Raw genomic sequence first — 55171 nt, forward strand, 5'->3', positions numbered from 1 at the left:
CGCAAGAACGTCTGTTCCAGTGGTACCACGGCGCGCTCAACGCCTTCCTCAACACCTGCCCGACCGGCAACGCGTTGCAGCATCAATTCGGTCCGCGTTTGCTGCCGATGCTGGAAAACGCCGACGACGGTGAATGGCAAGCGTTGATCGACGAAGCCCGTGGCTGTCGCGAAGCGCTGGAAAGCGAGCTGCACACCGGGCGTGACCGGCTGCTGGAGCTCAACTCCGGCGGCGACGGTGAAGGTCAGGCACTGGTGGCGGCGATCGAGGAGCAGGACGACCAATTCGCCCTGCCGATCTACATGGAAACCCTCTTCGACGCCTTCGGCATCGACAGCGAGGACCATTCGGACAACGCGCTCATCCTGCGCCCCAGCGAAAAGATGCTCGATGCCAGCTTCCCGCTGGGCGACGACGAAGGCGTGACCATCACCTACGACCGCGAGCAGGCGCTGTCGCGTGAAGACATGCAGTTCATCACCTGGGAACACCCCATGGTACAGGGCGGCATGGACCTGGTGCTGGCGGGTTCCATGGGCAACACCGCGGTGGCGCTGATCAAGAACAAGGCGCTCAAGCCTGGCACCGTGCTCCTGGAGCTGCTCTACGTGAGCGAAGTGGTAGCACCGCGCTCGTTGCAGTTGGGCCGTTACCTGCCCCCAGCCGCCCTGCGTTGCCTGCTCGACACCAATGGCAACGACCTGGCGTCGCGCGTGTCGTTCGAAACCCTCAACGACCAGCTCGAAAGCGTGCCCAAGGCCAGCGCCAACAAGTTCATCCAGGCTCAGCGCGATGTGTTGGCTCCGCGCATCACTGCCGGTGAAAGCAAGATTGCGCCCCGTCATGCCGAACGCGTGGCCCAGGCACAACATCGCCTGGCCGCCGAGACGGATGAAGAACTGGCCCGCCTGACCGCTCTGCAGGCAGTCAATCCAACCGTGCGTGACAGTGAGCTGGTCGCTCTGCGTAAACAGCGCGAGGAAGGCCTGGCCATGCTGGAGAAGGCTGCTCTGCGCCTGGAAGCGATCCGGGTTCTGGTCGCAGGCTGATCCATCACTTGCCTCGCAGGCTTGGGCCTGCGGGGCATGGCGTTACGGTTTCACCCCACCTGTTACTGAGCGTGTCGCTCGCTCACTCCCACGCCTTGCGCTTGTCTCGCCATCGGATGCAGCGCTGAACAGCCCCCGCCAATAATGACTCAGCGCCGCACCAGTGCGGTGCAGCTTTTACTGCGACGCCCTTTCCTGGATCACTACCCAGGGTGAAACCACCACCGCCCATAGCGTCGGATCGCGCTCGCAGAAATCCAGAGCCCGCGGCGCAGACAGCTTCTCGACCTGCCCATCGGCCAGCCATCGAGCTACCAACGCGTGTGCGTCTTCAGCCAACGCTTGCGCCACCGTGATCAAATCCAGCGCAGGATCGACCCACAACAGGGCACCCTTGGCGAAAAAGGGCTGCAGCGCCTGCCATTCAATAATTGCAGTCTCGCCCAGCAGCTTGGCATAGAGGGTGCTAGCGTTTTCAGTCATGGGTTTTACCGTCAGGAAAAAAATCGGCGCCATGATAGCCGTCCGAATCACCTGGAAAAACCCGGTTGCAATATACAGCTTCGAGTTTTGCCCTTGTATTCGGGGCTTTATGGCGCTGTCACCCGCCGAAATGTACTCGAATCTGTAACTTTATGTCGATTTAGCGACAACCGATCGATTTCGCTGCAAACGCCAGCTTTCCAACGGATAAAGCGGCGCTCTACACTGTACCGGTACAGTTGTCGGGTGCAGATTCGGATGTCGTGTGTCATGTCTCGCCGACGGGGTAAAGCGGTGGGGATGGCCAAGATTCGGTCCGTCGCCTGTTCGGCCAGGACTATAAAAAATACAACGCAAAAAGGGAGCACTAATGAATAAGCAGATTTCCAAACTGTTTGCCGCTCTGGTTCTGGCCGGCGTCGCCAGCCACTCGATGGCGGCCGACACCATCAAGATCGGTATCGCCGGTCCCAAGACCGGTCCGGTCGCCGAATACGGCGTGATGCAATTCAACGGCGCGAAGATGGCCATCGAGCAGATCAACGCCAAGGGCGGCGTCGACGGCAAGCAGCTCGAAGCGGTCGAATACGACGATGCCTGCGATCCGAAGCAAGCCGTTGCGGTCGCCAACAAAGTGGTCAACGACGGCGTCAAGTTCGTCGTCGGCCACCTGTGCTCCAGCTCCGCCCAGCCTGCCTCCGACGTCTACGAAGACGAAGGCATCATCATGGTCACCCCGGCGGCCACCAGTCCCGAGCTCACCGCACGTGGCTACAAGCTGGTCTTCCGTACCATCGGCCTGGACAGCGCCCAGGGCCCTGCCGCCGGCAACTACATCGCCGACGTGGTCAAGCCCAAGACCGTGGCCGTGATCCACGACAAGCAGCAGTACGGCGAAGGCATTGCCAGCGCGGTCAAGACCACCCTGGAAGGCAAAGGCGTCAAGGTCGCCGTGTTCGAAGGCATCAATGCCGGCGACAAGGACTTCTCCTCGCTGATCGCCAAGCTCAAGCAGGCCAATGTCGACTTCGTCTACTACGGCGGCTACCACCCGGAACTGGGCCAGATCCTGCGCCAGTCCAAGGAAAAAGGCCTGAACGCCAAGTTCATGGGCCCTGAAGGTGTGGGTAACGACTCGATTTCGCAGATCGCCGGCGAAGCCTCCGAAGGTTTGTTGGTCACCCTGCCCAAGTCGTTCGACAAGGACCCGACCAACGTCGCTCTGACCAAGGCCTTCCAGGACAAGAAACAGGATCCTAGCGGTCCGTTCGTCTACCCGTCCTACTCGGCTGTGCAAGTGATTGCCGACGGCATCACCGCTGCCAAGAGCGAAGACACCGACAAGGTGGCTGCGGCCATTCACGCCGGTACCTTCAAGACGCCAATGGGTGAGCTGAGCTACGACACCAAGGGCGACCTGAAGAACTTCCAGTTCGTGGTCTACGAGTGGCACTTCGGCAAGCCGAAGACCGAAGCCGCCCAGTAAGCCTGGCAACACCCCCACAAAGCCCACTGCACCGCAGTGGGCTTTGTTTTACGAGTGACGGGTACAGCCGGTGCAATCCACCAACTGGCCCCCTGAAAATCTTGAAACCGTGACCAGCGGTTCACCTGCCCTGCCCGGCAACACTGCGCCAAGGAGAGCGCTCGGACATGGCCGGAGAAATGCGAACAGGTTTTTAGGAGCGCGGTAAATGCCTGAACTATTCCACTACATGCAGCAGTTGGTGAATGGCCTGACCATCGGCAGCACCTATGCATTGATCGCCATCGGCTACACGATGGTGTACGGCATCATCGGCATGATCAACTTCGCCCATGGCGAGGTGTACATGATCGGTTCGTATGTCACCTTCATTGTCCTGGCGGGCCTGGCCATGCTGGGCATCCACAGTCTTCCGATCCTGATGATCGCCGGCTTCGCCGCCGCCATCCTGGTCACCAGCGCCTATGGCTACAGCATCGAACGAGTCGCCTATCGGCCGCTGCGCAACAGCAACCGGTTGATCCCGCTGATCTCGGCGATCGGCATGTCGATCTTCCTGCAGAACTCGGTGCAGCTGTCCCAGGGCTCGGGCAACTTCGCCATTCCCAACCTGCTTCCCGGCAGCCTGACCTTCGGCCCCGGTGGCGCCGAGGAAGTGCAGATTTCCTACATGCAGATCCTGGTGTTCATGGTGACGCTGGCCGCGATGTACGGCCTGACCCTGTTCATTTCCCGCTCGCGCATGGGCCGCGCCTGTCGCGCCTGCGCCGAGGACATGAAGATGGCCAACCTGCTGGGCATCAATACCAACGCGATCATCGCCCTGACCTTCGTCATCGGCGCGGCCCTGGCGGCCGTCGCAGCGGTGCTGCTGAGCATGCAGTACGGCGTGATCAACCCCAGCGCCGGCTTCCTGGTCGGGCTCAAGGCCTTCACCGCTGCTGTTCTGGGCGGCATCGGCAGCATTCCAGGTGCCATGCTCGGCGGCCTGGTTCTGGGCGTGGCCGAAGCCTTCGGCGCGGATATCTTCGGTGACCAGTACAAGGACGTCGTTTCGTTCGGCCTGCTGGTCCTGGTTCTATTGTTCCGGCCGACCGGCATCCTGGGCCGTCCGGAGGTTGAGAAAGTATGAGCAAGTCTCTTCGATCCGCGCTCTTCAGCGCGGCACTGGTGTGGGCCGTGGCCTACCCGGTACTGGGCCTGAAACTGGCCTTCTCCGGTGTCACCCTGGTTGTGCAGAACGCCAGCACCGGTACCCTGCTGACCATTGCCGGCTGCTCGGTGCTGATGTTCCTGCGGGTGCTGTTCGCCGAACGCATCGGCGGCCTGCGCCGCGATTCGAGCCGCCCGTTGATACCGGCCAAGGCCTCGAACTTCCTGACCCTGCCCAGCACCCAGCGCTGGGTCATCCTGGCCCTGGTGGTGCTGGCCTTCATCTGGCCGTTCTTCGGTTCACGCGGCGCGGTCGACATCGCGACCCTGATCCTGATCTACGTCATGCTCGGCCTGGGGCTGAACATCGTGGTCGGTCTGGCGGGCCTGCTCGACCTGGGCTACGTCGGCTTCTACGCGGTCGGCGCCTACGGCTATGCCCTGCTGTCGCACTATTTCGGCCTGAGCTTCTGGGAATGCCTGCCGCTGGCAGGCCTGCTGGCGGCCACCTTCGGCTTCCTGCTGGGCTTCCCGGTGCTGCGTCTGCGCGGTGACTACCTGGCTATCGTGACGCTGGGCTTCGGCGAAATCATCCGGATTTTCCTGCGCAACCTTACCGATATCACCGGTGGCCCGAACGGCATCAGCAACATCGAGAAACCGACGTTGTTCGGCCTGACGTTCGAACGCCGCGCCGCTGAAGGCAGCCAGACCTTCCACCAGTTCTTCGGTCTGGAATACAGCCCGATCAGCAAGGTCATCTTCCTCTACCTGATCGCCCTGCTGATGGCCCTGGCCGCGCTGTTCGTCATCAATCGCCTGCTGCGCATGCCCATTGGCCGTGCGTGGGAAGCCTTGCGCGAAGACGAGATCGCCTGCCGCGCGCTGGGCCTGAACCCGACCGTGATCAAGCTTTCCGCGTTCACCCTGGGCGCAGCCTTCGCAGGCTTTGCCGGCAGCTTCTTCGCCGCGCGCCAAGGCCTGGTTACCCCTGAGTCGTTCACCTTCATCGAGTCGGCGATCATTCTCGCCATCGTCGTGTTGGGTGGCATGGGTTCGCAGCTGGGGGTGATCCTCGCCGCCATCGTGATGATCCTGCTGCCCGAGTTGATGCGTGAGTTCAGCGACTACCGCATGTTGATGTTCGGCGCCCTGATGGTGCTGATGATGATCTGGCGTCCGCAAGGCTTGCTTCCGATGCAGCGTCCCCACCTGGAGCTGCGCAAATGAGCCAGAACATTCTGCAAGTCACTGACCTGAGCATGCGCTTCGGCGGCCTGCTGGCGGTCAACGGTGTGGCCCTGAGCGTGAAGGAAAAGCAGGTGGTGGCCCTGATCGGCCCCAACGGGGCTGGCAAGACCACGGTGTTCAACTGCCTGACCGGTTTCTACAAGCCCAGCGGCGGAACCATCTTGCTCGATGGCCAGCCGATCCAGGGTCTGCCAGGCCATCAGATCGCCCGCAAGGGCGTGGTGCGCACTTTCCAGAACGTACGCCTGTTCAAGGAAATGACCGCGCTGGAAAACCTGCTGATCGCCCAGCATCGGCACTTGAACACCAACTTCTTCGCCGGTCTGTTCAAGACGCCGAACTTTCGCAAGAGCGAAAGGGACGCCATGGAGTACGCCGAATACTGGCTGGAAAAGGTCAACCTCAAGGAGTTCGCCAACCGCACTGCGGGCACGCTCGCCTATGGCCAGCAACGCCGCCTGGAAATCGCCCGCTGCATGATGACGCGACCGCGCATGCTGATGCTCGACGAACCCGCTGCCGGCCTCAACCCGCGTGAAACCGATGACCTGAAGGCGCTGATCGGCGTTCTGCGTGAAGAACACAATGCCACCGTGCTGCTGATCGAGCATGACATGAAGCTGGTGATGAGCATTTCCGACCACATCGTCGTGATCAACCAGGGCACGCCCCTGGCCGATGGCACACCCGAACAGATCCGTGACAATCCTGACGTCATCAAAGCCTACCTGGGGGAAGCGTAAATGCTGCAGTTCGAAAACGTTTCCACCTTCTACGGCAAGATCCAGGCGCTGCACGGAGTCAACGTGGAGGTCCGCCAGGGCGAGATCGTCACGCTGATCGGTGCCAACGGCGCGGGCAAATCCACCCTACTGATGACCCTCTGCGGCGCGCCACGGGCGCACTCGGGGAGCATTCGCTACATGGGCGAAGAGCTGGTGGGCAAGGAATCGGCGGAAATCATGCGCAAGAGCATTGCCGTGGTGCCCGAGGGCCGTCGGGTGTTCGCGCGCCTGACCGTCGAGGAAAACCTGGCCATGGGCGGGTTCTTCACCGACAAGGGTGATTACCAGGAACAGATGGACAAGGTCCTGGCGTTGTTCCCGCGGCTCAAGGAACGCTTCAGCCAGCGCGGCGGCACGATGTCCGGCGGCGAACAGCAGATGCTGGCCATCGGTCGCGCGCTGATGAGCAAACCCAAGCTGCTGCTGCTCGACGAACCCTCGCTGGGCCTGGCTCCGATCATCATCCAGCAGATCTTCGACATCATCGAACAGTTGCGCCGCGACGGCGTGACCGTGTTTCTGGTGGAGCAGAACGCCAACCAGGCCCTGAAGATCGCCGACCGCGCCTATGTGCTGGAAAATGGTCGGGTGGTCATGCAGGGCACTGGCGAAGCCCTGCTGACCGACCCCAAGGTGCGCGAGGCCTATCTGGGCGGTTGAGTGGACCGCCAGGCGCACTGCAGCGCCCTTTCGCGGGCAGAGGGCTCAGCCCGCGAAGAGGCCGACACTGCCAACACAAAATCCCCATGAACACGCTTTTCACGCCCCCCGTGCTACCGTGCCCTTCATTGTTCAGGAGACCCACGATGCACCTCCCCCGCTCCCTTGCCATGCTTGCCCTGCTGCCGCTGCTCGCCAGTTGTCAATCCTTCTTCAACCGCGCACCTGACGCGCCCTCCACCGCCGGTCTAACGCGCATGCAAGGCGCGCTGCAAGGTGACAACGGCCGACTGTTCTTCCAGCCCTGCGGCGATCCGCGCCGCTACGCGGTCATCGACAGCAACGATACCGGCGTGCTGCAGGAAGCTTCGCAGCTGGCCGGCAATCGCCCTGTGGTCTACGCCGACCTGCGCGGGCGTTTCGATGCCAGCACCAACGGCGGCACCGATGGCCAGTTGCGCCTGCATCAACTGTATCGACTCGATCGCTCGCTGGCCGCGTGCAAGGACCCGGACTTCAAACTGTCCAGCCTGAGCGCCGGTGGCGAGTCCCCGCGCTGGCAGGTCAGGGTCACGGGCCAGGGCATGGTCGTGGACCGTGAAGGTCAGGCCCCCCTCGCGTTGCCCTACGTCGAAGAGCAGGTCGGCGGCGGTCGCTTCAACCTGTCCACAGAAGCCAACAACCAGCGCATCGAGCTGTGGGTGGCTCCCCAGCGCTGTGTGGATTCGCGCAACACCGGTGTGCAGTTCCTCTCCGCCGAACTGCGGGTGAACGGCGTGGTACAGCGTGGTTGCGCCACCTTCGGCGGAGCGCGCAACCAGTAACCCGCACCGTCCGGCGTTTTTTACCTGACGTCGGGCGGCGCATCGCGTTTATAATGCCGGGTTCTGTTATGCCCCCGGGGCGCGCCCGGATTTTTGGACCTGTCATGCTACGAATCACCGAACTCAAGTTGCCCCTGGACCACTCCGACGACGCCCTGCGCCCTGCCATCGTGCAGCGCCTGGGCATCGCCGACGCCGACCTGCTGGACTTCACCCTGTTCAAGCGCAGCTACGATGCGCGCAAGAAGAACAGCGAACTGCAGTTCATCTACACCATCGATCTGCAGGTGAATGGCGAAGCCGACGTGCTTGAGCGCTTCGTCGATGACCACAACGTCAACGTGGCTCCGGATGTCAGCTACAAGATCGTCGGGCATGCACCGCAGGACTATGCCCAGCGTCCCTTGGTGGTAGGTTTCGGACCTTGCGGGATCTTTGCCGCCCTGCTGCTCGCGCAGATGGGCTTCAAGCCCATCGTGCTCGAGCGTGGCAAGGAGGTGCGTCAGCGCACCAAGGACACCTGGGGCCTGTGGCGCAAGAACGTGCTGAACGCCGAATCCAACGTGCAGTTCGGCGAGGGTGGCGCCGGTACCTTCTCCGACGGCAAGCTCTACAGCCAGATCAAGGACCCGTACCACCACGGGCGCAAGGTCCTGCATGAATTCGTCAAGGCCGGCGCGCCCGAGGAAATCCTCTACGTCAGCAAGCCGCACATCGGGACGTTCCGCCTGACCGGCATGGTCGAGAACATGCGCCAGCAGATCATCGCTTTGGGCGGCGAGATCCGTTTCGAGCAAAAGGTCACCGATCTTTTGATCGATGGCGAGCGTCTGCAGGGTGTAGTCCTGGAAAGCGGCGAGCAGCTGCATTCCAATCACGTGATCATGGCCCTGGGGCACAGCGCCCGCGACACCTTCCGCATGCTGCACGCGCGCAACGTGTTCATGGAAGCCAAGCCTTTTTCCATCGGTTTCCGTATCGAGCATCCGCAAGGCATCATCGACCGGGCTCGACTGGGCAAATACGCCGGGCATCCGAAGCTGGGCGCGGCTGACTACAAGCTGGTGCACCACGCCAAGAATGGCCGGTCGGTCTATAGCTTCTGCATGTGCCCTGGCGGTACCGTGGTGGCGGCGACGTCCGAACCGGGTCGCGTGGTCACCAACGGCATGAGCCAGTACTCGCGCAACGAGCGTAATGCCAACTCCGGCATCGTCGTCGGCATCACACCCGAGCAGGATTATCCAGGCGGCCCGCTGGCCGGGATCGAGCTGCAGGAGCAGCTCGAATCCACTGCTTATCTGCTGGGCGGCAGCAACTACCAGGCGCCCGCACAGCTGCTGGGCGACTTCGTGGCCGGCAAGCCGTCCACCGCACTGGGCAGCGTCGAGCCTTCCTACAAGCCCGGCGTCACCTTGGGCGACCTGGCGCTGTCGTTGCCGGAATTCGCCATCGAAGCGATCCGCGAAGCGCTGCCGGCCTTCGAGCGCCAGATCAGAGGCTTCTCGATGCACGACGCCGTACTGACCGGTATCGAGACCCGTACGTCCTCGCCGCTGCGCATCACCCGCGGCGTCGACTACCAGAGCCTCAATCTCAAAGGCCTGTTCCCAGCCGGTGAAGGCGCAGGCTATGCCGGCGGGATTCTCTCCGCCGGTGTCGACGGTGTACGCATTGCCGAAGCCGTGGCCCGCGACATCCTTGGCCTGCAGCCGGCCTAGGTGGCCGATCCGCAAGCATGAAAAAACCGGCCGAGGCCGGTTTTTTCATGACAGGGTTCGCTTAGTGAGCGACGCGGCTGGTGCCGTCTACCGTCATGATGCGGACACGTTCGCCCACGCGGAAAATCTCGTTCTCCTGCACGGCCTGAACGTAGGCACGCATGCTGCCGTCATCCTCGCGCACGGTGATTTCCACGCCTTGGGTGCGGGTGAAACCTTCCTCGGTCGCCGAACCCAACAAGCCACCGGCCACGGCGCCGATCACGGCCGCGACGATGCTGCCACGGCCACCGCCTACCGCGCTGCCGGCAACACCACCGACCACCGCGCCAGCACCGCCACCGATTGGCGTCTTGGTGCCTTCGATCTTGACCGGACGCAGCGACTCGATGGTGCCCATGCGCACGGTTTGCACGCGGCGCGCTTCATCGCGCGAATAGGAGTCGCCCGACAGATTGGAGGCGCATCCGCCCAGCAACAGGGACATCGTGGTGAAGCAGGCAACTAACAGAACTGACTTGCGCATTTTGGCAGGACTCCATGGGACATGTGTTCATTAGACGCCGCAGGGCAACGGCTGTCACGACACGGTCTATAAAAATTTAAGTCATGTTGGCGTCAGACGGGGCTGATGCAGGCCAGGATGCTCGACCGGCCACTGACCGTCTGGACAACGTTCAGTGGCAAAAGGTCAGAGCAGGGTCAGGGCGCCAGGCGTTCGCGGATCCACGAACCGGCTTCGACGCGGTAGTTCAGGCGGTCGTGCAGGCGACTGGGTCGCCCCTGCCAGAACTCGATGCGATCAGGAACCAGGCGGTAGCCGCCCCAGTGCGCCGGGCACTGCGGTTCGGTACCGCTGAAACGCTGCTCTGTCGCTTCAAGCAACGCTTCCAGTTCGCCACGATCGGCAATGACTTGGCTCTGCGGCGACGCCCAGGCACCCAGGCGACTGCCCAGTGGGCGGACCTGGTAATAGGCGTCGGACTCGGCCGCACTCACCTTGCTCACCCGCCCCTCGATGCGGACCTGCCGCTCGAGGGTAGGCCAGAAGAAAGTCATGGCCGCGAACGGCCGTTGCGCCAGCTGCTGGCCCTTGGCGCTGTCGTAGTTGCTGAAGAAGGTAAAACCCTGTTCATCCAGGCCCTTGAGCAGCAACACGCGGCAGTGCGGACGACCGTCGGCATCGACCGTCGCCAGCGTCATCGCGTTGGCTTCCACCGGCGCCTGTTCGGTGTTGACCGCATCGCCAAACCACTGGCGAAACAGGCTGAACGGCTCGGACGGCGCCTGGGCCTCGTCCAGGCCATCACGGGTGTAGCTACGGCGCATATCGGCCAGGGCTTGCGTCATGGCATCGATCCTTGCATCAGTGCGCCTTGGCCTGGTCGTTGTTCACGGCTTTCTTGGCGACAGCTTTCTTGGCCTCGGTTTTCTTGGCAGCCGGTGCAGCTTTCTTGGCCACGGCGGGCTTGGCTGCGGTCTTCTTGGCGGTAGCAGCCTTGGCTGGCGCCTTGGCGGCTGGCTTGGCAGCCGGCGCTGGCACAGCCTTGACGTCCTGGGTCGCCAGCATTTCAGCGGCGGTGAAGGTCGGCTGGTTGTACTTGGCCAGCAGCGCCAGCATGGTGTTCTGCGGGGTCAGGAGAATTTCCACGCGGCGGTTCAGCGACCGGCCTTCGACGCTGTCGTTGGCGGCGCGCGGCATGACCGAGCCCATGCCACGCAACGTCAGGCGGTCACGCTGCAAGCCGCTGAGGCGGAAGATCGAGGCGATCGACTGCGCGCGTTCCTGACTCAGTTTCTGGTTCAACGGCGCCGCACCGCTGGTGTCGGCGTGGCCCAGAATCAGGACGGCGGTCTTGTGGTCGGCATCGATGGCCTTGGCCACACGGGTGATCGGGCCGAGGCTGATCGGCAGCAACATCGAAGGGCGGTCCGGGTTGAACGAAGAGTCGACCGGCGCGGTGATCACCAACAGGTCTTCGCGACGCTCGAGCTCGAACTTGCTGTCCTTGATGGCTTCGCGCAGCTTCGGCTCATAGGCGTCGAGCCAGGCCTGGGTGACCTTGGGATCAACCTTGGGCACTTCGGCGACCTTGGCCTGAGCAGGCGTGCTGCTGGCACCGAATGGCCACCACCAGCGGCTTTCGCTGTCGGACTTGGAGTCGGCCTTGGCCACCTTTTCGTTGATGGCCTGCTCGACGTCCTTGTCAGCCGTCTTGTTGGCGACTGCGTCACGGCCAAATGGCCACCAGCTATGCCCGCCCTGGGCCGAGGAATCCTGGGGAGTTTGAGCACAACCGGTAGCGGCCAGGCACAAGGCAAACGCGATGGATTTATTCGGTGACATGGTGGTTCCACAAGGTGTTGGTAAATACAAACCGGTTTAACAAACCGGCCTAAATTATTGATTGATAGAGTAGTGCAGGCATAGCCCAACGGACGACCGCTGGTCGATTTCTGATCAATTGCTTCAGAGGCAAGCGCGCAGAACGCGGACCAGGTGCTGCGCTCGCGGGTCCATCAGTACATAGGGGCCCAGTGTATTCACGGCGAAGCCCACGGCAACATCGTGCTCCGGATCGGCGAAGCCGACCGACCCCCCGGCTCCGGGATGACCGAAGGCACCGGCGCCGAGGCCGAAGGTGGCGTTGGCCACTTTCGGCTGATCGAGCATGCAGCCCAGACCGAATCGGGTTGGCGTCATCAGGGTCTTGTCCACGCCCAGGCTGTGTTCACGGGTCAGCTCTGCCAGCAACTCGGGCTCGAGCAGGCTACCATCGAGCAGGCCGGCGTAGAAACCGGCCAGACTGCGGGCATTGCCATGACCGTTCGCCGCAGGTTGCTCCATGCGGCGCCATTCCGGCTTGTTGGTACTGGTCAGCACCGACGGTGGATTGGTGAAGGCGCGGGTGGCCATGGCTTCAGGTTCGCGCATGGTGACCTGCAACAGACGCTGGGCCGCTTCGTCGCCGACGTTGCCCTTGCCACGGGCAATGTGTGCAACGCGGTGAAACTCCTCGTCGGGCAGCCCGACATGGAAGTCCAGCCCGAGAGGCCGGGCAACCCGCGCCATGATCGATTCGCCGGGGCCGCGATGATCGGCTCGGCGCAGCAGCTCGCCGACCAGCCAGCCGTAGGTGATGGCGGCATAGCCATGGCCCGTGCCCGGCGACCACCACGGCGTTTCCGCGGCCAGTGCGGCGGTCATGCGTGGCCAGTCGTAGAGCGCTTCGGGCGGCAACAGGTCACGCAGGGCCGGCAGACCGGCCTGGTGGCTGAGCAGATGACGCAGGGTGATCGATTGTTTGCCGGCTGCGGCGAATTCCGGCCAGTACTGTGCTACCGGCGCGTCCAGCGCTAGCTTACCTTCCGCGACCAGCTGCAGGGCGGTCACGGCGGTGAAGGTCTTGGTGCAGGAAAACAGGTTGAGGATGGTATCGCTATGCCAGGCCTGGGCACCGTCCTTGTCGGCGGTTCCCGCCCACAGGTCGACAACCGTTTCCCCACCGATCTGGATGCACAGTGCGGCACCACGCTCCTGGGGGTTGTCGAACAATGCCGCGAACGCCTCGCGCACGGCTTCGAACTGCAGCTCGAAGTGACCTTGTATCTGCACCCTGACTCCCATCGACCGCGTGGCAAAAAATGAAGGGCATTGTTTCAGCGATTCAGCGCTTTGGGAACCGCCCTGCCAGGGAGAATTGTTTCATCTGGCCTGCACAGGCCATCACGAAATTTCGCGGCGGAACGGTGGCAAGGCATTGAGGATCGCCTTGCCGTAGCGCTGGGTCACCAGGCGCCGATCGAGCAGCGTGATGGTGCCGCGGTCCTGCTCGGTACGCAGCAGCCGCCCGCAAGCCTGGATCAGGCGCAGGGAGGCATCGGGCACCGCGATCTCCATGAACGGGTTGCCGCCACGCGCCTCGATCCATTCCGCCAGCGCCGCCTCCACCGGGTCATCGGGCACCGCAAAGGGGATCTTGGCGATGATCACGTGCTCGCAGTAGGCGCCTGGCAGGTCGACCCCTTCGGCGAAGCTGGCAAGGCCGAACAGTACGCTGGAGTCGCCGCCATCGACTCGCGCCTTGTGCTTGTTCAGGGTTTCCTGCTTGGACAGGTTGCCCTGGATGAACACCTGCTTGCGCCAGTCGCGGTCCAGCCCGTCGAACACGTCCTGCATCTGCTTGCGTGAGGAAAACAGCACCAGCGAGCCGCGATAGCCTTCCACCAGGTCCGGCAGGTCACGGATGATGGCCGCCGTATGCGCGGCCGCATCGCGGGGGTCGGCGCGCAGATCGGGAACCCGCAGCACGCCTGCCTGCTCATGGTGAAAGGGGCTGGGCACGATGGCAGTCACCGACGCTTTCGGTATACCGGCGCGCATGCGGAACCGATCGAACTTGCCCAAGGCCGTCAGGGTGGCCGAGGTCACCAGGGCGCCGTAGGCAACGTTCCACAGGTTGCGACGCAGCATTTCCGCCGCCAGGATCGGGCTGGCATTAACCTCGATGTCATAGAGCGCACTGCTGTCGGCCAGGGTCAGCCAGCGGGCCATGGGCGGGCTGTCTTCGGGGTCTTCCGCGGTGAACGCGGTCCACAGCTCCCAGCTGCCCTGTGCGCGTGCCAGCAGGCTGCCGAACAGGGGGTACCATTCTTCGGCCTGGTGACTGGCGATGCCGACGTTCTTCTCGCCGTCCATGCCTTCCTTGAGCAGCTCGCTCAGGCGGGTGAACAGATCCGTCAGTTTGGAGAAGCCCTTCTTCAGCTCGATGCCCATTTCCCGCATGTGCTCGGGAATCACACCGCCCACGAAGCGATGGCGTGGCCGTTCGCGGCCTTCCATATCCTCGCCCGGTTTGAAGTCCGCCAGTTGCTCGCAGGCGCTGAACATGAACTGCTGCTGGGTCTTGATCTCGCGGGCCAGCTCCGGAACCTGCTCGATCAGGCGCCCGAGGTCGCCGGGCAACGGGTGCTGGGCCAATAGCTTGGTCAGGTTCTTGGCCGTGGTTTCCAGCCAGTCCGCCGTGGAGCGCAGGCGGCTGTAGTGGGCGAAATGACCAATGGCCTTGTCGGGCAGGTGATGACCTTCGTCGAACACATAGACGGTGTCACGCGGATCGGGAAGTACCGCGCCGCCGCCCAACGCCAGGTCGGCGAGCACCATGTCATGGTTGGTGACGATCACATCGACCTTGCCCATCCCTTCACGCGCCTTGTAGAAGGCGCATTGCTGGAAGTTCGGGCAATGGCGGCTGGTGCACTGGCTGTGATCGGTGGTCAGGCGTGACCATTGCTGGTCTTCCAGGGCCACCGGCCAACTGTCGCGGTCGCCGTCCCATTTATTGCCGGCCAGTTTCTCGATCATGCTGGTGAACAGTTTCTGGCTCGCCTCGTCGACCTCGATCTTGAAGCCTTCCTCTTCGAACAACTGCGCGGTCGCGCTCTGCGCATGACCTTCCTGCAGCAGCACGTCGAGCTTGGACAGGCACAGATAGCGCCCACGGCCCTTGGCCAGGGAAAAGGTGAAGTTCAGACCGCTGTTGCGCATCAGGTCGGGCAGGTCCTTAAAGACGATCTGCTCCTGCAGCGCCACCGTGGCCGTGGCGATCACCAGGCGCTTGCCGGCTGCCTTGGCGACCGGAATGGCGGCCAGGCTGTAGGCTACCGTCTTGCCCGTACCGGTACCCGCCTCGACCGCCACCACGGCCGGATCGCCGCTGCGACGACCTTCTTCGTCGCAGGCGATGTCGCCCAATACCTTGGCGATTTCGGCAATCATCAGACGCTGGCCGTAGCGCGGCTTGAGGCTCTTGGCTTCGAGAAAACGCGTGTAGGCGCCCTGGATCGTGGTTTTGAGTTCGTTACTGATCATCGACTGGTCATGGCGAAAGGCTGGATATATTTTCAGTGTTTCTCATCGGGTCGCTATCATACCCTGCTCGACTTCGATGTGCTGGCTGGAGATAACCATGAGCGCCGACGGCGTCTTCCAAACCCTGCACGGGCTCGCTGTACTGATGTGGCTGGGCGGCATGCTCGCGACCTGGATGATCCTGCGCCCCGCCGGGCTTGCGGCGGCTTCGCGAGCTCGGCGCTTGACGCGCCTGGCGGATATTTTCCCACAGGTGTTCGGCTGGATCTGGGCAGCCGTGCTGATTCTTCCGATCAGCGGCGTCGCTCTGCTGCGCCTGCACTTCACCGGCTTCGAGACGGCACCACGCGATGTGCAGATCATGATGGGCCTGTACGTGATCATGGCGGCGCTGTTGCTGCGCATGCAGGGGCTGCAACTGCCCGCGCTGCGCAAAGCCGTCGCGGCCCAGGACTGGGCGGACGGCATGGCTGCCACGAAAAAACTGCGACGCCTGGCCATCGCGGGTCTGCTGCTGGGCCTGGCCGTCGTGGTGCTGGCCGTGGCCAGGCAGCTCAACGACGTTTAGAAGCGCTGGACGCTCAAGGTGCCCGCGGCGCCCGCCTCGCCGACACGTCCCGGCAAGCCTTCGCGGCCCGACTTGCCGCCTTCGGCACGGTACACCACGCAGCCCTTGGATTTGCCGCCGGCGCCTGCACGTCCCGGCACACCGGCTGCACCGCCCTGGCCGCCATCGGTGCGAACCTTGATCGATTCGCTGGCAAACGTGGCCGGTACGCGCAGACGGACGTTGGCGCCAGACGCCCCCGGCAGGCCATCGCCACCATTGTCGCCATTGCCACCGCGTCCCGCCGAACCCCAGGTGCAGCCGGGCGCCTCGCCATTGCCGCCATCGAGACCGGCATAGCCATCGGCGCCCGCGCCGCCGCGCGCATCGATGTTCAATTCCTGAGCGTTGAGCGATTGCAGCTGTACGTCGAGATTACGCCCCGCACGCGCCGCCTTCTGGTGAGTGCCCGGTGCCCCGCGGGCCAGGATCTGGCTGCCACTGCCCAGTTCGGCGTGCTGCGCTCGCAGGCGCAGTTCCTGCTCGCCCGGAACAACAGCGATGCGTGCCTCATGTCCCAGGCGCAATTGCTCGACACTGAGGTCGGTCAGGTTGGCCGGAATCAACAGGGTGCCGTAATCCGCCACGTCCAGCCGTTGCAGCTGCAGCACGCTGGAGCTGGCCGGCAGGCGCAGCAGGGAATGGGGTTCGACACTGACCGACTCGGCCAATGCCAGCGGCGCAAACAGTACTGCCAACAGACCCAGCTTACGCATGGCTAGCCTCGGTATCGAGCGGTGCAGGAATGGATTGGATATGAAAGATCCCGGCCAGCAGGATCTGCACGCGATCGAGCCAGGGATGGCTGCGCCCGCGCAGGCGCTTGTTGAAAGCGACGACTTCGATCACATGCAGCAGCAACAGCGTGCCGCCGGCCAGGTTGATCAATGCATGAAACGGTTTGACCATCGGCAGGAACAGGTTGAGCAGCACCACCCACCAGAACAGCAGCGTCAGACATTTACCCAGAATCAGAAATCCTTTCATGTGCCCCCCACGGCATCGGCTAGGCGCACATTAACGGCTGGGGGGTGGCGGTGACCAGAGGCCGGCAGGAAAAAGCTCTGTCGGCCTCTGTTCATCAATGCGTCAGATGGATTTCCACGCGACGGTTCTTGGCCCGTCCGGCGTCGGTGTCATTGCTGTCGACCGGCTCGCTTTCGCCGCGACCTTCGCTGCTCAGCTTGTCTGCCGCAACGCCTTGCGACAGCAGAAAGGAGACCACGCTGGCAGCACGCTGCTCGGACAGCTTCTGGTTGAAGGCATCGCTGCCGACGCTGTCGGTATGGCCGATGATCCTGACCGTAGCCACCTGGGAGGCCTTGATGCGCGAGGCCAAGGAAGTCAGTTCGGTACGAGCGCTGCCAGTGAGCTCGGCGCTGCCGAATTCGAAAGGCACGTCGCCAGCATCGCTCAAGGTCACGACCTCGGGGATGTCCGCCACGGGTGGCTCAGGCGCCTTGGTGACCGCCGGATACACGGGCAACGGGCAGCCGTTGTGTTTGACCGGGGTGTTGGGAGGGGTGTCGGGGCAACGGTCGCGGCGGTCGAACACGCCGTCTTCGTCCTTGTCGCCATCCTGGGCGTAGCAGACCAGGCCAGCGGCTACGGCGCCCGCCAGACCGCCACCGGCAGCCCAGGCTCCGCTTTCGATGGCACCCAGGCCACCACCGACCAGGCCGCCCAGCACGCTGCAAACCGGCCAGGTACGTGAATTCAGTGGAGATGCGCCATCACGGGTGGTACTGCAACCGCCCAGCACACCAGCGACCAGCAGAGCGGGAAGTACGGCCCGCGATAGATCTTTCAGCATCATTCAAGGCTCCTGAGTCGCCGGCGGGTGCCGGCAACTAAGAAGTAAAGCGTGCCGCCGGTCGTTGTACAAGGCGACTGGCGGTCACTGATAAAGGTTCAACGCTGGATGAGAATCTCGGTACGGCGGTTCATGGCGCGACCGTCTGCGGTGTTGTTGTCGGCGACCGGTTGGGCTTCGCCCATGCCTTTGACCGATACCACGCTGGCACGCGGCACGCCGCTGCTCACCAGGTAGTCAGTCACCGCCTTGGCGCGCTGCTCGGACAAGCGTTGGTTGTAGGCGTCTCTGCCAACACTGTCGGTATGACCGCTGACGCTCAGGCGCGCCGTGGTGGCCTCGGTTTTCAAGCGGGTAGCGACGGTATCGAGCTGCGCCCGGTCGGCGGCGGTGAGGGTGGCCTTGTCGAATTCGAAATGCACGTTGCGGATGACGATCGTTTCCTCCTTGGGCAGCGGTGCCGGTTCGGCGGCCACGGGCATCGGCGCCGGAGCGGGCGGCGGGCAACCGTTGGCGTCGACCGGTGTGCCTTTGGGCGTGCCGGGACACTTGTCGCGGCTGTCCGGTACGCCATCACCATCCTCGTCGCCATCGCCATGCACCCAGCAATAGGCCGCACCGACACCGGCCGCCGCTGCGCCGACACCGGCGGCCAGCGATCCGCTTTCGATGGCACCCAGCGCCGCGCCGGTCACGCCGCCCACGGCTGCACACATCGGCCAGTCGGTTTTCTGCAAGCCTGCGCAACCGGTCAGCACACTGCTGACCAGGATCAAGGGTAACGCCGTCCGAACTATGCTCATCTAGGTTTCTCCTCAGGGAAATCGGCGACAGGGGCCGATGTTCAGGGAGTAAAGACTGCCCAGGCCATATGCGCCAGCAATAAGCCATGTCGGGGCGGCTCAATCAGTGCTGGGCCATCAGGCCGAGGCCCTATAATGTGACGGCCAAGACCGAGGAGTAGCAATGACCGACGCATTTTCTGCCCGCACCCCGCAACAGGCCCTGGCGGCCCTGCTCGAACGCCATGCGCCCCAGCGCCTGCTGCTGATCGGCGCCAGCGACTTCCCCGCCCTGGCGGCGTTCGAGGCGGCGCACCCTGAAACCCAGATCTCCAGAGCGGCGCCCGGCCCCCTGCCCGCGCATCTGGCCGGACAGCGCTTCGACCTGGCGCTGGCGCTGGATTGCCTGGAGCATTTGAGCAAGCCCGAAGGCACGCGCCTGCTGGCCGGCATCCGCAACCTCAATGCGAGCTGCATCGCCGTGCTGGCCGACCCGGTCGCCAGCGGGTGGAACGATACCGACTTCTACGCCCTGGCCCTGCAGGCCAGCGAGCGCTTTGCCCGCGACCAGCAGGTGCTCACGCTGTACACCTATGATGTGCGCGAATACAAACAAGTCCCGGATTGGCTCAACGCCAAGTTCTGGGCCAACCCGGAAAACTTTGGCAAGTATTGGTGGTGATATGAGCGTTTCGATCTGTCCGTGCGCAAGTGGCAATCTGCTGCCGGCCTGTTGCGGCCGCTATCACGAAGGCCAGCCGGCCCCCGACGCCCAGAGCCTGATGCGCTCGCGCTACAGCGCCTACGTGCTGGGCCTGGTCGATTATCTGGTGGCCACCACCCTGCACGCCCAGCAGGCCGGTCTCGACCGCCAGGCCATTTCCCAGTGGAGTTCGCAGAGTACTTGGCTGGGCCTGGAAGTCGTCGCGGCGGAAGTTTTCGGCGGCCAACCCGAACATGCCTTCGTGACCTTCAGCGCCCGCTGGCACGACAGCGCCGGCGAACACTGCCACCGCGAGCGCTCCGCCTTCGTGCAGCACGACGGCCGCTGGTACTTCATCGACCCGACGGTACCACTCAAGGCCAGCCGCAACGACAGCTGCCCCTGCGCGAGCGGGCAGAAGTTCAAGAAGTGCTGCCACAATTACCTACAAGCTAATTTGTAGGTAGAGAGCACGATGTCCAAGGTCTTTAGTTACGGGCGGTTCAGCAACGCAACACAGTCAGCAGGGGACAGTTACGCACGTCAGACAAAGGCTGCAAAGGCGTTCGCCGAGGGGCGTGGGTTAGACTTAGCGGACCCAGCTGAGTATCTGTTCTTCGATAAGGGGCGTTCGGCTTACAAGGGCAAGCATCTTGACGATACTGGAGAATTAGCGCGGTTTCTGAGGTATGTAGAGGATGGGTCAATCCCAGCGGGTAGCTATCTGGTGATTGAAAGCCTCGACTGTCTCAGCAGAGAGAGAGTGCGCGATGCCCTTCCGCGCTTTCTCGATTTACTAGCGAAAGGGATCAACATATTCACAAGCGCTGACAATCACCTGTACACCCAGGACTACGACGTCACCGACTTCCTGATCAGCGTCATCTGCATGGTACGCGCCCACGAGGAAAGCGCTGTTAAAGGTGTACGTGTGTCGGCGGCATCGCAGGCTAAACAGAAGCTAGCGTGGGAGACTGGCAAGCCGCTCGGTAAACTCCGGTCCCTATGGCTAGACCTGACACTAGACGGCTATGTCCTGAACCCTGAACGTGCTGCGGATGCATGACGGCCCAGCCGCTCACCCAGTCGGAGAAGTCATTCCCGCATTTGGCAGGGTGTAAGCATGATGATGAGGCTACCCAGCACCCTTGGCAGACGTTGCACGAGATCATTGATAACGAACGAGGGTAATGGCAAGAGGATAGCCACCTTGTACACTGGTGCATGCCATCGAGAACCAAGGAAGCAAAGATGTCCGACCCAAAAGCCCCTGAGCTTGATTTCTCCCAGCGCATGGGAATCATTCCTGCCACACCAAGGATGCAGCTCGATGAAATTACTTCCGAACTGAGGAATTCGCTTTGGAACGTGTTGACGATTGAGTTATTCGACCACTATCAGAGACCTTACGATAGCAGCTTTCAATATGTTAAAGGCTGCAACTTCCATGAATACGTTAATAAGCTGTATGCCGACTTCTTCAAAACTCGAGTAGATAATATCCCGCCCTACTGGTATGAATTAGTTCCAGAGATTAGCCAGAGGTTTTATGAACTTAGATGGGATAGAGTTTACGCCTTCATGGAATTCACTGTAGGCAACACCGACCCTATCTATTCTGAAGACATTGCTAGAGAGTGTAATAGGGTTTTACAGCGGGAGAATTCAGGCTATCGCTTTGTGGCTGGCAAAGTCACACCGATTACATCTAGCGAAGAAATCCACGAGATCGAAGATGCGATCAAGCGGGGTAACGGTTACGCAGGGGTCAACACTCACCTACAGACAGCATTGGTACTAATGTCAGACAGGGAGAATCCCGACTATCGCAATTCCATTAAGGAATCTATCAGCGCTGTCGAGAGCCTAGCAAAGCAGCTCACAGGCAATGCTACGACACTAGCCCCGGCCTTGAACGAACTGGAGAAGCATCACAACTTACATCCTGCACTGAAGAAAGCCTTCTCCTCATTGTATGGCTGGACATCTGACGCCGATGGTATCAGACATTGCCTTATGGATGTACAGAATCTTACTCAAGCTGATGCGCGGTTCATGCTGATTACCTGTTCTGCGTTTATCAACTTTGTCATAGATAGCACCAAGAATTGATCTAAATGGTATTACTAAGCTGGTTCCAGTACGCTACGAGGACGCTTCTGTTTACGGCAATACAAAATGTTTAAGCAAACGGCACTGGGCCTATTCTTACTTGGTTGTGCTTCACTCGCTGGCGCGAGCTTGCTAACTGAGGAGCAAACCAACATCACGAAGTATGCCGGTTATCTTTGGGCTGTCAAAGAAATTAGTCCTGAGGTGATGACCAGCTCGGTGAATATAGTTGAAACCAGAATGAAAGCTATTGCACAGAAAGACGACTTACCAATGATGACATTTGCGGCGCTTCGCAACACCGCTAACACAAACTCGCAAATTATCGTAAGTTACGTCAAGTCCCAATACAAAGCAGGAAAAGACCCTGATATCAAAGGGATGACTAGTAAAGCATTAGCGTTTTGCAAGAAGAGTGGAATCAGTGTTGGATGGAAGGATGACAAAATGTCTTTCTCCCTCGACGATATAGGGGATGTGTTGTAATCCCCCACTATTACTGGCAGGGGCTTGATCGTCATTCCTATGGAAGAGGTTCATAGCTGACTTCTGGTTGCACGCTGAACAAGACAGGAAGGATGTCGGCTGGTTGGCCGTCCAGCGTGTCCGCAAATGGCACTGCGAACGCTGGCGTTTTGATTCTGGCGAGTAGCACAGGGAAACGAATCGGCTTGTACGCTGGAATGCGTTCCTTACGAGCTGGCCTTTCATACACAGTGCCGAAACTTTCCTCAAGACTGGCGTAGTCGATCACCTTGGTGTTGCGTTGCACGAAGTCATCAATGACATGTTGCACATCGCCTACCGTCTTCCCATGAAGTAGGTCGAAGATGGCCTGTTCAAAATCCCTGTCTGCCACTTCATCCGTCGACCGAAGGCGTAGGTACTGGATGTAAGGCAGGTCTTCGAGCACTTGTGACAGCCCTGAACGATATTGAGCGTGACGCTCTAGCTCCATAACCAGTACGGCTACAAGTGAATACCTCACCGTCTTTGGTGACCATCCTTTCGCTTCCTTGCCCTTGAGTTCCGATTGCAGTGTGCTCAACGCAACAGTGGTCATGGCTACCAGGTCTTTCAAGTGACGAGCATGCACCGGGTCAGATGGGTTCAGGAACTCACGTAGCCAGCGTAGAAGCTCGTTACGGCGTGTCGGTTTGATCTTGCCCAGCTTTACAACTTCGTCAATCAAAGGCTTGCCGAGGTAGTCAATCAGGCGTTCCAGCACATCGCTATCGCGTTCGTTATCATGAACGGCATGGCGAGGGTGACAGTCTGAACGTGCAATGCGGCGTCCGCCGCTGTAGTAGCTAGTGCCATAGGCTTTGTTGGGCTTCTGGGGGCTGAGCACCAAGTTATCAGCGTAGTACATTCCGATTTGGGTTTGACCTTCGACCGGGGCGATGTGGGAAAGCTCGAACAGGCGAGCTGTTCCGTACTGGTTGCACTTGAAGGCCAGAGCTTGAAGCTGGATAACTTCGAGTAGTGATTGGGCTGTGTGCCCCTTGAGTACTTCCAGAGTTCCTGCACGTTTGCACTCCTGCACAAGACGATAGAACGGTGCTGAGTGGCGAGCCTTTTCGATGTGGTCAACTTTGGGGCGCTTGCTGTTGGCAGTCTTACGAGTGCATTGCACGGAGCAATACTTCTTACTGGCGGTGGGAGTGGTAAACACTTTGGAGCATTTGCTGCATCTACGACTGTGGCGCTTCTTTGCCTTGGTGGTTGTTGCTTTGGATGGTCCGATCACGGCTACCTTCTTCCTTGTTCCGAATTACTGGTGATAGTTGGTAATGATGGGTATGGCGGCATGATGGACTGCACAAAGATCAGAATCTCATAGAAGTGAATACATGCCCACACACTTTGCATGTGCAAACTTTCATGCTGCGAACTTCTCAAATGGAACAGCGACGTTTCCGTCGGGTTGTGCGACTACCCAGCGGCGAAGGCCGTTAATGTTGAACACTTCTCTGACGATGAACCTCTTGCGGCTGGTGCCGATGAGAGTCATGGCGGCTGACATCGCCGCCCCTTGTGATGTGAATTCGTATGGCGTAGCCATGTTGCTTTCTACTATGTGAGTAAGGTGATGTCGTATGCGAGCGCGTACATTTGTAACGCCTATATGGCTTGAAGCCCTTTTAAGGCAAGGGTTACAACGTCATAGCACCATTAAAGATAATAGCAGTGGTGTTGCCACTTCTTTCAAAGTTGCCCCGACCTGTCTGCCTTGTGCGGCGAATCACAACTGATTGACTAACATCCTGCTTTTGGCTAGCCTGCCAGCTTACTCAACAACGAGACAGGGATGTACATGTTAAACAAAATTCGTTTCCATGCTGGCTCCGCCCCTGACAGCGAGCCTTTAGAAATTCAGTTATCCCCTGTCACGATTTTCGTGGGTCCGAACAATAGTGGCAAATCTAAGTCACTAATCGAAATCGAGACCTTCATAAGGTCACATGATTATCAAGGAGGTGTTGTCGTTAAAGATATTGAATTTCAAAGCTGGGAGCCAGAGGATTTTGAGCACGAAATATCGAAGATCAAAGTTCAGGCAACAACAGGCGAAATTATTAATCCCGGATATATACTAATCGCAAAACTAAACCCACAGCATAACAACCCTTTCAGAACGCAAATCAATTTAGATACGATCAAACAGGAAGCGGGCAACCCAATATTCCATAACAGATATCATTACTTGCAGTTCCTGGGGGTGTTCACACTGCGGCTAGATGGAACAAATCGTCTATCGCTGATTAACGATCAAAGTGCGGGCGATCTCCAAAGCACACCAGCCAATCACCTTGCAAAGCTATTTATAGATGATGAGGCGAGAGAGGAAGTTCGTAGAATCGTCTACGAAGCTTTCTCACAATACTTGGTGGTGGACCCAACTAATATTGGACAACTTCGTCTTAGGCTATCACCTCGTCCTCCTCGTGATGCTCACGAAGAACGTGGCTGGGATGCAACTTCAATTGCATTCCACTCCAAGGCTCCTTTGCTTAGAGACAGCAGCGATGGCGTCAAAGCGTTTGTGGGGATGTTGACGACGCTGATAGCAGGTGAGCCAAAAATAACGTTGATAGATGAGCCCGAAGCCTTCCTGCACCCTTCGTTGTGCTCAAGGCTCGGGAAGGAGATTACCTCCGCTTTGGCGGGAACCAATCGTCGGCTGTTTGTTTCAACCCATAGCGCAAGCTTCCTCATGGGCTGCGTACAAGGCGGAGCCCCGATTAATATAGTGCGCACCACCTATGATTACTCTAGAGCGACGGCAAGGCTACTACCTAAGGAGAAACTTACGCATTTGATGCGGAACCCATTACTTCGCTCTGTAGGGGTATTGAACGCGTTGTTTTACAGTGCCGTTATCGTCACGGAAGCTGACGCAGACCGCGCCTTCTATCAGGAGATAAATGAGCGCCTACTACAAAGCAAAGATGCGCGTGGAATAGAGGGATGTCTTTTCCTCAACGCACAAAACAAGCAAACCGTATGGGATATCGTCTTACCATTGAGGGAGCTGGGTATACCTGCGGCTGGAATTGTTGATATCGACATAATTAAAGAGGGTGGCGCAGTATGGCAGAAGCCTATGAATGGAGCTTTTATTCCAGCAATCAGCCACGTCGGATTAAATCAAGAAAGGAAAGCGCTGCTTGATGCATTCAATGCTACCGGCAAAAATATGAAAACAGCCGGAGGAGTATCAATACTTCCACCAGATGAGAAAGAAGCATGTACAAATTTTTTCCAGCGACTCGCGGCCTACGGAGTCTTCGTAGTTCCTTGCGGGGAAATCGAAAGCTGGTTGAGCGACCTAGCCGTCTCGCGTAACAAAGGGACGTGGCTTACATCTATCTTCGAGAGAATGGGTGAAGACCCGCAGGCACCAGAGTATATTAAACCTGCTGAGGGAGATGTCTGGGAATTTATCGGAGATGTAAAACGCTGGGTAAGCGATCAGTCGAGAAAAGGCATACCTGACTAAGTCCCCATTGGCGGCAATGGCCTGGCGACGAAGTCAGGCCAACCCTCGTGGCGTATGTGGTCGAGATAATAAGCCCAACAAGCTTCGCGATTGCTTCTTGATTAATGCCTGACATTAATTCGTGCCCCCAAAGCTATGCTTGATTGCAGGAGGATCATACCCAGCAAGCAAATTATCTATTTCACTCAAGATTAGAAGGGTTTAACGGATTCTTAATCTTACAACTTATTATAACATTTTTTCTCGCCCTCGTTTACCCCCGCGGCGTAAAAACGACTTACTTTGTCGCTTATGCCGCTTGTTTTGTCTAGCTATAACAGGGCCGATATGCGGCGAGACAGAAATAAACCGACGGTGGCGGTAGTGTTTTGTTGCACCAATCCAAGAAGTGCTGCGCCAGCTACATCAGCCAATGACCCTGAGATGGGAAATGTCCGGCACCTGAATGTTTTCCTCGTGCCGCAACTGCCCCATGTCGCTGCCTGCGGGCGCCAGGCTGAACTGCTGCAGGTTGAGGTTCGGCGCACGTACTGCGGGCTTGTCCTCCTGCAGATCGGCGCCCACCTCGGCGATGGCGAAATCGGGGGCGTCGACGGCTACGAACGCCGCCATGTAGGCATCGCGCGGCACGACCTCGGCGCGGCGTGCCGCGGCCATGGGTTTCTGGCCGAAGTCACCTGCCGCGGCGGGCGCGGTCATGATGATTTCCTCGATCTCCTGGGCCATCTCGTCGATGCTCGCCATCGCGCCTGCGCGCGCCAGGGCTGCGCGGTACTTTTCCGCCGCCTGGGCATCGAGGTTGTTCTTGAGCACCAGTCGGCGCCCGGAAAACAGCAGCTCGATACGCTGGGCATCGGCCTTGAACAGGGTCGCCAGGTTGCTCTTGACCTGATCCAGCGACGCGCCAGGCACGCATTCACCGCTGAAAACGATCTCGTACAAGCTCATGGCAACTCTCCTGGCGTGACACCGTTGCCGGCAGTGGGGGTGGCAGCTAGATGCCGAAGGGCCAGCACCGTGACGGTGATTATGGACCACGATGTTTCGGCGCAACAAGCTCGCCCTTGTCATGCGCATGGGCCTTGTTAGACTCAGGGCAAATCCAGAGGTCCGCGCCATGTCCGCTTGCACTCTCGTTCTGCGCAGCATCGGCTTGCTCTCAGTGCTGGCGCTCACGGGATGCGCAACCTGGTTCACCGGCAACTACGAGGACCCCAAGGTGCACCTGGTCAAGGTCGAAGTGGTCAAGGCCAACCTGCTGCAGCAGCGCTTCATCCTCCGGTTTCGCATCGACAACCCCAACCGCCGCAGCCTGCCCGTACGTGGCATGAGCTACAGCGTGCGCCTGGAAGACATGCTGCTCAGCGAAGGCGAGACGAGCGACTGGTTCAGCGTGGCCGGCAGAAGCGGCGAATACTATGAAGTGCCGGTGCGCACCAACCTCTGGCAACACGTGCGCGAGTTGTCCAAGCTGCTCAAGCATCCGGATCGACCGATCCGCTACGAGCTGCGCGGCGAACTGCGTACCGGCGTGCTGTTCGGTCACGATGTGGTACTCAATCACACTGGTGAAATCAACGCCCGCGGCCTGCCCGGCCACTGACCATCGCAAAGATTCTTGGCGCAGCCCTTCTATTCCAGACCCAGGGTGAGATAATTCCGGCCAATTTCAATCACGGAGTTCCCCCGATGTCCCAGCAACCTCACGTGCACGGTCCTGACTGCAACCACGATCACGACCATCACCATGAGCACGACCACGGTCACGTGCATGGCCCGCACTGCAATCATGCTCCGCAGGAACCGGTGCGCAATGCCCTCAAGGACGTCGGCCGCAACGATCCGTGCCCGTGCGGCAGCGACAAGAAATTCAAGAAGTGCCACGGCGCCTGAGCCGAGCCTCTGCGTGAAGGGGCTGCGTTCCGGCAGTCCCTCTGTAACCCGAGACCTGGCCCAAGGCTGACCGCGGCGCATACTGTCCGCAAGCGGCTCGACCCAGGCAAAAATAACCCCCGCCAGACGCTTGCGCCCCGCCTTCTCCCTCTCTAACGTAGCGCCTTTTACGCCAGCCCCCGCAGGAGCTTCGCCATGGCCTCGCCCGCCCGTTCTTTCTTCATGCCCAAGTTCGGCTGCGCCGCCGTGGTGACCGGCATGCTCAGCCTGACTGGCTGTCAACAATGGCTGGGCGGCTCAGCCGACCAAAGCCTGCCGCCCAGCGTGGGTGTACAGCCGCTCAAGGGTCTGGCGCAGAACGTCTCGGTGCGGCGCAACACCCTGGGGATGCCGCTGATCGAGAGCAACACCTTCCACGATGCCCTGTTTGCTCAAGGATATGTCGCCGCCAGCGACCGTATCACCCAGATGGTACGCATGCGGCTGCTGGCTCAGGGGCGTCTGGCCGAGCTGGACGGTGCCGATGCACTGGACAGCGACCGCCTGCTGCGCAGGATCAACCTGAAGAAGAACGCCGACCAGCTGTACGCCGCTGCATCACCGCGGCTCAAGCGCTTCTTCGATGTCTACGCGCGGGGCGTGAACGCCTACCTGTTCCGCTATCGCGGCAAGCTGCCGGCACCGCTCGGCGGCTACACCCCCGAATACTGGAAGGCCGAAGACTCGGCGCTGATGTTCGCCCTGTGGTCGTTCAGCCAGTCGCTCAATCTGCAGGAAGAGCTGGGCTCGCTTGCGCTGGCGCAGAAAGTGGGCACCAACAAACTGGCCTGGCTGCTGCCGGTCTATCCGGACGAGAGCCTGCCGTTCACCGAGGCCGAGAAACTCAAGGGTGTGTCCTTGGGCAACTCGCTGACCCATGTGGCGGGACTGGGCACTTTGAACCATGAACTCGAGCGGCTGGGCACGGCCAGCTCCAGCAACTGGGCCATCGCCCCCCAACGCGCGCGGTCCGGCAAAAGCCTGTTCGCCAACGATCTACATGCCGCCACTGCGGTACCCTCCGCCTGGAGCTTCGTGCAACTGCGCGCACCGCGTTACCAGGCCGCGGGCGTCGCCCTGGCCGGTCTGCCGGGCGTGCTCACAGGCTTCAACGGTCAAGTGGCCTGGGGCATGTCGGCCGTGATGGGTGACAACCAGGATCTGTTTGTGGAAAAGGTCAAAAGCGAAGGCGGCCGCGTGCTGTATCAGTCCAACGGCAAATGGCTACCGGCGCGGGTACGTCAGGAAACCTTCCTGGCCAAGGGGCAGCGGCCACTGCGCGAAGCCGTGTACGAGACCGGACATGGTGCCCTGCTCAACGACCTCGCCGGCCTGTCGGCCAGCGTTGGCTATGGCCTGGCCTTGCAGCTGCCGGACCTGACCGAAGACAAGAGCCTGGACGCCCTGTTCGATCTGTCGCGCGCCAGCAATGTCGAGAAGGCCTCGGATGCCAGCCGGCAGATCCGCGCGGTGGCTACCAACCTGCTGTTCGCCGACGCCAACAGCATCGGCTGGCAGGTCACTGGCCGTTTCCCCAATCGCCTCGAGGGCAAGGGCATGCTGCCCTCCCCCGGCTGGGATGGCCGGTATGACTGGGACGGCCTGGCCGACCCGATGCTGCATCCCTACGACCAGGACCCGCCGCAGGGCTGGCTGGGGACCGCCAACCAGCGCATCGTCCCGCCGGGTTACGGTATTCAGCTGTCCAACGGCTGGTACTACCCTGAGCGCAGCGAACGCCTCGCGGAACTGGCCGGCGCCGGCAAGCACGACACCCGCAGCATGATCGCCATGCAGTCCGACCAGACCACCCCGTTCGCCGCCAAACTGAAGAAGATGTTTCTCGCACCTGGCATGGCACAACCGCTGAAGAGCGCCATCGACGCCCTGCCCGACGCCGATCGCACCAAGGCCCGGGAGGCCTACACCCGGCTGATGACCTTCGATGGCCGGCTGAGCGCGCAATCCGCCGACGCCGCGTTGTACGAGCTGTTTCTGCAACAAAGCATGCAGCGCACCTTCCTCGACGAACTGGGGCCGATCGACAGTGCCGCCTGGAAGGCCTTCGTCGCTCAGGGCATGGCTTCCTACTCGGCCCAGGCCGATCATCTGCTGGGGCGCGACGACAGCCCGTTCTGGGACGACGTGACCACGCCTCAGAAGGAAGACAAGCCTGCCATCCTGGCCCGCAGCCTGGCTGCGGCGGTCACGGCTGGCGAGACACAACTGGGCGCCGACCGCAGCAAATGGCAGTGGGGCCGCCTGCACCGCACCAGCTGGACGGACGTCGCTGGCCAGACGGTACGCGGCCCGGTGGCCACTGGCGGTGATCACACCACGCTCAATGCTGCGGCCTACCGGTGGGGCGACAGCTTCGACACCGCGTCGATACCGGCCCTGCGCATCGTCGTCGACTTCGCCCAGACCGAACCCATGATCGGCCTCAACAGCAGCGGGCAATCCGGTAATCCGGCCAGTGCCAACTACGCCGATGGCATCGATGCCTGGCTCAAGAATCAATACGTCAGCTTTCCGATGCAGCCGCAGAACTTCGAGAAGGCCTATGGCATCAAGCGACTGACGCTGACGCCGCAGAAGTAACCGCCTCAACGGCCCATGACGGTCCCCCGCCACTCGGACGGGGGCTGGTCATCGCCCGGGATCCCGGCCTATGGGGAAGAACACCCCACCGCTCCAGACCCCCAGCCAACCGTCACGCACCACCGCCAACTCGACGAGACGATAGAACACGTTGCGGTGAATGCGCGCTTCCAGGTTGGTACGCACCCGTACGTAGGGCGAAGGCTCCTGGCTGCAGGGGGAGATGTCCACCCGCAGCGGATGCTCCTCACCCGCATCGAAACTGTCTTCGACATTGCTGGTGAAGCGCAGCGTCTGCTGCTCGCCTTCACCCGATACCTGCATGTCGACGGCCACGAACGGCGCGTCATCGACGACGATGCCCACCTTCTCCACCGGGGTGACCAGGACGTACTCGTCGCCATCGCGGCGCAGGATGCCCGCGAACAACTTGACCATCGCCGGCCGACCGATCGGCGTGCCCTGGTAGAACCAGGTGCCGTCGCGGGCAATGCGCATGTCGATGTGCCCGCAGAAATCGGGATTCCACAGGTGCACGGGCGGCAAACCCTTTTCGTGAGTGGGGATGTGCGCCAGCAAATCGTCGGCCTTGCCCGTCATGCCTGTCTCCTCAGCGGCTTACGCCCAACAGGCTACGAGCGTAGTCCTCCAGGGGCGGGCCAAGCAAATCTTCCGGTTTGTTGTCATGCATCGTCAGCAGTCCGCCACGGCTGCGGATGGTGGCGGTGTCGATGAGGTAGTGAGTGCTGGTTTCGATGAGCATGATCTGGATCACGCTGCTGTCGACGCCGAGTCGATCCAGGGCCTCCTGGTCGGCCCACTCGTCCGTGTTGCCGATGCGGTCGTCGGCACGGGCAAAACGGGCATAGAGCAGGTAATGCGCACCGGCATTGCGTGCTTCGCCCATGGCCTGCTCCAGGCCCAGCGGTGCCGGGGCACGGCGTACCAGGGGAAAATACTCGACGAAGGCTTCGAACGCTTCTTCGGCGACCACGTTGGGCCTGGGGTAGGCGCCCCCAGGAGGCACGAACGAGCCTTGGGCGATGTAGATGAACGAGTCGGGCTGCACGCGCAGGTTATTGAAGCGGCGGGTTTCGCTGTGATTCAGCACGCCTGCATCGCTCAAGTGGTAGCGAGCGCCCTCGCCCAGATCACTGACCTTCATGCAGCCGCTCAACGCCAAGAGCGCCAGCAGCACGACCAGGTTACGCATGCATCCTCCAGAGCCGGCGACAAGATCCCGGCGATTGCCTGGCTGATGCAGCTTCTGCGCCAGTTCGCGAAGCTGGGGAGTGCCCAGGCTCAGGATTCCTTGGGACCCGGCAGTTCCGGATCGCGCTTGCGCTTGTTGCCCATGCGCACGCCGATGTCCATCAGGAACTGGAAAAAGCCTTCCTGATCTTCCAGCACATTGCTCCAGAACGGCGAGTGATACAGCGCCACCGCGCCGTGCACCAGAGCCCAGGCTGCGCAATAGTGGAAGTACGGCGGCACATCTTCCAGCTTGCCTTCGCTGATCCGTCCCTCGATGAGGAAGGTCAGTCGCTCGAAATTTGACGCGCGAATCGTGTGCAGCTGCTCGACAAGTTCGGGCACCTGATTGCCTTTGACGACCTTCTCTTCGAGCCTGTCGAACAGTCGGTAGCGCTGCGGATCGCGCATGCGGAATTCGAAATAGGCGCGGGACAAGGCTTCCTTGTCGCGATCGATGTCGGCCGAATGCAGCAGTGCATTCAAATCGCGCTCGTAGTCGAGCATCAGGCGCAGGTAGATCTCGGCCTTGGATTTGAAGTGCTTGTAGATGGTGCCTTTGCCGATACCGACGGTGTCGGCGATCAACTCGACCGTGACGCTGTCTTCACCCTGCTCGAGAAAGAGCGCAAGCGCGGTGTCGAGGATTTCCTGCTCGCGGCGGCGAAACTCACGGACCTTACGAGGTTCTTTTTGCATAGGAAGGACTGGATCGAAAGCGAAGGCCGTCATTATGCCTGTATGAGGTCAAAATGCACGGATCATCCGAAATCTCTGGCGTTATGGCGGATATGCCACACAACCCCGAAATCGGTGCTGAGCAACCTTGCGCGTATTCCAAATACGTTTAAGAAAACCCGAATGGGCACTGGCGCCCGACGGGCACTCGACGATACTCAAGAAGTCGTCGCGTCATCTCCCCCAATGACGCGTCGGCAAGGCGTCGATGGACCACGCGCCTGTAGTAACTCCTAATGGTCTTGACCCGGGATTCTCCCCCCAGAGCCCGGGTTTTTTTTGCCTGCGCAACGTTCAGGCCTGACGACGAACCCGTGCCAGTGGGAACAGCCGGCAAAAGTTGTCGGTGGTGCGCTCGGCCAGGCTTTCGAGCGTCTCGCCCCGGACCGTGGCAATGCACTGCGCCACTTCCCGAACGTACTGCGGCAGGTTGGACTTGCCACGGTAGGGAATGGGCGCCAGGTAAGGCGAATCGGTCTCGACCAGCAGGCGATCGGCAGGCACCTGGCGGGCGACTTCGCGCAGGGCGTCGGCATTGCGGAACGTCACGATGCCGGACAGTGAAATGTAGAAGCCCAGGTCGAGGGCAGCCTTGGCCATGTCCCAATCTTCGGTGAAGCAGTGCAGTACGCCGGCCTGGGGCAACTGCGCCTCGCGCAACAGGGCCAGGGTGTCGGCACGCGCGCCGCGGGTATGCACGATGACCGGTTTGCCGGTCAGGTTGGCCGCCTGCAGGTGCAATCGGAACGATGCCTGCTGCAACTCTGCGGCCTCGGGTTCGTAGTGGTAATCCAGGCCGGTTTCGCCGATCGCCACGACGCGGGGATCATCGAGCTCGCCCAGGAGCCAGTCCAGGGCCGGTGGCTGCCCCGGTGCCAGGTCCAGGGGGTGAATGCCGACCGAGCAATCGACATCGTCGTAGCGGCCGGCCAGGGCCTTGACCGCTGCAGCATTGTCGGCGCTCACGCCGATGCACAGGAAGTGGCCGACACCGCAGGCGCGCGCGGCATCGAGCGCGGTGTCCAGGCAGCCGTTGTGTTCGGCGAGGTCGAGGCGATCCAGGTGACAGTGGGAATCTACAAGCATGAGGATAGGACAACTACATCGTGTGAGTGGGACGGTCGGACTTCAAGGCACCGGCCAGGTAGGTTTCGATCTTGTTGCGCGCGGTGTTGTCGCCATCGTTGAACTGCACGCCGACTCCGGCAGCGCGGTTGCCCTGGGCGCCCTTGGGGGTGATCCAGGCCACGCGGCCAGCCACCGGAATCTTTTCCGGCTCGTCCATCAGGTTGAGCAGCATGAACAACTCATCGCCCAGCTTGTAGCTCTTGCTGGTGGGAATGAACAGGCCGCCGTTCTTGATGAACGGCATGTAGGCGGCATACAGAACGGCCTTGTCCTTGATGGTCAGGGACAGAATGCCGTTGCGCGGTCCGGGACTGACGGGTTGATTCATTCGTGCTCCCTTACTGGTGGTCGATTTTTATGGCCACGGTTGGCAGTGCCGCGTTGTATCGGAAAAACCCCTTGCGCCGCTGCTACACATTCACATGCAGGCTGCATTTGGCCGCCCCTGTAGCAGCGGTGCAAGCCGCCTCCGGCGTCGGCAGCGTCCGATCACAATGCACCCATCACCGCTGCCCCGGCAAGGCCATCCAGGACACCAGCAGCGCTTCGATCAGCAACGCCCTGTTCAAGTTGGCCTTGGCCAGAACCTTCTGGCGCTGCATCAGCACCCAGTCCTGAATGGCCAGCACCTTGTCCTGAGTGCTCTTGTCGGCCAGATATTGCAGCACCTTGCGCATGTCGCTCAAGCCCAGGCCCTGCTCGTCCGCCGTCAGGCGATAGCGCAGCAGCAGGTTCGACCACTCGCAGAACCAGTCGAACAGCAGCAGCAACGGTACACCGCTCCAGGCGTCGGCCAACTGGCTGGGCGTCTGCTGCCCTTTCAACAGCTTCTTCACCCCATCGACGACCAGTGCCCGCTGCTCGACGATCCCCGCAGCCTGCAACCTGACGGCGGCCAGAGGCGAGCCGGCAGCCAGGGCCAGCAGATCGGCGCGCGCGCCTTCGTCCACGTCCGGCAGCGCCGTGGCCAGCCATTGCAGGCTGACGGCCTGGCTAGGCAGCGGGCAGGCCTGCTGCACGCACCGGCTCTTGACCGTGGGCAGCAGGCGGCTGGGCTGATGGCTGACCAACAGCAACACGGTATTGCCCGAGGGCTCTTCGAGACTCTTCAGCAAGGCATTGGCCGCGTTGATGTTCATGGCTTCGGTGGGCTCGATCAGCACCACCTTGCGCCCACCCAGCTGCGCCGTCTGCACCACGAACGCCACCAGTTCGCGGACCTGGTCGACCTTGATCGCCTTGTCCGCTTCCTCGGGTTCGAGGATGAAGTTGTCCGGATGACTGCCGGCCTGCAGCAGCAGACAGGACTTGCAGGCGCCACAGGCCTGCTGCGCGGAGGGGCGCTGGCACAACAGCAACGCCATCAGCCGCTCGGCCAGGGCACGCTTGCCGATACCCTGCGGCCCGTGCAGCAGATAGGCGTGGGCATGCTGGGTGCGTCCGGCGAGCTTGTGCCACAGATCGTCTTGCCAGGGGTAGGCTTCAGCCACGCATGTGCCCTCGCAGTTCGGTCGACAATCCTTTGCCCGAAAGCAATGCAAACCAGACGTCAACGCCGGGCAAAATCACTGGAAACGTCATCGAGCCTACAATTTTCCATGAGGAGAATAATCCCATCGCTGGCGAAATGGGTATTTTCAAAGCGGGAACGGGCAGACCCGCCAGCCTGAAGCCTGGTGATTGTATAGGGTCTTGTGGTCCATGTCTGGACAGGGTGAATGGCGCGCGCAGGCCAGGCATGTCCCCAATGGTGACGCCAGAACAGGCAGATAGGTAACGCCGCTCGCCTTACTGTCGTTTGAGTAACGTACTGGGCGAAACCCCGAACGCTTTCTTGAAGGCATGGCTGAAATGCGAGAAATCGGAAAAGCCATAGTCCAGTGCCACCTGCGACACGGAACGGGCCTGGCCGCATTCGATCGCTTCGCGGCTGCGTTGCAGCCTCACCTGCCAGAGCGCCGCCATGGGGGTTTTCTGGTGGCGGGCGAAAGCACGGGTGACCGTTCGTGGTGACACATGGTGGGCTTGTGCGATGCGCTCCACGCTCAATTCTGTCTCGGCCAAATGACGCAACATGTAGTTCATGGCACGGGCATACAAGTCGCGCTCAATACTGGCGGTGTTGCTGTCCTGCAACTCCAGACTCAGCACCAGCAGATCCAGCAGCGTTTGCGAGAACCGCCCGGCCACCTCCGGCGCCTCCAGGGCCGCAGGCTGGGTAGCGGCCTGGCGCAGCATTTCGCGCAGCGGCACTACGCCAGGACGCCCTTCGTCGAGGACGGTAGAGGTCAAACGCTCTACCTGCGGTAAGCGGCTGCTGAGCAGGTGCCGGGGAATGCGCATGAGATGGTTGTCGCGACCTCCCAGGCTGAAGCGAAAGGTCTGCGCGGCGTCGTAGAGCACCAGGCTGCCGGGCTGCAACAACGCGTTACGCCCGCCTTGCTCCAACTTGCCATGGCCATGCTCGATAAAACCCAGCCACAGGTCGTCATCCGGACCGGTGCGCAGGTCGCCGGGCTTGCGCTCCCACTCATGCAGCGCGGCGCTCAGCGAGCAGATATCCAGCGGGCCGAGGCCTTGCACGCGTAATTGGCCCTCGAACGGCATGTCCTCCAGGGCTTTACTGGAAGCCGGAATGCAGTGTCGGCAGATCACTTCCTTCCAGTAATCGAAACGCTGCGGGGCAGCGACGGCCAGGGTGGTGTAAGCGGCTTGGCTCATGACATCGATCTCGCGGTAACGGACTCACGCCCCCTTCACGAAGATCAGGAGGGCCTGTTCGGCATTTCGCCCAGCAACTATCGGGCCAGTGATGTGATGCCGCGTGATACGTACCGTGGGTTGGAAGAACGGGTATGGAAGTGCGCTGAAATGGCGCCAGCGACCATGACCCTGCCAATCGATGAGGCACATCGGACCCTCGATCGCGCACTGTCCTTTTCAACCAAGCCGACGTCCGCCCGAAGCAAGCGGCACTCGCGAAGCTTGCCTTAACGTGAGCCCCATCGAGGTCGCCACTCACGGTGACCGTTGGAGGCCCCATGCCCAGCCTGCGTCCGTCCCCCTTTGCCGAATGCCTGCTGGCCCTCAAAGGCCGTGATCTGGCGCCGGAAGAGTTCGTATCGGTGCTGATCGAACTGGGTTGCCTGGCCTACCAGCTTCGCCGACGTGGACGTGCCTCGTCCAACTGCCTCGATACCTCAGCCTGATCGTCTCAAGGAGTGCCCATGGAATCTGCAATCGACAAGCATCTGAAATGCCCACGCACGCTGTCCCGCCGTGTGGACGACGACTATCAGCCGCCGTTTCCCATGTTCGTCGGCCGTGCCGACCCCAAGCTCGAACAGGTGGTCATGGCTTATCTGGGCGTGCAGTTCCTGCCCGTCCACCATGCCATCGCGGTCCAGGCCATGCAAAAGATCGTCGCGCAGTTCGCCGGCGATGATGCCCCGGGCAATCACGACATCACCTATCACGAGGACAACCAAGGCTACGGTAATTTCATCGTGGTCGGTTACTGGGCCGACCCTGCCGCCTACTGTCGCTGGCTGCGCAGCCCTGCGGTCGAGTCATGGTGGGCCAGCGACGAGCGCCTGAGCGAGCACCTGGGCTACTTCCGAGAAGTAGTGGCACCGCGCGCCGAGCAATTCGAAACCTTGTACGCCTTTACCGATGACTTGCCCGGCGTGGGCGCCGTCATGGACGGCATCAGCGGTGAAATTCAGGAGCATGGCTACTGGGGGTCGGCGCGAGACCGATTTCCCGTGTCGCAAACCGACCGGATGCGACCCGACGCGTCCCTGCAGGTCATCTCGGGCGATCCGGCAAAAGGCGGACGAGTGCTGGTCCGCGGCCACGACAACCTGACCCTGATCCGCTCCGGGCAGGACTGGGTCGAGGCCGGTGAGGAAGAGCGCGCGCTGTACTTTCAGGAAATGCTCCCACCGCTCCAGGACGGCATGGATTTCCTGCGCGACCAAGGCCAGGCCCTTGGCTGCTACAGCAACCGTTTCGTGCGCAACGTCGACCTTGACGGCAATCTGCTGGACATCGCCTACGACATTGGCCATTGGCGCTCGCTCGACCGGCTGGAGCGGTGGGCCGAATCGCACCCGACCCATCTGCGCATTTTCACCACGTTCTTCAGGGTGATTGGCGGGCTCTCGAAACTGCGCCTGTACCACGAAGTATCGGTCAGCGACGGTCGCAACCAGTTGTTCGAGTACATCAACTGCCATGCCCAGACCGGCATGCTACGCGACGCCCAACCCCTGCCTGCCTGACCGGCGGCAATCCTCTGCGCTCAAGCCCACATCCCGCCTGGCGGGGTGCTGGCCCCCGTTTGTCCATGAAAAGGTGCTCGGCCATGGCCACGATTCGTTACCCCATCACGCTCGCCTCACTGTGCTGCTCGCTTACCGCTCAGGCCGCTGAAGTGGCTCCGGGCGATTACGACCAGTTCCCCACCAACGCCACCATTGGCTTGCTCTATTACCAACACGCCCGCACCGACAATCTGTATGCCAATGGCCACAAAGCCAGCTCGGATTTCGATGTGCGCTCGGACATCGGCATCCTGCGACTGCTGCATGTCTATGCGCTGACCGACCGACTCACGGTCGACCCGCAGTTCCTCTTGCCTTTCGGTCGCGTCGCCGGCCATGGCGATGCCTCGCCCCTCGGGGACAGCAATGGCATCGGCGACCTGATCCTGGCCCCCGCTTTCAAGTACCGGCTCAATGACGCCGGCGACGTGCTTGCCTTCACGCCCTACCTGTACGTACCCACTGGCGAATACGACAACGAAGAAGGCCTGAACCTGGGCGAGCATCGCTGGAAACTCGATCTGCAATCAGCCTATGTCAAACGGTTCGGAGAGAAATGGGCCGTCGACATGGTCGGCGACGTCATCTGGTACGGCGACAACAACGACTACGGCGCCGACTCGGTCCGACGCGAGCAGCAGGTGTTCTACAGCGCCCAACTCATGGGCCGCTACATGCCCACACCACAGACCGCCTTCGCCGTAGGCGTAGGCCATAACTGGGGCGGTGAGAACAGCGTCGACGGCGTGCATCAGGACGATGAAACCCGCACCACGTATTTGCGCCTCAGCGCCACCACCTTTGTCAGCCCGCGCGATCAGTTGCAGTTGCAACTGGGCCAGGACCTGTCCGTGGAAAACGGCCCGCGTGAAGACGTGCGAGTGAACCTGCGCTACGCCCATGTGTTTTGACGGCCTGACCGTCTCAGCCAAGCCGCTGTCCGCCACAGCCAAGCCATCGGCCGGCGGACGCGCCACTCTTGACTCCACCCGACCGTGACCCAGCGCACCCCGTGCGCCGTACCGAAACAGGACACTCCATGGCCATCGAACGCCCCACTCCTGAACAACTCGACGCGCTCGCGCAGCGCCTGCACATGCATCTGACGACAGAGCAGGCGAGCGAGTATCTGGCCCTGATGCAACCGAGCTTCGACGCCTACGATCTCATCGATGCCCAGCCCGACGAAATCCCGCCGGTGCGCTACCCGCGTGACGCAGGCCTGCGCCCCAGCAAGGCCGACAACCCGCTCAACGCCTGGTACTACCGCACCGAGGTCTGCGGCGCCGCCCGAGGCAAACTGGCCGGGCGTACCGTTGCCCTGAAGGACAACATTGCCTTGGCAGGTGTACCGATGATGAACGGTGCCAGCACCCTTGAGGGCTTCGTGCCGTCCTTCGATGCCACCATTGTCAGCCGGCTGCTCGATGCGGGCGCGACCATTACCGGCAAAGCCACCTGCGAGCATTTCTGCCTGTCGGGCGGGAGTCACACCTCTGACCCGGGGCCGGTGCACAACCCACGCCGACACGGCTACATCGCCGGAGGGTCCTCCTCCGGCAGCGCCGCACTGGTAGCGTCAGGGGCGGTGGACATGGCCATTGGTGGCGATCAGGGCGGCTCGATCCGAATCCCGTCAGCGTTTTGCGGCACCTACGGCATGAAGCCCACCCATGGCCTGGTGCCGTACTCCGGGATCATGCCCATTGAGGCGACAGTCGACCACGCAGGGCCCATCACCGCCAACGTGTACGACAACGCGCTGATGCTCGAAGTGATTGCCGGTGCCGACGGTCTCGATCCGCGCCAGTATGCCCCGGTGGTAGAGCTCTACACCCAGGTGCTGGATCGCGGCGTGCGCGGGCTCAGGATCGGCGTCCTGCTGCAGGGTTTCCAACTGCCGAACCTCGATCCGCGGGTGGCCGACAAGGTCCGCTTCGCGATCGATCATCTGCAGCAACTCGGCGCTCAGGTCAGCGAAGTGTCGATAGCCGAACACGGCCTGGCCGGCGCGCTCTGGCAACCGATCGGCTGCGAAGGGCTGACGGCGCAGATGATGCACGGCAATGGCATGGGCTTTAACTGGAAAGGTCTGTACGACGTCGCACTGCTGGACAAGCACGCCCAGTGGCGTGAAAACGCCGACGCGCTTTCGGCGACCCTCAAGCTGTGCATGTTCGTCGGCCAGTACGGTCTGGAGCGGTACCACGGTCGCTACTACGCCAAGGCACAAAACCTGGCCCGCCGCGTCCGCGCGGCCTATGACCAGGCGCTGAGTGACTACGACGTCCTGCTCATGCCCACCGTGCCGATTCTGGCCCAACCATTGCCCTCGGCGACCGCCTCGTTGACCGACTACGTGGCGCGCGCATTCGAGATGATCGGCAACACCGCGGCATTCGATGTCACCGGCCATCCGGCGATGTCGATCCCCTGTGGCCAGGTCGAGGGACTGCCAGTCGGCATGATGCTGGTGGCGCGTCATTACGGCGAAAGCACGCTGTATCAAGCCGCCGCCGCCTTCGAGGCCAGTATCGACTGGCAACACCTGTGAGGATCCAGCAATGAGCCATGACCACGATCATCATCACGACCATACCGAACCGCCCGCCACCGCGGAGCTGCGCATCAAGGCCCTTGAGTCGCTGCTGCTGGACAAAGGCCTGGTCGACCCTGCCGCCCTGGAGGCGCTGATCGACACCTACGAGCATCAGATCGGTCCGCGCAACGGCGCGCGCGTAGTGGCAAAGGCCTGGGTCGACCCGCAGTACAAACGTCGCCTGCTGGAAAACGCCACCGCGGCCATCGCCGAGCTGGGCTTTTCCGGCGTGCAGGGCGAGGAGATGGTGGTAGTGGAAAATACCCCTCAAGTGCACAACGTCACCGTGTGCACGCTCTGTTCGTGCTACCCCTGGCCCACGCTCGGCCTGCCGCCTGCCTGGTACAAATCCGCCCCTTACCGCTCGCGCGTGGTGATCGACCCGCGTGGCGTGTTGGCTGAATTCGGACTACAGATCCCTGCCCATCAGGAGGTACGCGTCTGGGACAGCAGCGCCGACCTGCGTTACCTGGTACTGCCCGAACAGCCCTCAGGCACAGAGGGGTGGAGCGAAGAGCGCCTGAGCGAGCTGGTCACCCGCGACGCAATGATCGGCACCGGCCTGCCCATCGCACCCGTCGCCTCAGAGGAGGTCGTCCAATGAACGGAATACATGATCTGGGTGGGTTGCATGGCTTCGGCCCGGTACTGGCTGAAGAAGATGAACCGGTCTTTCACCATGACTGGGAGCGCCGAATCTTTCCGCTGTTTGCCGCGCTGTTTGCCGGAGGGCATTTCAATGTCGACGAGTTCCGCCATTCCATCGAGCGCATGGACCCGATCCACTACCTGGAGAGCAGCTACTACGAGCACTGGCTACACGCCTTCGAGACACTGCTGCTGGAAAAGGGTGTGATCAGCGCAGCCGAATTGCAAGGACGGTCTGCACCGACTCCAGCGCCACAACCGGTTCAGGTGCTCACCGCAGATCTGGTGGAGACAGTGATTCTCGGCGGCGCCTCGGCACGCGCCAAGCACGAGGTGTCCGGACGCTTCAAGGTCGGCGACAGGGTGCGGGCGAAGAACCTCAACCCCACCACTCATATCCGTCTGCCTCGCTATGCGCGGGGCAAGGTCGGCGTCATCGAACTGGCCCATGGTGCGTTCGCAACGCCCGACAGCATGGCCCACGGCTTGGGTGAGCAACCGCAACACGTCTACACCGTACGGTTCAGCGCCGAAGAACTGTGGGGCACAGCCACCCCGGACTCGGTGTGCATCGACCTGTGGGACAACTATCTGGAGGCGGCATGAACACGACCCCACACAGTGATTACGCAACCCTCGGCCTCCCGCTGGACACCGAAGGACCGATTTTCGAGCATCCCTGGCAGGCTCAGGCCTTTTCCCTGGTGGTGCACCTGCACCAGGCAGGCCATTTCAGCTGGGCCCAGTGGGTGCAAGTCTTCAGCGATCAGATCAAGGCAACTCCCGCTCGGCCGGGCGAAAGCGTCAACGATGCCTACTTCCGACAGTGGTCCGATGCCATGGAAACCCTGGTGGAGACGCTTGGCCTGTGCGGGCGGGATACCATTTCCCAGTGTGCCGAGGAGTGGTGTCGAGCCTACCTCAATACGCCCCATGGAGAACCCGTGAACCTGCTGAACGCGAGTTGTCCGCCAGCCCATGCCCACCCTCATTCACGGCGCACCGGGCCGGTCACGGTCAGCCCGGCGGGCTGAGATGAAATGAGCGGTGCAGAAACGTCTGCATCAGCCGATTGGATCGCTTTGCTGTCGAGAGGTGTCGCGTGTCGTTTCTCTTTGGTTCTATCCGTAGTGCGCTGACGGCCTTGGCGAACCGCTTGGAAGGCAGTGACGCGCCCCTGCCAACGGCACCCACCCCCTGTTACAGCGACTGTTCAGGGCCAGCGAGCAACTGCTTGCCGATCAAACCCACGCCAGGGGGCGGATCGCCGAGTGCGGTCCCACGGTGCACCAGCAATCTACTGGCATTGAACGCGGCGATCGAAGCGGCTCGTGCCGGGGAGGCCGGCAAGGCCGGGCGTGGATTCGCCGTGGTCGCCGACGAGGTGCGGAAACTGGTCATGCGGACCAGCAAAGCGACCCAGGAGGCATCTGGAATGATCGCCGGCTAACGTCTGGGGCGTACCTTGCCAGCGCAATAGGCGGAAGGCGATACACTTTTTTGGGGAGGTATCGCCTAACCGATCCCTTTTTCAGTCAGCAGATTTGCAACGACGGCCAGAACGTTACCGCTCACCACGTCGAACGGCTCTGATGCATCGATGACCACGAATGTGTCAGGCGTCTCCTCTGCCTGCCGCAGGAATCCGTCACGGGCCCTGGAGAGGAACTCGAGCTTCTGCCTCTCCATCCGGTCCAGCCCCTGGCCGCGGGAAGCGACGCGCTTCATGCCGATCTCGGGATCCACATCCAGGATGATGTTGAGGTCCGGTGCAAAGCCCCCCAGCGCAAAGCCGTTGATGCTTCGCACCAGGTCCAACGCAATGCCCCGTCCGTAGTGCTGGAACGCCACGGTTGCAGGGGTGAAGCGATCGCACACCACGACCTTGCCTGCCGCTATCGCAGGAATGATCTTTTCCTGCAGATGCTGTGCTCTGGCGGCGGCGAACAGCAAAAGCTCAGTGGTATCGCAGAGTTCTGGCGTCTCCGGATCAAGGACCACCTCGCGAATCTTCTCGCCGATCCGTGTACCGCCAGGCTCGCGGGTAATGACCACCGGGTGGTTCCTGGCGGTCAGGAATTCTTCGATGGCGCGAATCACGGAAGACTTGCCCGCCCCGTTATTTCCGTCGCATACGATGAGGCAACCTTTTGCCATGTGCTTGTCCTGGTACCTGAAAGTGTTGTTTGGTGGGTGGCGGTTGGTTTTGCAGCAAGGTAGACGAATGCGTTCCGCGAACGGCCTACCTCTGCACCGTCATTGAGCAGGCGCCTCGGCGGCGTCCGGCTTCTCTTGTGGCTCGCGCGTGCCGGTCTCGCTCGGCGCCGCCGCGGGCGCGGGGCTTGAGCGATAGTCGGCGCGGCGTTTGAGCTGGTACTCGCGCACCGCCGCGTTGTGGGCGTCCAGATCGTCGGAAAAGACATGGCTGCCGTCGCCGCGCGCAACGAAATACAGGCTGCTGCCGGAAACTGGGTTGAGCGCGGCGTGAATCGCTTCTCGGCCCACCATGGCGATGGGTGTAGGCGGCATCCCGGCGATCACGTAAGTGTTGTAGGCCGTCGGCTCGCGCAGGTCGGCGCGGGTCAGCTTGCCGTTGTAGCGTTCGCCCATGCCGTAGATCACGGTCGGGTCGGTCTGCAGCAACATGCCCGCCTTGAGGCGGCGCACGAAGACGCCGGCGATCTCGCCACGCTCCTGGGGCACACCGGTTTCCTTCTCCACCAGAGAAGCCATGATCAGCGCCTGATAGGGCTCGCTGTACGGCACGCTGGCGGCGCGTTCGGCCCATTCACTGGCCAGCACCTCTTCCAGTCGCCCGTAGGCCTGCTGCAGCAGTTCGACATCGCTCATGCCGCGCACATACTTGTAGGTGTCCGGGAAAAACCGGCCTTCGGGAAACACCTTGGGGTGGCCGATGCGCGCCATGACTTCACTGTCACTCAGGCCACCCAAGGTCTGCTCGAGCTTTTCCTGGCGCGCCAACGCGGCGCGTACCTGACGGAAATTCCAGCCCTCGACCAGGGTCAGGCTGTACTGCACCACTTCGCCGCGCTGCCAGACATTGAACAGTTCGTTCACCGTCATGCCCGGGGTCAGGCGGTATTCGCCGGTGTGCAGCGGCTGCCCGGTGCGATTGAAGCGCCAGTAAAGACGCAGCCAGAAGGCATCCCGCAGGGTGCCCGCCGCCTCCATGCGCAGGATCGTGCCGCCGGGGGTCGCGCGGTTGGGTACATCGAGCAATTGTTCTTGAGTGACGGCCAGCGGCTGGTTCAGGGCGCTGTCGACTTTCCAGGCCGCCACGCCCGCTGCCAGTAAGGCAACCACGATGAGCGTCTCCAGCAACAGCAGAAATTTACGCTTCACAAATCAGGCATCCAATAGCGCGTGGGCAATGCCTTGCAGTTTACGGGTGAGCGGACCCGCCGGCCACCTCAGTGACGTGAATGCGCATACAGGCCACACGCCGTAGACGCTATTGCACACGAAGACTTCCTCGGCCCTTGCCAGGTCCGCTGGCCACAGGTCGTCCACGACAACCTCCAGACCCAGGCTTGCGGCCTGCTCCAGCAGTTCGGCACGCATCACCCCGGCCACGCCACAGCGCTGCAGGGAAGGCGTGTGCAGCACCCCATCGATGACCAGAAACAGATTGCTGTAGACCCCTTCGACCAAGCGTCCGGACATGTCCAGCATCAAACCTTCAGCGAAGCTCGGGTCGCTCCATTCGGCGCGCGCCAGGACCTGCTCCAGGCGATTGAGGTGTTTGAGTCCCGCCAGCAATGGCTGCTCGGCCAGGCGCGTACTGCAGGGGTAGAGTTCCACGCCCTGCGCGCCGTTGATCTGAGGATAGGCGGGGCTTGGACCGCCTTGCAGAATACGTCGCGCACCAGCCTGCGGATCGGGCGCGTAACCTCGGGCACTGTCGCCACGGGTGACGATCAGCTTGAGCACGCCCTTGTCCAGCGCTGCGGCATAGCGGACAACTTCGTCGCGCAGCACATCCGAGTCGATCAGGATGGCCAGACGCTGGCAGCCCAGCGCAACGCGCGTCAGATGACGCTCGAGAAGTACCGCCTGGCCACCACGCACGGCGACGGTTTCGAAGACACCGTCACCGTAGGCCAGACCCCGACTCTTCAGGCCCAGCGCATCGCATGGCTGCCCGTCGAGCCAGGCCTGCATCAACCGGCGAAGCGCCGGAAGACCAGCGAACCGTTGGTGCCACCGAACCCGAACGAGTTGCTCAGCACCACATCGATCGGCATGCTGCGTGCGGCATGGGGCACGAAGTCCAGATCGCAGCCTTCGTCAGGCTCATCCAGGTTGATGGTGGGCGGCGCCATCTGGCTGTTGATCGCCAGCACACTGAAAATCGCCTCGACCGCACCTGCGGCGCCGAGCAGGTGCCCGGTCATCGACTTGGTGGAGCTGACTGCGAGCTTGTAGGCATGCTCACCGAACACGGTCTTGATGGCACTGACTTCGGCCAGGTCGCCCGCCGAGGTCGAGGTGCCATGGGCGTTGATGTACTGCACTTGATCAGGCGTGACGCCAGCATCGCGCAGGGCATTGGCCATGCAGCGCGCCGCGCCGGCGCCGTCTTCGGGCGGCGAGGTCATGTGGAACGCATCGCCGCTGGTGCCGAAACCGATCAGTTCGGCATAAATGGTGGCACCACGCGCCTGAGCATGTTCGAGCTCTTCGAGTACCAGGGCGCCAGCGCCGTCGGACAGCACGAAACCGTCACGGCCCTTGTCCCACGGACGACTGGCACGGGTTGGCTCGTCGTTACGCGTGGACAACGCACGGGCCGCGCCGAAACCGCCCATGCCCAAGCCGCACGCGGCCATTTCAGCACCGCCGGCGATCATCACGTCGGCTTCGCCATACGCGATGTTGCGCGCGGCCATGCCGATGCAATGGGTACCGGTGGTGCAGGCCGTAGCGATCGCGTAATTGGGTCCCTGAGCGCCGAGGTGGATCGACAGGAAACCGGAAATCATGTTGATGATCGAGCCAGGCACGAAGAAGGGCGATATCCGCCGCGGTCCGCTGTCATGCATGATCTTGCAGGTTTCTTCGATATTGGTCAGGCCACCAATACCCGAACCCATGGCCACGCCGATACGCTCGCGATTGGCGTCGGTGACTTCGAGACCGGCGTTGCGTACCGCCTGGAAACCCGCCGCCAGGCCGTATTGAATGAACAAGTCGAGCTTGCGTGCCTCCTTGACCGAGAGGTATTGCTCGACCTCGAACCCCTTCACCGAGCCGCCGAAACGGGTCGAATAGGCCGATAGATCCGTATGCTCGATAGGACCTATGCCACTGCGGCCGGCCAGGATGCCCTGCCAACTGCTCGGCACGTCGGTGCCCAGCGGTGACAGCATGCCCATACCTGTGACCACGACGCGTCTACGCGACACAGCACTCTCCTTATTCTGGAAACATCAACGCGCGGCCGTCTAAAGAAAAAACCGCACGCCAACGAAGGCAGTGCGGTTTTTCCATGACAAGCAACGGCGATTACAAAACGTTACGCCTGGTGGGCAGTGACGTAATCGATGGCAGCTTGAACGGTGGTGATTTTCTCGGCTTCTTCGTCAGGAATCTCGGTTTCGAATTCCTCTTCCAGAGCCATCACCAGCTCAACGGTGTCCAGGGAATCGGCACCCAGATCTTCAACGAAGGAAGAAGAGTTGGTGACCTCCTCCGCTTTGACGCCCAGTTGCTCGGCGACGATCTTCTTGACGCGTTCTTCGATGGTGCTCATACCTTGTTTTCACTCCTAATGGACATATGTCAGGCGGCTGGCCGGTACGTAAGTTTATAGAAGAAGCTCGGCTTTTCAAACTGAAAGCGTCACTGCGACCCTACGCGAGCCCGCCACCTAGAATTCGGATGCAGCTTTATAACGGATTTTGGATGCCGGGTAAGACATTTTTTTGAAGCCATCCGTCACAATTTTCGTTACATGTACATGCCGCCGTTCACCGGAATTGTAGCGCCGGTCACGTAGGCTGCACCGTCGGAAGCCAGAAAACCGACCACTTTGGCGATTTCGTCGGCCTGCCCCAAACGACCCAGCGGAATCTGCACCTGCAGGGATTCACGCTGCGCTTCAGGCAGCTCGCGGGTCATGTCGGTGTCGATGAAGCCAGGCGCCACCGAGTTCACGGTGATCGCGCGCGAACCCACTTCACGGGCCAGGGCACGGCTGAAGCCTTCGAGACCGGCCTTGGCTGCGGCGTAGTTTACTTGGCCGACGTTGCCCATTGCACCCACAACCGAGCCGATGCTGATGATCCGGCCCCAACGTGCCTTGGTCATGCCACGCAGTACGGCCTTGGACAGGCGGAACAAGCTGTTGAGGTTGGTATCGACCACATCATGCCATTCGTCGTCTTTCATGCGCAGCATCAGGTTGTCGCGGGTGATACCGGCGTTGTTGACCAGAATCGCCGGCGCGCCGAACTGCTCCTGAATCTTGGCCAGGGTGGCGGCCACCGATTCGTCGCTGCACACGTTGAGTTCCAGGCCGGTACCTTCGATACCATGCTCCTTGAGCGTGGCGGCAATGCGCGCGGCGCCGCTCTCGGAGGTGGCGGTACCGATGACGGTGGCGCCCATGCGACCCAGTTCCAGGGCGATCGCCTGGCCAATGCCACGGCTTGCGCCAGTGACCAGTGCAACTTTACCTTGCAGGCTCATGCAAGTTCTCCTTGATCAGGCTTGCGCCGCGCGAGCGGCGGCGAAAGCTTCGGGGGTGTTCAGGTTTTCGGTGCTCACGCCATCGGCGCAGCGCTTGTTCAGGCCGGCCAGGACCTTGCCCGGGCCGCACTCGACCAGACGTGGTGCGCCCTGGGCCGCCAGGTACTGCACGGTTTCGACCCAGCGCACCGGTTTGTACAGCTGCTCGAGCAGGTCGCGCTTGAGGGTTTCCAGATCGGCCGGTACGCCGGCACTGACGTTCTGTACGACCGGAATCTGCGGCGCCTGCCAGTCGATGGCGTTGACCGATTCGGCGAAACGCTCGGCAGCCGGCTTCATCAACGCACAGTGCGACGGCACGCTGACCGGCAATGGCATGGCGCGCTTGGCGCCCTTGGCCTTGCACAGTTCGATGGCACGGGCAACGGCCTGTGCGGCACCGGCAATCACTACCTGGCCCGGGGAATTGAAGTTGACTGCACTGACGACTTCACCCTGTGCGGCTTCGGCGCAGGCAGCCAGCACATCGGCGTCTTCCAGGCCGAGAATGGCCGCCATGGCGCCCTGCCCGGCCGGCACGGCTTCCTGCATCAGTTGGCCACGACGCTCCACCAGCTTGACCGCATCGGCCAGCGACAGGCAGCCAGCGGCAACCAGCGCGCTGTATTCGCCCAGGCTATGGCCGGCGACATAGGCCGGACGCTCGCCACCCTCGGCCAGCCACAGGCGCCACAGCGCGATGGAGGCAGCGAGAATCGCAGGTTGCGTCTTGTCGGTCTGGTTGAGGCTTTCGACCGGGCCTTGCTGGACCAGCGCCCAGAGGTCATAACCCAGGGCGTCGGACGCCTCCTTGAAGGTGTCCATCACCAGAGGGTACTGTGCGCCCAGTTCGGCCAGCATGCCGAGCGACTGGGAACCTTGCCCCGGGAAAACGAATGCGAGGGATGCAGACATTGAACAAGCCCTTGTGTGATCTTGTTGCCGAAAATTTCGACGCCGGAAGCGTACCCGGCGCGCTGAACTCAGAGTTGGATAACCTATGCCCGCCCGTGGTCACATTCAAGCACTGGGGGCCAGGCATGCCTAAAGCAGCATCTGCGCCAACCGCCCGTGCAGGCGCTGGGGCAGGTTTTCACGAATCTCGTCGCGTGCACGGTCTATCGCGCACTGCAAGCCTTCCACGCCTGCGGCGCCGTGGCTCTTCACCACGATACCCTGCAGGCCGAGGAAACTGGCGCCGTTGTAGCGCGCCGGCGCCAGATCGGCCTGCAAGCGCTTGAGCAGCGGCATGGCGAGGGCGCCCACGGCCCGCGCCATCAGGCTGCTCTGGAACAGCGCCTGAACGCGTTCGGCAAACATCCCGGCCAGACCCTCGTTGGACTTGAGCAGAATATTGCCAACGAAACCGTCGCACACCACCACATCGGCCTCGCCTCGGAACACCCCGTCGCCTTCGATGAAGCCGGTGTAGTTCAAGCCCTGCGCCTTGCGCAGCAGACTTGCCGCCAGCTTGACCTGCTGGTTGCCCTTGATGTCCTCGGTACCGACGTTGAGCAGCGCCACCCGTGGCCGTTCGACACCCAGCGCTTGAGCGGCCACCGACCCCATCACGGCGAACTGATACAGATGCTCGGCGCTGCAATCGACATTGGCGCCCAGGTCGAGCAGCTGGCAGTAGCCTCCCCGCGTGGGAATGGCGGCCATCATCGCGGGGCGGTCGATACCGGGCAGCGTCTTGAGCAGGTGCCTGGACAGCGCCATCAAGGCCCCGGTGTTGCCCGCGCTGACCACGGCCTGGACCTGCTCGTCGCGCAGCAACTGGAGCGCCACCCGCATCGAGGAATCGGGCTTGCCGCGCAACGCCTGTGACGGGCGCTCGTCCATGCCGACCACTTCGCTGGCGGCAGCGACGTGCAGGCGTGAGCGATCCACCGCCGGCTGGCTGGCAATCAGTTCTTCAAGGAGTTGAGGGTGACCGACGAGGGTCAGGTGCAGCGAGGGCGTAGCGGACAGGCAGGCAAGGCTGGCCTGAACAATGCTGCGGGGACCGAAGTCCCCGCCCATTGCATCAATCGCGACGGACTGAGCGGACAAGATTTACTCGTCAGCGCCCTTGTCGATCACTTTACGGCCACGGTATACGCCTTCAGGCGATACGTGGTGACGCAGGTGCACTTCACCGGTGGTCTTTTCGACCGACAGGGTGCTTGCCTCGAGTGCGTCGTGCGAACGGCGCATGTCACGGGCAGAGCGGGATTTTTTGTTCTGCTGAACAGCCATAATTGATTAACTCCTAAACGTTTGGGTCACGCTTTAACTGCGCCAATACACTGAACGGGTTGGACCGCGTTACCTCGTCCTCGCTCGGATCGGGATCATCTGCTCCCGCCGGCTGCTGGCATTCTTCCGGATGATGAGCAGGCACGATAGGCAAGGCGAGCAACAGCTCCTCCTCGACCAGCGCCTGCAGATCCAATGGATCTTCGCCCAGTTCCAGCACGTCATAACCTTTCGGTAACGACTGGGTGTTCGCACCCTCCTTCACCACGGCGTAACTGCATTCGCTGTGGATCGGCAGGGTTACCAGCTCAAGACAACGCTGGCAAACCATCTTGACTTCGACGTCCAGGCAGCTGTGGATGACCACGGCCTTGCGTTCGTCTCGTTCGAAGATGAATTTGGCCTGCACCGTACCGACGTTGTCGGAAAGCGGGTCGCAGAGTCTCTCCAAATCGGCCAACTGCAGCGAACCTTCGAGGGTTACGCCACGATCTGCCAATTTGCGCGGGTCAACGTGAGGTGGAATCGGGTCATTCAACATAGGCGCAGCATTCTAGGGACGCCCCCCTCACCTGTCAAAGGAAATTCGGGCCTCGGTGCGTGATAGAGTGGCCGTTCATCCACAGGAGCCTGCCATGCCCGCCCTGCTACTTGCTTCCAGCTCGCCCTACCGTCGCGAACTGCTGTCGCGGCTGCGTCTGCCGTTCACCTGCGCCTCGCCCGATATCGATGAAAGCCACCTGCCAGACGAGCCGGCGTGCGCCCTGGTCAAACGCCTGGCCGAACAGAAGGCGCGGGCACTGTCGGCCGCCCACCCCGGGCATCTGATCATTGGTTCGGATCAGGTCGCGGTGCTGGAAGAGAGAATTCTGGGCAAGCCGCTGGATTTCGAACGTGCGCGCGAACAGTTGGTCGCCGCCAGCGGTGCATCCGTCACGTTTCTCACCGGTCTTGCGCTATTGAATGTGGACAGCGGCGAGTGCCAGGTCGATGTGGTGCCGTTCACGGTGAACATGCGCCGGCTCTCGACCGCAGCCATCGAGCGCTATCTGCTGGCGGAAAAGCCCTATGACTGCGCCGGCAGCTTCAAGGCCGAAGGGCTGGGCGTGAGCCTGTTCCAGAGCACCGAAGGCCCGGACGCCACCAGCTTGGTCGGCCTGCCGCTGATTCGCCTGGTGGACATGCTGCTCAAAGAAGGTCTGCAAATCCCTTGAGTCCTGCAGGGCGATCACGATTGCCTTCGGGGCAGAGGGCCCGCGAAAGGGCCCTTGACCGCCCCGCATGACCTCAGCGCAGACTCGGCCCCTGGAACCCCATCCACATGGCGATCTGATCGGCAACGCTGGCACCCAGCTTTTTCGAGAAACGGTCCAGTGGCGACTCCTTCACGGTGAAGTCGACCATATCCTTGGCGCCGATCACGTCACGGGCAACCATGCTACTACTGCCCAAGGCATCGACCAGGCCCAGTTGCAGCGCCTGCTCGCCCGACCAGATCAGCCCGGAAAACAGCTCCGGATGCTCCTTGTCCTTGAGTCGATCGCCACGCCCGGCCTTCACGCTGTCGATGAACTGTCGATGGGTCGTGGCCAGAACGCCCTTCCAGAACTCGGTCTCATCGGCGCGCTGCGGTTGGAACGGATCCAGGAAGGCCTTGTGCTCACCCGAGGTATAGGCGCGTCGCTCCACGCCCAGCTTTTCCATGGTGCCGACGAAGCCGTAGCCGGCCGCGGTCACACCGATGGAACCGACCAGGCTGGATTTGTCCGCATAGATCTCATCAGCCGCGCTGGCAATGTAATAGGCACCGGAGGCGCCCAGGTCGGCGATCACTGCATAGACCTTGATGTCCGGGTGCTCACCGCGCAGGCGACGGATCTCGTCGTACACATAGCCGGACTGCACCGGGCTGCCGCCAGGACTGTTGATGCGCAGGATCACGCCTTTTACTTTGGTGTCCTCAAAGGCGCTGCGCAGGCTGCCGACGATGTTGTCTGCGCTCGCCGCCTCCTTGTCGGCAATCACGCCGCGTACGTCGATCACGGCGGTGTACCCGGATGCACCACTGGTGGCAGCCTTTTCCATATCCAGCAACGGCGAAAACAGCAAGATCGCGCCGAACAGGTAAATAAAGGTCAAGAACTTGAAGAATATGCCCCACCGGCGTGCGCGGCGCTGCTCCTGAACACTGGCCAGCAGAGTCTTTTCCAGCAATCGCCAGCTTTTCTCGTCGCCGATCGGGGCGCTGTCTTCTTCGCTGCGCGGCGCTTTCCATTGGTCAGACATTCTCTACTCCTTATGCAAGGCCACGCGCACCGGCGCGGCGACTGTCCAACCACTGCGGCAGTTGATCGAACGACTCGATACACAGCTGCGGTTCGTATTGCCGCAGCACGTCCAGCGGCAAGGCGCCATAACCCACTGCCACGCTGTGCATGCCGGCATTGCGGGCCATCAATAGATCGAACGAGGCATCGCCGACCATCAGCGAACGCTCAGGCCCCACCTCACAATGGCTCATGATCTGCTCAAGCATCAGAGGATGGGGTTTGCCGCGGGTTTCATCGGCCGCCCGGGTGATGTCGAAAAATTCCTCCCAGCCGTGGGCCTTGAGCACACGGTCCAGCCCTCGGCGCGCCTTGCCGGTGGCCACCGCAAGGCGGTAACCCTGCTCGCGAAACCCAAGCAAGGCCTCGCGGACCCCGGGATACAACAAGGAAGGGGTAGCGTCCAGGGCCATGTAGGCGTCGGCATAGCGATCGCGCATAGCCATCACCTGTACGTCGTCGAGCTGGGGGTACAACACGCTGATGGCTTCGGGCAAGGCCAGGCCGATGATGCCCTTGACCGCCTCGTCACTGCAGGGCGAATACCCCGATGCCGCCGCTGCGGCGTGCATGGCCTCGACGATCCGGCCGATGGAGTCGCACAGGGTGCCATCCCAGTCGAAAATCAGCAGTTTGTAATCAGCTTGCACTCAGTCGCTCCACGGTCTTGGCCCAGACCTCGTCGACTGGTGCCTCGACCTTCAGCTCGCCGCCATCGGGTAGCGGCACGGTCAGCGCGTAGGCATGCAGGAACAGCCGCTTGCCACCCAGGTCGCGAACCTCCTTGGAGAAGTTCTCGTCGCCGTACTTGGTATCGCCAGCGATCTCATGCCCGGCGTGCAGGGCATGCACACGGATCTGATGGGTGCGCCCGGTGATGGGGCGTGCTTCGACGATGGTCGCGAAGTCGCCGAAGCGACGCAGCACCTTGAACAGGGTCAGCGCTTCCTTGCCTTCTTCGTTGATCTCGACCATGCGCTCGCCGGAGCGCAGGTTACTCTTGAGCAAAGGCGCATTGACCTGTTTCTTGGCAGTTGCCCAATGGCCACGCACCAGGGCCATGTAGCGTTTGTCGACACCGTCGCCACGCAGCGCCGCGTGCAGGTGGCGCAGCATGCTGCGCTTCTTGGCGATCATCAACAGGCCGGAGGTGTCCCGGTCCAGGCGATGCACGAGCTCGAGCTCCTTGGCATCGGGACGCAACTGGCGAAAGGCTTCGATCACACCGAAGCTCAGGCCACTGCCGCCGTGCACGGCAATGCCTGCCGGCTTGTTCAGCACGATCAGCGCCTTGTCTTCGTAGACGATGGCGTCCTCGAGGCGCTGCAGCAGCCCTTGCGCCACCGGCACCGGCGCGTCGCGCTCGGGCAGGCGCACCGGCGGCACGCGCACGATGTCGCCAGCCTGCAGTTTGTATTCGGGCTTGATGCGCCCTTTGTTCACTCGCACTTCGCCCTTGCGCAGGATGCGATAGATCAAGGTTTTGGGCACGCCCTTGAGCGCCGTGATGAGGAAGTTGTCTATGCGTTGGCCGGCAAGTTCCGGCGCAACCTCGATCAGCTGAACGCCGGAGGTTGGGGGAGTAGTAGTCGTCATGGCCGCGATCATAACAATTTTTTATGGATTTGAAGCACTTAATGATTGCTGCTATAGTCGCGAACGCCGCCATAAGCGGCTGGGCAGCGGACAAGCGGTTATGAACCAGCCCTGACCAACGCAATTCTCGAGGACGCGAGGCCGTCCTACGGGGCTTTTGCCAGTTACGGAGTATTTGAGGGCAACGCCCGCGCAGGTGCGAGAAGGCCGATGAAAGCCCAGGAACCCCGGCATACCGGACACCTTCCTGCCTTTGTTCGACGCCACTCCCGCTTCGCAGTCGCTCTCACCCAGTTCAGGCACAAGCTTCGGAAACCCAACGCCTTAGTCATACAGGGCGAACTTTACGAATTGAAGTTCGCGATATTGCCAACCCGTTGCGGATTCAGCGCGCGGCAGCACCCGAATTATCAGGGATACGTGTAGGGTGGAGATGCACAACCGTCGGACCGTGTAGTACCGCGTCACGGCAGGAAGCAGCCTCAGGCACTTCTGCCATGCCGGTCTTGAACAAGACGCTCAAGGGCGTCCACGCCAGACGATTGATTCCTCCTCCTGACTGAGTGCTTTTGACACCACAGCAAGCAGGACGCGTCGTCGCGGTTCCGCCCCTGTTGGGCAGATATCGCTGGACACTGCAGTGGCCTAGGCCCTGTTGACGCACCTGACACCGACCGTGAGAAGTCGTGTGTGCCGAACGCCGTTTCCGGCAGCCCGGAAACCGACGGTACTACATGAAAAGAATGCTGATTAACGCAACTCAACCCGAAGAGTTGCGTGTTGCCCTGGTAGACGGCCAGCGCCTCTACGACCTGGACATCGAGTCCGGCGCCCGCGAGCAGAAGAAGGCCAACATCTATAAAGGCCGCATCACTCGCATCGAACCCAGCCTTGAGGCCGCCTTCGTCGACTTCGGCTCGGAACGCCACGGCTTCCTGCCCCTCAAGGAAATCTCCCGCGAATACTTCAAGAAAAACCCTGAAGGCCGCGTCAACATCAAGGAAGTCCTGAGCGAAGGCCAGGAAGTCATCGTCCAGGTCGAGAAGGAAGAGCGCGGCAACAAGGGCGCAGCCCTGACCACGTTCATCAGCCTGGCCGGTCGCTATCTGGTGCTGATGCCCAACAACCCACGAGCCGGCGGCATCTCCCGTCGCATCGAAGGCGAAGAGCGCAACGAGCTGCGCGAAGCACTCAATGGCCTGGTGGCTCCGGCCGACATGGGCCTGATCGTCCGCACTGCCGGCCTGGGCCGCAGCAGCGAAGAGATGCAGTGGGACCTGGACTACCTGCTGCAACTGTGGACCGCGATCAAGGAAGCCTCCCTGGACCGCTCCGCGCCATTCCTGATCTATCAGGAAAGCAACGTCATCATCCGCGCCATCCGCGACTACCTGCGCCAGGACATCGGCGAAGTGCTGATCGACAGCGTCGAAGCCCAGGACGAAGCCCTGACCTTCATCCGCCAGGTGATGCCGCAGTACGCCAGCAAGATCAAGCTGTACGAAGACAGCGTCCCCCTGTTCAACCGCTTCCAGATCGAAAGCCAGATCGAAACCGCTTTCCAGCGCGTGGTCGAACTGCCTTCCGGTGGCTCGATCGTCATCGACCCGACCGAAGCACTGGTGTCCATCGACATCAACTCGGCGCGCGCCACCAAGGGCAGCGACATCGAAGAAACCGCCCTGCAGACCAACCTCGAAGCCGCCGAAGAGATCGCTCGTCAGCTGCGCTT

At 61.5% G+C, this 55171-nt stretch carries 60 protein-coding genes and 1 pseudogene (2 of these 61 running past the window's edge); 28 read left to right on the forward strand and 33 right to left on the reverse strand.

Annotated features, from left to right (window positions below):
• Window positions 1–1049, forward strand: the 3' portion of a protein-coding gene (gene rapA, locus BLV18_RS15050) for an RNA polymerase-associated protein RapA (protein ID WP_090359631.1). The gene continues 1798 nt to the left of window position 1, outside the view; the window shows 1049 of its 2847 coding nt (coding positions 1799–2847); its start codon lies beyond the left edge, outside the window; the stop codon is at window positions 1047–1049.
• A gap of 177 nt (window positions 1050–1226) precedes the next feature.
• On the opposite strand, the gene BLV18_RS15055 is transcribed toward rapA, so the two are convergent.
• A complete protein-coding gene (locus BLV18_RS15055) occupies window positions 1227–1532 on the reverse strand; it encodes a DUF2288 domain-containing protein (RefSeq protein ID WP_090362321.1) in 306 nt (101 codons plus the stop codon).
• A gap of 370 nt (window positions 1533–1902) precedes the next feature.
• Between BLV18_RS15055 and BLV18_RS15060 the strand changes: the two genes are divergently transcribed.
• The 7 genes from BLV18_RS15060 (at window position 1903) to BLV18_RS15090 (ending at window position 9411) form a co-directional block, all read left to right on the forward strand.
• On the forward strand, window positions 1903–3018 hold the full coding sequence (locus tag BLV18_RS15060) for a branched-chain amino acid ABC transporter substrate-binding protein (RefSeq protein WP_090359635.1): 1116 nt from the start codon (window positions 1903–1905) through the stop codon (window positions 3016–3018).
• A 208-nt stretch (window positions 3019–3226) separates the two neighbouring features.
• Window positions 3227–4150 carry a high-affinity branched-chain amino acid ABC transporter permease LivH gene (livH, locus tag BLV18_RS15065; protein ID WP_049862196.1) on the forward strand — a complete coding sequence of 308 codons (924 nt, stop codon included), beginning with the start codon at window positions 3227–3229 and terminating at the stop codon, window positions 4148–4150.
• Window positions 4147–5400: a high-affinity branched-chain amino acid ABC transporter permease LivM gene (locus BLV18_RS15070; protein ID WP_090359637.1), complete on the forward strand. Its 1254-nt coding sequence runs from the start codon at window positions 4147–4149 to the stop codon at window positions 5398–5400. Before livH ends, BLV18_RS15070 begins: the two co-directional genes overlap by 4 nt.
• Complete coding sequence (gene livG / locus BLV18_RS15075; RefSeq protein WP_049862198.1) at window positions 5397–6164, forward strand: high-affinity branched-chain amino acid ABC transporter ATP-binding protein LivG; 768 nt, start codon at window positions 5397–5399, stop codon at window positions 6162–6164. Before BLV18_RS15070 ends, livG begins: the two co-directional genes overlap by 4 nt.
• The gene (locus BLV18_RS15080) at window positions 6165–6866 is read left to right on the forward strand and encodes an ABC transporter ATP-binding protein (protein WP_090359639.1); all 702 of its coding nucleotides are present in this window, start codon (window positions 6165–6167) and stop codon (window positions 6864–6866) included.
• 146 nt (window positions 6867–7012) lie between these two features.
• Complete coding sequence (locus BLV18_RS15085) at window positions 7013–7690, forward strand: hypothetical protein (RefSeq protein WP_090359641.1); 678 nt, start codon at window positions 7013–7015, stop codon at window positions 7688–7690.
• A gap of 104 nt (window positions 7691–7794) precedes the next feature.
• Window positions 7795–9411: an NAD(P)/FAD-dependent oxidoreductase gene (locus tag BLV18_RS15090; protein ID WP_090359644.1), complete on the forward strand. Its 1617-nt coding sequence runs from the start codon at window positions 7795–7797 to the stop codon at window positions 9409–9411.
• Between the two features lie 61 nt (window positions 9412–9472).
• Here BLV18_RS15090 and BLV18_RS15095 read toward each other — a convergent pair whose 3' ends face one another.
• From BLV18_RS15095 to dinG, 5 genes are all read right to left on the reverse strand, one after another.
• Complete coding sequence (locus BLV18_RS15095) at window positions 9473–9937, reverse strand: outer membrane lipoprotein (RefSeq protein WP_049862202.1); 465 nt, start codon at window positions 9935–9937, stop codon at window positions 9473–9475.
• Between the two features lie 176 nt (window positions 9938–10113).
• The gene (gene pdxH / locus BLV18_RS15100) at window positions 10114–10761 is read right to left on the reverse strand and encodes a pyridoxamine 5'-phosphate oxidase (protein ID WP_090359646.1); all 648 of its coding nucleotides are present in this window, start codon (window positions 10759–10761) and stop codon (window positions 10114–10116) included.
• Window positions 10762–10777: 16 nt separating this feature from the next.
• Window positions 10778–11758 (reverse strand): OmpA family protein, encoded by a 981-nt coding sequence (locus BLV18_RS15105; RefSeq protein ID WP_090359648.1) that lies wholly within the window; start codon window positions 11756–11758, stop codon window positions 10778–10780.
• A gap of 123 nt (window positions 11759–11881) precedes the next feature.
• Entirely contained in the window at window positions 11882–13027 is a 1146-nt protein-coding gene (locus tag BLV18_RS15110) for a serine hydrolase domain-containing protein (RefSeq protein WP_090359650.1), read from the reverse strand.
• Window positions 13028–13138: 111 nt separating this feature from the next.
• On the reverse strand, window positions 13139–15283 hold the full coding sequence (gene dinG, locus BLV18_RS15115; RefSeq protein WP_090359652.1) for an ATP-dependent DNA helicase DinG: 2145 nt from the start codon (window positions 15281–15283) through the stop codon (window positions 13139–13141).
• A 97-nt stretch (window positions 15284–15380) separates the two neighbouring features.
• Here dinG and BLV18_RS15120 point away from each other — a divergent pair, with 97 nt between their 5' ends.
• Window positions 15381–15851: a CopD family protein gene (locus BLV18_RS15120; RefSeq protein WP_090359654.1), complete on the forward strand. Its 471-nt coding sequence runs from the start codon at window positions 15381–15383 to the stop codon at window positions 15849–15851.
• On the opposite strand, the gene BLV18_RS15125 is transcribed toward BLV18_RS15120, so the two are convergent.
• The 4 genes from BLV18_RS15125 to BLV18_RS15140 form a co-directional block, all read right to left on the reverse strand.
• A complete protein-coding gene (locus tag BLV18_RS15125; protein WP_049862208.1) occupies window positions 15848–16606 on the reverse strand; it encodes a hypothetical protein in 759 nt (252 codons plus the stop codon). The genes BLV18_RS15120 and BLV18_RS15125 overlap by 4 nt on opposite strands.
• The gene (locus BLV18_RS15130; RefSeq protein ID WP_090359655.1) at window positions 16599–16877 is read right to left on the reverse strand and encodes a DUF1145 domain-containing protein; all 279 of its coding nucleotides are present in this window, start codon (window positions 16875–16877) and stop codon (window positions 16599–16601) included. Before BLV18_RS15130 ends, BLV18_RS15125 begins: the two co-directional genes overlap by 8 nt.
• Before the next feature lie 94 nt (window positions 16878–16971).
• Window positions 16972–17700, reverse strand: a complete 729-nt coding sequence (locus BLV18_RS15135; RefSeq protein ID WP_090362322.1) for a PA1041 family peptidoglycan-binding anchor lipoprotein — start codon at window positions 17698–17700, stop codon at window positions 16972–16974.
• A gap of 101 nt (window positions 17701–17801) precedes the next feature.
• Window positions 17802–18506, reverse strand: a complete 705-nt coding sequence (locus BLV18_RS15140; protein WP_049862210.1) for a PA1041 family peptidoglycan-binding anchor lipoprotein — start codon at window positions 18504–18506, stop codon at window positions 17802–17804.
• A gap of 163 nt (window positions 18507–18669) precedes the next feature.
• On the opposite strand from BLV18_RS15140, the gene BLV18_RS15145 reads away from it, so the two are divergent.
• The 5 genes from BLV18_RS15145 (at window position 18670) to BLV18_RS15165 (ending at window position 21786) form a co-directional block, all read left to right on the forward strand.
• On the forward strand, window positions 18670–19167 hold the full coding sequence (locus BLV18_RS15145) for a DUF6231 family protein (protein WP_090359657.1): 498 nt from the start codon (window positions 18670–18672) through the stop codon (window positions 19165–19167).
• A gap of 1 nt (window position 19168) precedes the next feature.
• Window positions 19169–19651 carry a YchJ family protein gene (locus BLV18_RS15150; RefSeq protein WP_090359659.1) on the forward strand — a complete coding sequence of 161 codons (483 nt, stop codon included), beginning with the start codon at window positions 19169–19171 and terminating at the stop codon, window positions 19649–19651.
• A gap of 12 nt (window positions 19652–19663) precedes the next feature.
• Complete coding sequence (locus BLV18_RS15155) at window positions 19664–20254, forward strand: recombinase family protein (protein ID WP_090359661.1); 591 nt, start codon at window positions 19664–19666, stop codon at window positions 20252–20254.
• A 185-nt stretch (window positions 20255–20439) separates the two neighbouring features.
• The gene (locus BLV18_RS15160; RefSeq protein ID WP_090359663.1) at window positions 20440–21300 is read left to right on the forward strand and encodes an AbiJ-NTD4 domain-containing protein; all 861 of its coding nucleotides are present in this window, start codon (window positions 20440–20442) and stop codon (window positions 21298–21300) included.
• 66 nt (window positions 21301–21366) lie between these two features.
• Window positions 21367–21786, forward strand: coding sequence for a hypothetical protein (locus BLV18_RS15165; RefSeq protein ID WP_090359665.1), 420 nt, complete (start codon window positions 21367–21369; stop codon window positions 21784–21786).
• A gap of 37 nt (window positions 21787–21823) precedes the next feature.
• Here the strand turns inward: BLV18_RS15165 and BLV18_RS15170 are convergent, their stop codons facing one another.
• The gene (locus tag BLV18_RS15170; RefSeq protein ID WP_139211029.1) at window positions 21824–23050 is read right to left on the reverse strand and encodes a hypothetical protein; all 1227 of its coding nucleotides are present in this window, start codon (window positions 23048–23050) and stop codon (window positions 21824–21826) included.
• Between the two features lie 132 nt (window positions 23051–23182).
• Complete coding sequence (locus BLV18_RS15175; RefSeq protein ID WP_090359669.1) at window positions 23183–23365, reverse strand: hypothetical protein; 183 nt, start codon at window positions 23363–23365, stop codon at window positions 23183–23185.
• 252 nt (window positions 23366–23617) lie between these two features.
• Here BLV18_RS15175 and BLV18_RS15180 point away from each other — a divergent pair, with 252 nt between their 5' ends.
• Entirely contained in the window at window positions 23618–25303 is a 1686-nt protein-coding gene (locus BLV18_RS15180; RefSeq protein ID WP_090362325.1) for an ATP-dependent nuclease, read from the forward strand.
• Between the two features lie 405 nt (window positions 25304–25708).
• On the opposite strand, the gene BLV18_RS15185 is transcribed toward BLV18_RS15180, so the two are convergent.
• Window positions 25709–26251, reverse strand: coding sequence for a hypothetical protein (locus tag BLV18_RS15185; protein WP_090359671.1), 543 nt, complete (start codon window positions 26249–26251; stop codon window positions 25709–25711).
• Window positions 26252–26420: 169 nt separating this feature from the next.
• Here BLV18_RS15185 and BLV18_RS15190 point away from each other — a divergent pair, with 169 nt between their 5' ends.
• From BLV18_RS15190 to BLV18_RS15200, 3 genes are all read left to right on the forward strand, one after another.
• Window positions 26421–26906 (forward strand): LEA/WHy family protein, encoded by a 486-nt coding sequence (locus BLV18_RS15190; protein ID WP_090359673.1) that lies wholly within the window; start codon window positions 26421–26423, stop codon window positions 26904–26906.
• Window positions 26907–26992: 86 nt separating this feature from the next.
• Window positions 26993–27196: an SEC-C metal-binding domain-containing protein gene (locus BLV18_RS15195; RefSeq protein ID WP_082223728.1), complete on the forward strand. Its 204-nt coding sequence runs from the start codon at window positions 26993–26995 to the stop codon at window positions 27194–27196.
• A 195-nt stretch (window positions 27197–27391) separates the two neighbouring features.
• Entirely contained in the window at window positions 27392–29836 is a 2445-nt protein-coding gene (locus BLV18_RS15200) for a penicillin acylase family protein (RefSeq protein WP_090359675.1), read from the forward strand.
• A gap of 48 nt (window positions 29837–29884) precedes the next feature.
• On the opposite strand, the gene BLV18_RS15205 is transcribed toward BLV18_RS15200, so the two are convergent.
• The 7 genes from BLV18_RS15205 to BLV18_RS15235 all read right to left on the reverse strand — a co-directional run bounded on the left by BLV18_RS15205 (window position 29885) and on the right by BLV18_RS15235 (window position 35674).
• Window positions 29885–30436 carry a DUF1285 domain-containing protein gene (locus tag BLV18_RS15205; protein WP_090359677.1) on the reverse strand — a complete coding sequence of 184 codons (552 nt, stop codon included), beginning with the start codon at window positions 30434–30436 and terminating at the stop codon, window positions 29885–29887.
• Window positions 30437–30446: 10 nt separating this feature from the next.
• Window positions 30447–31049: a DUF4823 domain-containing protein gene (locus BLV18_RS15210; RefSeq protein WP_049862224.1), complete on the reverse strand. Its 603-nt coding sequence runs from the start codon at window positions 31047–31049 to the stop codon at window positions 30447–30449.
• Window positions 31050–31138: 89 nt separating this feature from the next.
• Window positions 31139–31786, reverse strand: coding sequence for a TetR/AcrR family transcriptional regulator (locus tag BLV18_RS15215; RefSeq protein ID WP_049862225.1), 648 nt, complete (start codon window positions 31784–31786; stop codon window positions 31139–31141).
• Between the two features lie 333 nt (window positions 31787–32119).
• Window positions 32120–32911 carry a TatD family hydrolase gene (locus BLV18_RS15220; protein WP_090359679.1) on the reverse strand — a complete coding sequence of 264 codons (792 nt, stop codon included), beginning with the start codon at window positions 32909–32911 and terminating at the stop codon, window positions 32120–32122.
• Between the two features lie 13 nt (window positions 32912–32924).
• Window positions 32925–33281, reverse strand: a complete 357-nt coding sequence (locus BLV18_RS15225) for a PilZ domain-containing protein (RefSeq protein ID WP_043185228.1) — start codon at window positions 33279–33281, stop codon at window positions 32925–32927.
• A 175-nt stretch (window positions 33282–33456) separates the two neighbouring features.
• On the reverse strand, window positions 33457–34443 hold the full coding sequence (locus BLV18_RS15230; RefSeq protein WP_090359681.1) for a DNA polymerase III subunit delta': 987 nt from the start codon (window positions 34441–34443) through the stop codon (window positions 33457–33459).
• Window positions 34444–34741: 298 nt separating this feature from the next.
• Window positions 34742–35674 carry an AraC family transcriptional regulator gene (locus tag BLV18_RS15235; RefSeq protein WP_090359683.1) on the reverse strand — a complete coding sequence of 311 codons (933 nt, stop codon included), beginning with the start codon at window positions 35672–35674 and terminating at the stop codon, window positions 34742–34744.
• Between the two features lie 320 nt (window positions 35675–35994).
• Between BLV18_RS15235 and BLV18_RS22410 the strand changes: the two genes are divergently transcribed.
• From BLV18_RS22410 to BLV18_RS15270, 8 genes and pseudogenes are all read left to right on the forward strand, one after another.
• The gene (locus tag BLV18_RS22410; protein ID WP_167375950.1) at window positions 35995–36162 is read left to right on the forward strand and encodes a hypothetical protein; all 168 of its coding nucleotides are present in this window, start codon (window positions 35995–35997) and stop codon (window positions 36160–36162) included.
• An 18-nt stretch (window positions 36163–36180) separates the two neighbouring features.
• Entirely contained in the window at window positions 36181–37236 is a 1056-nt protein-coding gene (gene oxdA / locus BLV18_RS15240; protein WP_049862229.1) for an aliphatic aldoxime dehydratase, read from the forward strand.
• 83 nt (window positions 37237–37319) lie between these two features.
• A complete protein-coding gene (locus BLV18_RS15245) occupies window positions 37320–38189 on the forward strand; it encodes a transporter (RefSeq protein ID WP_090359685.1) in 870 nt (289 codons plus the stop codon).
• Between the two features lie 128 nt (window positions 38190–38317).
• Complete coding sequence (locus tag BLV18_RS15250) at window positions 38318–39832, forward strand: amidase (RefSeq protein WP_090359687.1); 1515 nt, start codon at window positions 38318–38320, stop codon at window positions 39830–39832.
• Window positions 39833–39842: 10 nt separating this feature from the next.
• Window positions 39843–40481, forward strand: a complete 639-nt coding sequence (gene nthA, locus BLV18_RS15255; RefSeq protein WP_090359689.1) for a nitrile hydratase subunit alpha — start codon at window positions 39843–39845, stop codon at window positions 40479–40481.
• Window positions 40478–41131: a nitrile hydratase subunit beta gene (nthB, locus tag BLV18_RS15260; RefSeq protein WP_090359691.1), complete on the forward strand. Its 654-nt coding sequence runs from the start codon at window positions 40478–40480 to the stop codon at window positions 41129–41131. The genes nthA and nthB overlap by 4 nt, the downstream gene beginning before the upstream one ends.
• Entirely contained in the window at window positions 41128–41559 is a 432-nt protein-coding gene (locus BLV18_RS15265) for a nitrile hydratase accessory protein (protein ID WP_090359693.1), read from the forward strand. Before nthB ends, BLV18_RS15265 begins: the two co-directional genes overlap by 4 nt.
• Before the next feature lie 257 nt (window positions 41560–41816).
• Window positions 41817–41975, forward strand: a pseudogene (locus BLV18_RS15270) (methyl-accepting chemotaxis protein); the annotation flags it as partial.
• A gap of 65 nt (window positions 41976–42040) precedes the next feature.
• Here the strand turns inward: BLV18_RS15270 and tmk are convergent.
• The 10 genes from tmk to BLV18_RS15320 all read right to left on the reverse strand — a co-directional run bounded on the left by tmk (window position 42041) and on the right by BLV18_RS15320 (window position 50057).
• On the reverse strand, window positions 42041–42682 hold the full coding sequence (gene tmk, locus BLV18_RS15275; RefSeq protein WP_090359695.1) for a dTMP kinase: 642 nt from the start codon (window positions 42680–42682) through the stop codon (window positions 42041–42043).
• 99 nt (window positions 42683–42781) lie between these two features.
• Window positions 42782–43888: an endolytic transglycosylase MltG gene (mltG, locus tag BLV18_RS15280; protein WP_090359697.1), complete on the reverse strand. Its 1107-nt coding sequence runs from the start codon at window positions 43886–43888 to the stop codon at window positions 42782–42784.
• 3 nt (window positions 43889–43891) lie between these two features.
• On the reverse strand, window positions 43892–44707 hold the full coding sequence (gene pabC, locus BLV18_RS15285) for an aminodeoxychorismate lyase (protein WP_090359699.1): 816 nt from the start codon (window positions 44705–44707) through the stop codon (window positions 43892–43894).
• On the reverse strand, window positions 44707–45951 hold the full coding sequence (gene fabF, locus BLV18_RS15290; protein WP_090359701.1) for a beta-ketoacyl-ACP synthase II: 1245 nt from the start codon (window positions 45949–45951) through the stop codon (window positions 44707–44709). The genes pabC and fabF overlap by 1 nt, the downstream gene beginning before the upstream one ends.
• Window positions 45952–46061: 110 nt before the next feature.
• On the reverse strand, window positions 46062–46298 hold the full coding sequence (gene acpP / locus BLV18_RS15295; protein ID WP_049862239.1) for an acyl carrier protein: 237 nt from the start codon (window positions 46296–46298) through the stop codon (window positions 46062–46064).
• Window positions 46299–46495: 197 nt separating this feature from the next.
• On the reverse strand, window positions 46496–47236 hold the full coding sequence (gene fabG, locus BLV18_RS15300; protein WP_049862240.1) for a 3-oxoacyl-ACP reductase FabG: 741 nt from the start codon (window positions 47234–47236) through the stop codon (window positions 46496–46498).
• 15 nt (window positions 47237–47251) lie between these two features.
• Window positions 47252–48190: an ACP S-malonyltransferase gene (gene fabD, locus BLV18_RS15305; protein WP_090359703.1), complete on the reverse strand. Its 939-nt coding sequence runs from the start codon at window positions 48188–48190 to the stop codon at window positions 47252–47254.
• A 129-nt stretch (window positions 48191–48319) separates the two neighbouring features.
• On the reverse strand, window positions 48320–49330 hold the full coding sequence (gene plsX, locus BLV18_RS15310) for a phosphate acyltransferase PlsX (RefSeq protein ID WP_082223729.1): 1011 nt from the start codon (window positions 49328–49330) through the stop codon (window positions 48320–48322).
• Window positions 49331–49333: 3 nt separating this feature from the next.
• Complete coding sequence (gene rpmF / locus BLV18_RS15315) at window positions 49334–49516, reverse strand: 50S ribosomal protein L32 (RefSeq protein WP_003179396.1); 183 nt, start codon at window positions 49514–49516, stop codon at window positions 49334–49336.
• Between the two features lie 13 nt (window positions 49517–49529).
• Window positions 49530–50057: a YceD family protein gene (locus BLV18_RS15320; protein ID WP_043185209.1), complete on the reverse strand. Its 528-nt coding sequence runs from the start codon at window positions 50055–50057 to the stop codon at window positions 49530–49532.
• Window positions 50058–50151: 94 nt separating this feature from the next.
• Here BLV18_RS15320 and BLV18_RS15325 point away from each other — a divergent pair, with 94 nt between their 5' ends.
• Window positions 50152–50730 (forward strand): Maf family protein, encoded by a 579-nt coding sequence (locus BLV18_RS15325; RefSeq protein ID WP_090359705.1) that lies wholly within the window; start codon window positions 50152–50154, stop codon window positions 50728–50730.
• Window positions 50731–50803: 73 nt separating this feature from the next.
• Here the strand turns inward: BLV18_RS15325 and BLV18_RS15330 are convergent, their stop codons facing one another.
• The 3 genes from BLV18_RS15330 to rluC are packed head-to-tail and all read right to left on the reverse strand — an operon-like array spanning window position 50804 to window position 53439.
• Window positions 50804–51802 carry a S49 family peptidase gene (locus BLV18_RS15330; protein ID WP_090359707.1) on the reverse strand — a complete coding sequence of 333 codons (999 nt, stop codon included), beginning with the start codon at window positions 51800–51802 and terminating at the stop codon, window positions 50804–50806.
• Between the two features lie 10 nt (window positions 51803–51812).
• Window positions 51813–52493, reverse strand: coding sequence for an HAD-IIIA family hydrolase (locus BLV18_RS15335; RefSeq protein ID WP_090359709.1), 681 nt, complete (start codon window positions 52491–52493; stop codon window positions 51813–51815).
• On the reverse strand, window positions 52483–53439 hold the full coding sequence (gene rluC, locus BLV18_RS15340; protein WP_090362328.1) for a 23S rRNA pseudouridine(955/2504/2580) synthase RluC: 957 nt from the start codon (window positions 53437–53439) through the stop codon (window positions 52483–52485). The genes BLV18_RS15335 and rluC overlap by 11 nt, the downstream gene beginning before the upstream one ends.
• Before the next feature lie 734 nt (window positions 53440–54173).
• Between rluC and rne the strand changes: the two genes are divergently transcribed.
• A protein-coding gene (gene rne, locus BLV18_RS15345) for a ribonuclease E (RefSeq protein ID WP_090359711.1) crosses the window boundary here: on the forward strand, window positions 54174–55171 show its 5' end (the start). Its footprint extends 2419 nt past the window's final position; 998 of the gene's 3417 nt are visible here — the first part of the coding sequence; its start codon is at window positions 54174–54176; its stop codon lies off the right edge, out of view.

It is taken from the genome of Pseudomonas coleopterorum, from assembly GCF_900105555.1.
In the GTDB taxonomy this organism is placed as follows: domain Bacteria; phylum Pseudomonadota; class Gammaproteobacteria; order Pseudomonadales; family Pseudomonadaceae; genus Aquipseudomonas; species Aquipseudomonas coleopterorum.

Bases quoted from the DNA above. Each gene is read 5' to 3' on its own strand.
- BLV18_RS15055 (WP_090362321.1), bottom strand. From the start codon at position 1,532: ATGACTGAAAACGCTAGCACCCTCTATGCCAAGCTGCTGGGCGAGACT.
- BLV18_RS15060 (WP_090359635.1), top strand. From the start codon at position 1,903: ATGAATAAGCAGATTTCCAAACTGTTTGCCGCTCTGGTTCTGGCCGGC.
- livH (WP_049862196.1), top strand. From the start codon at position 3,227: ATGCCTGAACTATTCCACTACATGCAGCAGTTGGTGAATGGCCTGACC.
- BLV18_RS15070 (WP_090359637.1), top strand. From the start codon at position 4,147: ATGAGCAAGTCTCTTCGATCCGCGCTCTTCAGCGCGGCACTGGTGTGG.
- livG (WP_049862198.1), top strand. From the start codon at position 5,397: ATGAGCCAGAACATTCTGCAAGTCACTGACCTGAGCATGCGCTTCGGC.
- BLV18_RS15080 (WP_090359639.1), top strand. From the start codon at position 6,165: ATGCTGCAGTTCGAAAACGTTTCCACCTTCTACGGCAAGATCCAGGCG.
- BLV18_RS15085 (WP_090359641.1), top strand. From the start codon at position 7,013: ATGCACCTCCCCCGCTCCCTTGCCATGCTTGCCCTGCTGCCGCTGCTC.
- BLV18_RS15090 (WP_090359644.1), top strand. From the start codon at position 7,795: ATGCTACGAATCACCGAACTCAAGTTGCCCCTGGACCACTCCGACGAC.
- BLV18_RS15095 (WP_049862202.1), bottom strand. From the start codon at position 9,937: ATGCGCAAGTCAGTTCTGTTAGTTGCCTGCTTCACCACGATGTCCCTG.
- pdxH (WP_090359646.1), bottom strand. From the start codon at position 10,761: ATGACGCAAGCCCTGGCCGATATGCGCCGTAGCTACACCCGTGATGGC.
- BLV18_RS15105 (WP_090359648.1), bottom strand. From the start codon at position 11,758: ATGTCACCGAATAAATCCATCGCGTTTGCCTTGTGCCTGGCCGCTACC.
- dinG (WP_090359652.1), bottom strand. From the start codon at position 15,283: ATGATCAGTAACGAACTCAAAACCACGATCCAGGGCGCCTACACGCGT.
- BLV18_RS15120 (WP_090359654.1), top strand. From the start codon at position 15,381: ATGAGCGCCGACGGCGTCTTCCAAACCCTGCACGGGCTCGCTGTACTG.
- BLV18_RS15125 (WP_049862208.1), bottom strand. From the start codon at position 16,606: ATGCGTAAGCTGGGTCTGTTGGCAGTACTGTTTGCGCCGCTGGCATTG.
- BLV18_RS15130 (WP_090359655.1), bottom strand. From the start codon at position 16,877: ATGAAAGGATTTCTGATTCTGGGTAAATGTCTGACGCTGCTGTTCTGG.
- BLV18_RS15140 (WP_049862210.1), bottom strand. From the start codon at position 18,506: ATGAGCATAGTTCGGACGGCGTTACCCTTGATCCTGGTCAGCAGTGTG.
- BLV18_RS15145 (WP_090359657.1), top strand. From the start codon at position 18,670: ATGACCGACGCATTTTCTGCCCGCACCCCGCAACAGGCCCTGGCGGCC.
- BLV18_RS15150 (WP_090359659.1), top strand. From the start codon at position 19,169: ATGAGCGTTTCGATCTGTCCGTGCGCAAGTGGCAATCTGCTGCCGGCC.
- BLV18_RS15155 (WP_090359661.1), top strand. From the start codon at position 19,664: ATGTCCAAGGTCTTTAGTTACGGGCGGTTCAGCAACGCAACACAGTCA.
- BLV18_RS15160 (WP_090359663.1), top strand. From the start codon at position 20,440: ATGTCCGACCCAAAAGCCCCTGAGCTTGATTTCTCCCAGCGCATGGGA.
- BLV18_RS15165 (WP_090359665.1), top strand. From the start codon at position 21,367: ATGTTTAAGCAAACGGCACTGGGCCTATTCTTACTTGGTTGTGCTTCA.
- BLV18_RS15175 (WP_090359669.1), bottom strand. From the start codon at position 23,365: ATGGCTACGCCATACGAATTCACATCACAAGGGGCGGCGATGTCAGCC.
- BLV18_RS15180 (WP_090362325.1), top strand. From the start codon at position 23,618: ATGTTAAACAAAATTCGTTTCCATGCTGGCTCCGCCCCTGACAGCGAG.
- BLV18_RS15185 (WP_090359671.1), bottom strand. From the start codon at position 26,251: ATGAGCTTGTACGAGATCGTTTTCAGCGGTGAATGCGTGCCTGGCGCG.
- BLV18_RS15190 (WP_090359673.1), top strand. From the start codon at position 26,421: ATGTCCGCTTGCACTCTCGTTCTGCGCAGCATCGGCTTGCTCTCAGTG.
- BLV18_RS15195 (WP_082223728.1), top strand. From the start codon at position 26,993: ATGTCCCAGCAACCTCACGTGCACGGTCCTGACTGCAACCACGATCAC.
- BLV18_RS15200 (WP_090359675.1), top strand. From the start codon at position 27,392: ATGGCCTCGCCCGCCCGTTCTTTCTTCATGCCCAAGTTCGGCTGCGCC.
- BLV18_RS15205 (WP_090359677.1), bottom strand. From the start codon at position 30,436: ATGACGGGCAAGGCCGACGATTTGCTGGCGCACATCCCCACTCACGAA.
- BLV18_RS15210 (WP_049862224.1), bottom strand. From the start codon at position 31,049: ATGCGTAACCTGGTCGTGCTGCTGGCGCTCTTGGCGTTGAGCGGCTGC.
- BLV18_RS15215 (WP_049862225.1), bottom strand. From the start codon at position 31,786: ATGCAAAAAGAACCTCGTAAGGTCCGTGAGTTTCGCCGCCGCGAGCAG.
- BLV18_RS15220 (WP_090359679.1), bottom strand. From the start codon at position 32,911: ATGCTTGTAGATTCCCACTGTCACCTGGATCGCCTCGACCTCGCCGAA.
- BLV18_RS15225 (WP_043185228.1), bottom strand. From the start codon at position 33,281: ATGAATCAACCCGTCAGTCCCGGACCGCGCAACGGCATTCTGTCCCTG.
- BLV18_RS15235 (WP_090359683.1), bottom strand. From the start codon at position 35,674: ATGAGCCAAGCCGCTTACACCACCCTGGCCGTCGCTGCCCCGCAGCGT.
- BLV18_RS22410 (WP_167375950.1), top strand. From the start codon at position 35,995: ATGCCCAGCCTGCGTCCGTCCCCCTTTGCCGAATGCCTGCTGGCCCTC.
- oxdA (WP_049862229.1), top strand. From the start codon at position 36,181: ATGGAATCTGCAATCGACAAGCATCTGAAATGCCCACGCACGCTGTCC.
- BLV18_RS15245 (WP_090359685.1), top strand. From the start codon at position 37,320: ATGGCCACGATTCGTTACCCCATCACGCTCGCCTCACTGTGCTGCTCG.
- BLV18_RS15250 (WP_090359687.1), top strand. From the start codon at position 38,318: ATGGCCATCGAACGCCCCACTCCTGAACAACTCGACGCGCTCGCGCAG.
- nthA (WP_090359689.1), top strand. From the start codon at position 39,843: ATGAGCCATGACCACGATCATCATCACGACCATACCGAACCGCCCGCC.
- nthB (WP_090359691.1), top strand. From the start codon at position 40,478: ATGAACGGAATACATGATCTGGGTGGGTTGCATGGCTTCGGCCCGGTA.
- BLV18_RS15265 (WP_090359693.1), top strand. From the start codon at position 41,128: ATGAACACGACCCCACACAGTGATTACGCAACCCTCGGCCTCCCGCTG.
- tmk (WP_090359695.1), bottom strand. From the start codon at position 42,682: ATGGCAAAAGGTTGCCTCATCGTATGCGACGGAAATAACGGGGCGGGC.
- pabC (WP_090359699.1), bottom strand. From the start codon at position 44,707: ATGCAGGCCTGGCTCGACGGGCAGCCATGCGATGCGCTGGGCCTGAAG.
- acpP (WP_049862239.1), bottom strand. From the start codon at position 46,298: ATGAGCACCATCGAAGAACGCGTCAAGAAGATCGTCGCCGAGCAACTG.
- fabG (WP_049862240.1), bottom strand. From the start codon at position 47,236: ATGAGCCTGCAAGGTAAAGTTGCACTGGTCACTGGCGCAAGCCGTGGC.
- fabD (WP_090359703.1), bottom strand. From the start codon at position 48,190: ATGTCTGCATCCCTCGCATTCGTTTTCCCGGGGCAAGGTTCCCAGTCG.
- rpmF (WP_003179396.1), bottom strand. From the start codon at position 49,516: ATGGCTGTTCAGCAGAACAAAAAATCCCGCTCTGCCCGTGACATGCGC.
- BLV18_RS15320 (WP_043185209.1), bottom strand. From the start codon at position 50,057: ATGTTGAATGACCCGATTCCACCTCACGTTGACCCGCGCAAATTGGCA.
- BLV18_RS15325 (WP_090359705.1), top strand. From the start codon at position 50,152: ATGCCCGCCCTGCTACTTGCTTCCAGCTCGCCCTACCGTCGCGAACTG.
- BLV18_RS15330 (WP_090359707.1), bottom strand. From the start codon at position 51,802: ATGTCTGACCAATGGAAAGCGCCGCGCAGCGAAGAAGACAGCGCCCCG.
- rluC (WP_090362328.1), bottom strand. From the start codon at position 53,439: ATGACGACTACTACTCCCCCAACCTCCGGCGTTCAGCTGATCGAGGTT.